A 55,873-nucleotide genomic window follows, 5' to 3' on the forward strand; every position below is an offset into this window, starting at 1 on the left:
GACTGGGGGCTTTGCGCCACATACGGTGGGTCATTTTTAAATGCCATAACCGGGTCAGCTTTGAACGCTCATTGACACTGACAGTCACCGACACCCCGCTGAGTACCGAAAACCTGCATGCCGCATCGACCCTCACACGTTACGTGGTTGAGCGCGCGCAGGTGTTACGCGAAGGGATCGACGCAGCCAAACCGGACATTCGTCGGCTTCAGTCGCTGTCCAGCCATCAGATGGAAATCTTGCACTGGGTCTCGCAGGGCAAGACCAACCGGGAAATCGCCGTCATCGTTGGGAAATCGCGCAGCACGATTGACTATCACCTGGAGGAAATTCGCAGAAAGATGGGTGTATTAACCCGCGCCCAGGCGGCCGTCATATTCACCCGCGCGAAGTTGAACGGCGCGCTTTCGCAGTCCAATAGGCACCGGCGAACCTGCAGTTCGTGCTGCCAGACGAACGCAAAAGTAGAACACTCGCAAAAAGCAGACTTATCGCATTAAATCGACTAGAGATGAAAATCACCGAAGGATTCCGGTTGGTAGATCACCTTCTCGATCCGGATCCGGCGAGTGCGATCCCTGACCACCCAATCGACGGTGTCGCCTTCCTGATAGCCCAGGATCGCTGTGCCGACATCGGAAAGGACCGAGAGTTTCCCCGAACATTCTTCGGCATCTTGCGGATAGACCAGAGCCACGTCCTTTTGTTCGTCGTCCAGCTGTAACACGACCTTGGAATTCATTGTTACAACGTCGCCCGAGACATCTTGAGGGTCAACGACGATGGCGCGCTCGATCTCGTGTTGAAGTTCGACCTTTGCCGTTCCGTCTTCAAAATCAACCAGGCTCTGGAGGCGGGCTTTGTCCATCTCGGTAACGTAAATATCAGTGGAATCTGCCATCGCACCTTCGCGCAGGAGATCAAGATACCGGTCAGAGGTCATGGACAGGGAATGGAGCGTCGGCGTCTCGCGTTCGAGACGGAAACCACAGCGTTCAAACCCTTTCATCGAACGTGTATTGTCCGGGTGAATTTTGGCGATAACCCTCTCGGCACACATGTCGAGAAAAGCAAGCTTCAGCCCTTCACGGATGGTGCTTGTGCCAAGCCTGCGGCCCCAATTGTCATGATCGCCGATGACCAGAACTATTTCACACTCGGCGCCTATCTTGACCAGACGGACAAAGCCGACCGGGATATCGCCTCGATCATAGACCATGAAAAAACGGCCGCCCTGATTGAACAGATGTGTCAGGATCGGCATCTGAACCCGATTGACGGTTTGTGCGATGAACCGGGATACATCGTCTGAATCACTCAGATAGCGGGTCACGCGTTCATCTTCCAACCAGTCCATAAGGATCTGTGCGTGCATCCGGGTGATTTCCGGACGCAACGAAACAAAAGGCTTGCTTATCTTCGCCACCTTGGTCGCAAGAATGAAAGCCTGTCACGGTCGCTGCCGCGCTGGTTCTTTCGAGTCAGTATTAAAAATCGCAAAGCACTTTCTAGCAAGATTCAGAGCATTGCCAAGTTGTTTTAGCGGCTTTTTTTGAACAGACATGCTGCTGGGGCTTTGCTGCACGAATCGGGGTGTGAGCGGAGTGGATCCTCACTTGTCGCTTTGGCTTACGTCGCCAAACTTCGCCGAGCAACGCTTGCAATGCGAAGTTTATAGTCATGCGCGATTGCATTACCCCCCCAACGGCGCGCCGTGAGAACAGAACGATCACGACAGCCTGACAGGACCAACCTTCATGCGTCTTGATATACGTGATGTCTTTCACCCAAACACGGTCGGGGGCACTCACTTCAAACTGCCAGTCCAATGTGTTGTCAGCAACCACTGAAGGCTTGCCACCATATCGGCCAGGGCGTCGTTTGTAACCAATCCGAGGCGCAATGCCTGCAAGGCTGGCCAGGCGCGCGGCGCGTTTATCCTTCGTGACGGAAGCCACGAAAGACTGATCGTGGCTGTGTGCGACAGAACGCGCCCATACCGCCATTATCCTTCACCCAGACGATCAGGTTATTGAGCTCGGCATAGGCCCCCCTGCCTGTCCCGCCATTGTAATCGGCGGCGCAATTCGCAGTCAGCGGTATTGGCGGCTGATTACTGAAGTCCACGCAATCGCATTTGCGGGCGGCCCGCTCTGAAAGCGCGACAAGACGACCAAGCGGGCAAACCACCCTTTGGTGGCTCACCCGTCAAAGCACCAGTCTGTCTCGAGAAACCTCCGCTCTGGACGGTCAACCAGCCGACCGGCGTGCGCGCTCAGATGCGGGGCAGTTGCCAATCGGCATGAATGCCGGACCGGTCGCAGAACCCGGCGATATCCGCCCCCGCGAACAGCCCGTCCCGCGTGACCAGAACCGACCGCCAGCCAGCCGCACGCGCGCCCAGAATATCGGTATGCAGAGAATCCCCGCACATCGCGATCCGGTCCGGCGCAACACCCGGCAGCGAGGCCTGCGCCATCGCGAACACATCGTCGAAGGGTTTGCCGTAAAACGACACATCCGCCTGCGTCCGGTCCATCAGCAGATGACCGTAATAACCCGGCTCCAGTGAGAACCCGTCGTCGCGCGGCGCGACCAGATCGGCATTGGCGATCAGCACCGGGCGCGGGCGGCGGCGCAGCGCGGCTTCCAGCACCGCCTGCCGGGATGGCCCCCAGTCCGCGGCGGACAGGAACAAGATACCCTCGACCGCGTCATAGCCTTCCACATCGTCGTGCAAACGCATCACGCGCCCCGGCACATCGGCGGCCGCGTCGCTCGTGGCCGCGATCACGCCCCAGTGGCGCGGCGCGGCGGCCTTCAGTGCCGCCTCGCGGCTGGTGATGATCTCGTCGTCATGCAGCACCATCCCCAACCGTTTGAACTTGGCGATGGCGCCCGCCCGGTCATAGCTGGCGGCGTTGGTCAGCACGCGGATCTGGCAGCCCGCGCCGCGCAACTGGTCCAGCCGCTCTGATGCTCCGGGGATCGGGGTTTCGCCGACATTCAGAACCCCGAACGCGTCAAAGACAAAGGTATCCACCTGCCCCGCGACATCCATCAGCGACCCGATGGGCTGCGTCTGCCCGAATCCCGCTGCCGCCGGCAGCCGGTGGCGGATCGCCTCGTAGCGGTCAAAGACGGACGCAGTGTCCTGCAACTCTCTGGTCATGGTGGCGCTCCGTTCTCTTGCCTGCGTGCCGCGCGTCAGATGATCGCGCCGCGCACCTTGGCCGAGACCCACTCGGAAATCACCACCGCCATCAGGATCACCAGCAGGATCAGCGCCACCTGCGGCCATGCCAGAACATTGAGCGACGCCGACAGTTGCAGCCCGATCCCGCCCGCGCCCACCAGGCCCAGCACGGTCGATTCGCGGATGTTGATATCCCAGCGGAACACCGCGATGCCAGCGAATGCGGGCATGATCTGCGGCAATATCCCGTAGGCCATCACCTGCCAGCGCGACGCGCCCGTGGCGGTGATCGCCTCCACCTGCGTGCTGTCGATCTCCTCGATCGCCTCATAGAGCAGCTTGGCGCAGAACCCGACCGAGCGGATGGCGATGGCCACCACCCCGGCAAAGACACCCGGCCCGATGATGGCGATCAGCAGCAGCGCCCAGATCAAGGAATTGATCGAGCGAGTCGAAACGATGATCAGCAGGGCAATGGGCCGGATAAAGAGCCGCGACGGCGTGGTGTTGCGCGCCGCCAGAAACGCCACCGGCACCGCCAGCAGCAACGCGATGAGCGTGCCCAGCGTGGCGATGTTCAGCGTGTCCCAGATCGGCTCGCCCAGTTGGGTGATATATTCCCATTTCGGCGGCGTGGCCCGATCCCAGATGTCGCCCGCAATGCGTGGCGCGTCCCAGACGAAAAACCACGTCGTCGCCTCTGAAATCTGCTGCCAGCAATAGGCAAAGATGGCGATGCCGATCAGCCACAGCACCCAGTGAAACAGCGATTCGCGCCCCGTGCGCCGCTTCCAGACCTGTCGGCCACTGATGTCACGCACCGGCATTACTGAACCCTCTCGCGGATGACGCCGCTGAGGTATTCCAGCGCCATCACCACGCCGATGATGATCAGCAGGATCGCCGCTGCGGTATCGTATTCGTAACGGTCAAACGCGGTGTTCAGCGTCGCACCGATGCCGCCTGCCCCCACAAGGCCCAGAATGGCGCTCTCGCGGAAATTGATGTCGATACGGTACATCGACAGCCCGATAAGCCGCGGCATGACCTGCGGCTGCACACCGTAATTGATCCACTGCGTCCACTTGGCCCCCGATGCCTTGATCGCCTCGGCCTGCACCTTGTCCATGCTCTCGATATCCTCGGCCAACAGTTTCGACAGGAACCCGATGGTGGCAAAGCTGAGCGTCAGGAACCCTGCCAGCGGACCAAAACCAAAGATCGCGACCAGAAGGATCGCCACGATGATCTCTTGCAACGCCCGGCTGACCGCGATGATCGACCGACAGATCAGATAGACCGGCAGCGGGGCGATATTGCGCGCCGCCCCCAGCGCGATGGGGATCGAAATGGCGATGCCCACCACCGATGCGGCCACCGTCATGATGACGCTTTCCAGCATCCCGTCCCAGATATCGACCGACCGGGAGGTGAAATCGGGGCTGGTGAAGGCCAGCACGAACTGCTTGCCGCGCTCCAGCCCTTCGTAGACACGGGCCCAGTTGATCTCGATCGTCAGGAACGCCGCCACCAGATAGGCCGCGAACCCGAACAGCAGCGCCCAGCGCAACCAGCCTCTGCGGACAAAGGGCGGTTTCTTCCAGCGTTTGCCGACAAGTGCCTCCAGCTCGGTGCTCATTCGGCAGCCTCCGGCGCGTCGTCGTCCTCATCCTCGACCTTGTCGATTGTCGCCTCCCAATCCTCCGCGCCATAGATCGTTGTCAGAACATCGGGGGTCAGCGTATCGGGTGGGCCGTCGAACTCGACCGCGCCGGCCCGCAGGCCGATGACACGCTGCACGAACATCTGCGCCAGCGCGACATCGTGGATGTTGATGATCGCCGCCAGCCCCCGCTCCTTGCACAGCTCGCAGACCAGCCGCATGATCTGCCGCGATGTCTTGGGGTCCAGCGACGCGGTCGGCTCGTCCACCAACAGCAGCGCGGGGTTCTGGATCAGGGCGCGGCAGATGCCCACTCGCTGCCGTTGCCCGCCCGACAGCTCGTCGGCGCGCTTGTCCGCCATGGCCAGCAGCCCGACGCGGTCCAGCAGGCGAAACGCCTCATCCACATCCGCCTGCGGATATTTGCGCAAGAAGCTGCGCCAGAACCCGACATAGCCCAACCGGCCCGACAGCACGTTTTCCATCACCGACAGCCGCTCGACCAGCGCGTATTCCTGAAAGATCATGCCCATGCGGCGACGTTCCCGGCGCAGGCTGCCAGAGGACAACCCGGTCAGTTCGACATCGCCCAGATACACCTTGCCCGAGGTCGGCTCTACCAGCCGGTTGATGCAACGGATCAGCGTCGATTTTCCCGCGCCCGACGGGCCGATCAGGGCCAGAACCTGCCCTTCGGGAACAACCAGATCAACGGCTTTCAACGCCTGATCCCCGGTTTTGTAGGTCTTGGTTAGCTTTTCAAGCCGCAGCATGCAGGCCCTCCCGGGGCAAAGTTAAACGCGGTAAGGGGCGGTCCCGTCGGGCCGCCCCTCGCCAGTTATCAGCGCAATATCATTGGCAGGCGTAGCTGACGTCATTGGCCGCATCGATCTTGCGGATCACGTCCCAGTATTCCTTGTAGTTGATCTCGATGAACTGGGCCTCGCCATTCTTGCTGAATTCCTCTTCCAGGCTGGTCCCTGACCAGTCAAACTCGAAGAACGCGTTGCGGATCTTGTCCTGCAATTCGGGCTTGAGGTTATAGACCACGCCGTAGCCAGTCGTCGGAAAGGTCTGCGACTTGTAGAGCGATACGATCTGGTCGCGGCTGACCACTTCGCGCTCGAACATCCGGGTCATCACCGAGTTGGCGATGGCGGCGGCCGGATAGTCCTTGTTGGCCACGCCCAGCACCGAGTTGTCGTGCTTGCCTGAATAGACCGGCTCGAAATCGCGATCCGGCAGCAGGCCATAATCCGCCTTCAGGATCGCCGAGGGTGCCTTGAAGCCGGAATTCGACGTGGGCGCGGTAAAGGCCAGTTGCTTGCCCTTGATGTCCTCGATCGTCTCGATACCCGATCCGGGATAGGTGATGATCTCCATCTCGTAGCCAAAGCTGCCATCAGCCGAGGCCATGATGGTGAAGGGCGAAAAGCCCGCGCAGTTCACAGCCAGCGGGTTCGATCCGGTATTGAACCCCGCGATATGAAGCCGCCCCGAGCGCATCGCCTCGATCTGTGCCGCGTTGGACTGGACCGGGAAAAACACGACCTTCTTGCCGGTCGCGTCCTCAAGGTATGTCAGGAAATCAGCCCAGGCTTCCTTGTACACCGCCGGATCCTCGACCGGCGTGTAGGCAAAGATCAACGTGTCGGGGTCAAGCTGTTCCGCCGCATCGGTGGGCGTATCCGCGATCAGATCGCCATCCACGTCGCAGAACCGTTCGTCCAGCGCGCCATGCGGGCAATCGGCGGCCGCAGCAGCCCCTCCCAGCGCCATGCCGAAAGCAAGCGCAACACCTGATAAAAGTGTAGAAGTCATCTTCATATCGTCGTTCTCCCTTTTTTATTGAGGCTAGATGCGATCGGGCGCTTTTCCAAAGGAAATTTTTGTGACACTCGCGCCAAGGGCCGACAATCGCGCTGCAAGCCGGAAGAAACCAAGGGCGATTACCGCCTCCCACGGCGATTACTGACGCAGGATCAACGGACAAATGCACCGGTCATAAAATCGCAATCGGCCACGCCAATCGTCATGGCATCAGCACATCGCTGCGCGAAAACGCCGCCGATTCTTCGGTCAGATCATCATAGAGCAATTCCACCGTCACCGACCCGATACTGCCCAGGGGCTGCGCGATATAGGGCAGGCCCTCGTCAGTGAGGATCGCGTTGGGTGTCGCGGTGCCCTCCAGGCAGGGCGGCATCGGCCAGACCTGCATTGGCCCGTCATTCAGGCTGTAGCGGATCTGGTGCAGCCCGCAGCGCCAGCTTAGCAGATGCGTGAAATAAAGAAGGTCCTGCCCGTCATATTCGCGCACCGCCACCCAGTTGCCGCGCGTCATGCCGAGGATCGGCTTGACCTCGGTCGCGGTGGTAAACTTGCCCGAAGGCTCCTGCGGCTCGGCCACAAATGCCGCGTCCTGCGTCGGTGCCGCCTCTGCGGCGATCGCCGGGCCGCTGTCCGCCTGCCCGTTCCCGCCCAACGCCATCGCGATGGCGATAAAGACCCAATCTATCATTGCCAATCTCCCCTTTTTCCAAATCATCGCACCTGCCCCCTTCTGCGGCGCAGGCATCGCCCCTATACTGCGCCCAAAAACAGGCAAGGCAGGGTCCAGTATGGCGGCGCAGGCAGGCAAAAGACACCCTTTCAACATCCTGATCATCGGCCAGGGCGGGCGGCTGCAATACGAGGCGGTCATGTTCTGTGCCTCGCTGCGCGAGACCAGCCCGGATTTCGACGGGCGCGTGATCGTGGCAGAACCGCAACCCGGCCCGCTGTGGAAGGGTGACCCGCGCATCCAAGGCGACGAAACGGCCAGGTTGCTGGACGAGTTGGGCGCCGAGATCATCCCCTTCGAAAGCCGCCATTTCGGTCAGGCCTACCCCTATGGCAACAAGATCGAAGCGCTGCGCATCCTGCCCGAGGGTGAACCTTTCGTGTTTTTCGACACCGATACGCTGGTGACGGGCGACCTGATGGACGTGCCGTTCGATTTCGACCGGCCCAGCGCATCACTGCGCCGCGAAGGCACATGGCCCAAGCCCGAGCTCTACGGCCCCGGCTACACCGATATCTGGAAATCGCTCTACGATAAATTCGGCCTGGATTTCGCCAGCTCGCTCGACATGTCCCAGCCCGATGAATTCTGGAAGCGCTACCTCTATTTCAACGCCGGGTTCTTCTACTATCGCTGCCCGGCCGAATTCGGCGCCCGGTTCGAGGAATACGCCCTGGCGATCCGTGACGATCCCCCGCCCGAACTGGTCTGTCAGGAACTCAACCCGTGGCTGGATCAGGTCGCGCTGCCGCTGGTGATCCACAGTCTCGGCGGCGGGCGCGACACCTTGCCGCCGGGCTATCTGGATGGTGAAACCACCTGCCACTACCGGCTGCTGCCGCTGCTCTACGCCCGCGAGAGCGAACGCGTCGTGGAAGTGCTGCACGAGGTGACAACCCCCAACCGGATCAAGAAGGTGCTGAAGGAATACGACCCGATCAAGCGGATGGTGTACCAGGGGCGCGGCTTCAAGGTGCGCGACCTGTTCGATCAGGACAACCTGCCGCGCAAGGAACAGGCGATCCGCAACAAGATCAAGCGCAACGGGTTCTGGATGCGGTAGGCATCTGTGGTCGGGGCAAGTGACAGCCCCCCCCACGGCGCGCCCTTTCCGCGCTTATTCGTTGCCGCCGCAGCGTTGATCCCTTACAGATTCGCGCGACCCATTCCCTGAGGAGGACTATCCATGGCATACGGCTTTGACACATTGCAGATCCACGCAGGCGCCCGCCCCGATCCGGCAACTGGCGCGCGACAGACGCCGATCTACCAGACGACGGCCTATGTGTTCCGCGATGCCGACCACGCCGCCGCCCTCTTCAACCTCCAGGAAGTTGGCTATATCTACTCGCGCCTCACCAACCCCACGGTTGCCGTTCTGCAGGAACGCGTCGCGACACTCGAAGGCGGCGCCGGTGCCGTCTGCTGTTCGTCCGGGCACGCAGCTCAGATCATGGCCCTCTTTCCGCTGATGCAGCCGGGCTGCAACGTCGTGGTCTCGACCCGGCTCTATGGTGGCTCGATCACCCAGTTCAGCCAGACGATGAAACGCTTCGGCTGGGAAGCCCGCTTTGTCGATATCGACGACACGAAAGCGATGCAGGCGACCATTGATGACAAGACGCGCGCAATCTTCTGCGAATCCATCGCCAACCCCGGCGGACATATCGCTGATCTGCGCGCCATCGCCGATGTCGCCGACGAGGCGGGCATTCCGCTGATCGTCGACAACACCACCGCCACGCCCTACCTGTGCCGCCCGATCGAGCACGGCGCGACGCTGGTGGTGCATTCGATGACCAAATACCTGACCGGCAACGGCACCGTCACCGGCGGCGTCGTGGTGGACAGCGGCACATTCGACTGGTCCGCCTCCGACAAGTTCCCCTCGCTCAGCCAGCCCGAACCAGCCTATCACGGGCTCAAGTTCCACGAAACATTCGGCCCGCTCGCCTTCACCTTCCACGGCATCGCCATCGGGCTGCGCGACCTCGGCATGACGCTGAACCCGCAGGCGGCACATTACACGCTGATGGGGATCGAAACGCTGAGCCTGCGCATGGAGCGCCACGTTGAGAACGCCACGCGCGTTGCCGAATGGCTGGAGAAACACGACGCCGTGGCCAAAGTGACCTATGCCGGCCTCAAAAGCTCGCCGGTCTTTGATCGTGTCGCCAAATACTGCCCGCGCGGCGCCAGCGGCCTGTTTACCGTGCAACTCAAGGGCGGCTATGATGCCTGCATGAAAGTGGTCGACAGCCTGGAGCTGTTCAGCCACGTGGCCAATCTCGGCGATACCCGCAGCCTTGTCATCCACGCCGCATCGACCACCCACCGCCAGCTTACACCCGAACAGCAGACGGCAGCGGGCGCCAGCCCCGACCTGGTGCGTTTCTCCATCGGCACCGAGGATGTGAACGACCTCATCGCCGATCTTGAGCAGGCGCTGGCCAAGGCCAGCTGACCTCGCCCCGGCCCGGTCCGAAAACACCGGGGGTGTTGTTGTTGCCTGCGACAATGACGCCCCCGGACACCGGCCCGACGGCCATGGCCCCGACATCCGGCATGACTTTCTCTCGGCAGGAAGCTGCTATAGACTTCCACGCTGTGATACGGGGACTCCCCGAGCAGTGACAGCGGTGTTAGAACGCCTGATATGAAACCAAATTTCGCTCTTTCGTTGTCATTCGACGGCATCGGCCTGCTGCACCGGCGTTTCCCCGGCTGGACACTCGTGGACGAGGTATCGCTCGATATCGACGATCTGCCCGCCGCGCTGGCCGAATTGCGCGCCAAGGCTACGGCGCTGGACCCTTCGGGACTGCGCACCAAGCTGGTCATTCCCAACAGCCAGATCAAATATCTCTCCATTCCGGCCCCCGCCGCAGAACCACATGATCAGGCCGCTCGCGCGGCGCTGGATGGCGCGACCCCCTACAGTGTCGATGAACTGGTTTACGACTGGGCCGCCGACGGCCCCGATCTGAAGATCGCCGCCGTCGCCCGCGAAACTCTGGAAGAAGCCGAAGTCTTCGCCATCGATCACGCCTTTGCCCCGGTCTGCTTTGTCGCGATTCCCGACAATGGCGATTTCAAAGGCGAGCCGTTTTTCGGCGAAACCGCTCAGGCCCGCTCGATCCTGCCCGACGGCACGCAAGTGGAGCGCGACGAGGTGCCGATCCGCATCATCAGCGTCAGCAAGGAGATGCCAGCCCCGCCCGCTCCGCCCGCCGATCCGGGCGAAGAGGCGGCCTCCCCCGCGCCAGACACCGCCCCTGCCGCCGCCGAACCAGCGCCGGTCCCGGACAAGGCCGCGCCCGCGAAACAGCCGAAACCCAAGCCGGAACCGAAAACCAAGGCCAAGGCCGCCCCAAAAGTCGACGCCCCAGATCCCGTCCCGGACGCGCCCAAGCCATTTACCAGCATTCGTGCCAGCCGTGGCGCGGCCCCGGACAACGCTGCCAAGCTCGACGCGCCATCACGGCTCAGCGGTCTGGTCGCGTCCCGCAGCGAAGGCGCGCTGCGCCCCGGCGCCGCCGATACCGACAAGACCGCCGCGCCGGTGTTGCCCTCGCCTGCAACAGAACCGACAGTGGACCCCGCCGAACGGCTGGACAGCCCCACGCCCGCAGAGCCCGAAACGACCGGCGAAACAGCCAAGCCCCGGTTCTTCAGCGGCCGCCAGCCGCAAGCCACGCGCAAGGCGACCCCAACAAAGAAAACCGAGAGCAAACCCGTCAGCAGTGCCAAGACCCGTTTCGAGGACGAAAAGCAGCGCATGACGGTCTTTGGTGCGCGACAGCCCCAGGTCGGCGGCAAGCCGCGCTTCCTGGGCCTGATCCTGTTGGCGGCGCTGCTTCTCTTCCTTGTCGCCGTGGCCGCATGGGCGTCGATCTTCCTGGACGATGGGCTGGCCCGGCTCTTTGGCGGCCCCAAGGAAATCCATGTCGCCGACGATGTGTCTGCCTCAGCGGAGACGGAACCAATACAGCCGATGCGCGTGGCCATGCCCGCCGCAACCGAACCCCTCGCGCCAATGGCGCCCGCCCAGAGTGAAGAGACCGATCAGGCCGCGCTCACCCTGCCCGAGACGCACATCGAACCGCCTGCCGCTCCCGCTGCCGAGTCGCCAGCACCCGAGCCCGCGCCAGAACCTGCGCCCGTGGTCAGCACCCCGGCCCCCGCACCCGAACCTCTGACGCCAAGCGCGGCGCTCGCGCGCTATGCCGCCACCGGCATCTGGCAAATGGCGCCCGAGCCCCCCACGGCCCCGCGCGCCAGCGGCGATGCCGAACGCATTTTCCGCATCTCGGTCGACCCGGACGTCCAGTTTGACGACCCCACCATCCTGCCCAGCAGCCCCGGGGCGCAGCGCGATGCCCCCCCCGAAGTCGTTGCCCTGCCACACACCCCCGGCGAGACATTCGATTTCGATGAAAACAATCTCGTGCGCGCAACCCCGGAAGGCGCGATGACGCCACAGGGCGTGCGGGTCCATGCCGGGCGCCCGGTGGTCGAACCACCCGCAGCGATGCAGCGTGTCGACGCGCCCACTGTTACGACGGAGCCTGCGCTGGTCGCAGAGGCAGAGCCGGCCGCCGTGACCGATCCGGCAGAGCCACAGGCCGACGCCGGGCAACCCACATCGCCACTGGCCGCGGTCCGCCCGCGCCCGCGCCCCGCCAGCCTCGCCCCCGAAGCGCAGAGCCAAGCCACGCCGGATGCCGACGCGGATGCCGTAACCCAGAGCGTGACCGAGGACGAAGCCTCGCTGCCCGTCGTCGATCCCGCCCTCGCTGCGTTCCGCCCGCGCGTGCGCCCCGACACGATCACCGCCGCCACCGAAACTGCGGCCACCGAAACTGCGGCCACGACCGAAGCCGCCCTGGTCGATTCAGAGGCGCTGGAAGCGGCCCTGGCCTTGGCCAATGCTGACGCCGATGCCGAAGCCACCAGCGAGGCAGAAGCCGAGGTTGACGAGTCCCAGTTCGAAAACCCGACACCGCAAGCAGTCACCGCCTCGCTGACGCCGCTGAACCGTCCCAAGAATTTCGCCGCCATTGTCGCGCGCGCCCGCGAAAGCGAGGCCGCGCAACCTGTCGCCACGGCACAGGTGCTGGCCCCGTCCGTGCCCTCGACCGCTTCGGTCGCCAAGGAGGCGACGAATCGCAACGTGCTGAACCTGCGTGACGTCAACCTGATCGGCGTCTACGGCACGCCCAACAATCGCCGCGCGCTGGTGCGCCTGTCCAACGGGCGCTACAAGAAGGTCAAGGTGGGTGACAGGCTCGACGGCGGCAAAGTCGCGGCCATAGGCGACAGCGAGTTGCGCTACGTCAAGAAGGGCCGGAACGTGACACTGCGCATGCCAAAGGGCTGATCCGCCCCCGCGCCCGTCATGTACGGGCCACGCCAGCAGCCACCGTCAATCAGCAGGTGCCACCAGTTCACCGGCGTTGATCTGTTCCTGTTCGATTGATTCGAACAGCGCCTGGAAATTACCCTCGCCGAATCCGTCATCGCCCTTGCGCTGGATGAACTCGAAAAAGATCGGGCCGATCACGGTTTTTGAAAAAATCTGCAACAGGATCCGCGTCTCGCCGCCATCCACCACACCCTCGCCATCGATCAAGATGCCGTGTTTCTTCATCCTCTCCAGCGGCTCGGTATGCCCCGCGACGCGCTCAAGGCTGAGGTCATAATAGCTGTCAGGCGGCGGCGGCATGAACCGCAGCCCGCGCGCCGCAATCTCGTCGGTCGCGTCATAGAGCGCCTCGGTGCCCACCGCGATATGCTGGATTCCCTCGCCGCGATACTTGTTCAGATAGGCCACGATCTGCCCGGTCTCGCCCCGGTCCTCGTTGATCGGGATGCGGATGCGCCCGCAGGGCGAGGTCAGCGCGCGGCTGAACAACCCGGTGAACTTGCCCTTGATGTCAAAGAACCGGATTTCGCGAAAGCCGAACACATCGCTGTAAAACCGAAACCAGCGATCCATGTTGCCCTTGTAGACATTATGCGTCAGGTGATCGAGATAGTAGAACCCGCCCCCCTCGGGCTTGGGCTCCGTCAGCCACGCATATTCACTGCCATAGACGGCGCGCGGATCGGTTTCCTCGACGAAATAGATCAGCGATCCGCCGATCCCCCGGATCGCGGGCACGTCCAGCGCCTTGCCCGGCCCGTCATAGACCTCTGCCCCCTTCGAGAGCGTATGCGCCAGCGCCTTTTGCGCATCCGCCACGCGCCAGCCCATCGACGGGGCCGAAGCCCCATGCGCTGCCTGAAACTCATGCGCGAAACTCTTCGCATCGCTGGTCAGGATATAGGTGATATCGCCCTGCTGCCAAATCTCCGCCGCGCGACTCTTGTGTCTGGCAGTGCAGGCAAAGCCCATCCGCGCAAATAGCGCACGTGCCTCTGCCGGGCGGGGATGGGTGAATTCAACGAATTCAAACCCGTTCGTGCCAACGGGATTGTCGGCAGTGATGCCGGATTGCGGCGTGTCATGCGGGAAAGGTCCCATCGCGGCGCGGCCTTCTGTAAGTGATCTGCGTCACAATACCATGCCACCCATGCGTCGTTCGCGCATTCTTCGCTTCGATCTTTTGCTATCTGCGTATTTATTGCAATCGACAGACATTATATGCATGATTAGTGCATGCTCGACAATACGGATACCCGCCTTGTCCAGGCGCTACAGGAAAATGCCCATCTCACCGTTCAGGAACTGGGCGCATTGCTCAACCTGTCGCCCAGCCAGGCGGGACGACGCCGGCAGCGGCTGGAACGATCCGGGGTGATCGCGGGCTATACCGCCCGGCTCGACCCGATGCTGGCCGGGCTTGACGTGCAAGCCTTCGTGCAGGTCGAAATGGCCAGCCACCGCCCCGAAGACGCGCGCAGCTTTGCCCGTCTGGTCGCCACCCAGCCGCAAATCGTCAGCGCCTGGACCCTCACCGGGACCGCCGATTATCTGCTGCGGGTCTATTGCAAAGACCTTCCCGCGTTGAACGATCTGATCCACGCGGTATTGTTACCCCACCGTGCCGTCGCAAAGGTGCATAGCCAAATCGTGATGAACCAGCTCAAGGCGGACGCGCCGCTGCCCACCTGACCCAAAAGGACCCCCGATGGAAGGTTTCCTCTACCAGGCGTCGATCTACCTTGCCGCAGCCGTGATCGCGGTGCCGATTGCCGCCCGGCTTGGTCTGGGATCGGTGCTGGGGTACCTCGCCGCGGGCATCATCATCGGCCCGGTTCTGGGGCTCGTTGGCCATGAAACCGAGGAATTGCAGCACTTTGCCGAATTCGGCGTGGTGATGATGCTGTTTCTCATCGGGCTGGAACTGGAACCGAGGGCGCTGTGGGACATGCGCCACAGGCTGTTGGGCCTTGGCGGGTTGCAGACCGCCATCACCACGCTGGCGGTGATGGTCGGCGCGATGATGTTCGGCCAGGTCTGGAGCGTCGCGCTCGCTGTCGGGCTGATCTTTGCGCTCTCCTCAACCGCGATTGTCCTTCAGACCCTTTCGGAAAAGGGGCTGATGCAGACCGGCGGCGGGCGCTCGGCCTTTTCCGTCCTGCTGACACAGGACATCGCGGTGATCCCGATGCTGGCGCTCTTGCCGCTGCTGGCCCTGCCCAAATCACCCGACAAGGTGCTGGGCGACGTGCTGGAGAATTCCGCAGATGCACTCGCGGGCGGTGGCGCCCATCACGACGTCTCGCTGTCGCTGGTGGCCGGGCTGCCGGGCTGGGGCGTCACGCTGGTGACGCTGGGCGCGGTGGCGGCGGTGATCCTCTCTGGCGTCTACCTGATCGCGCCTGTGTTCCGCTTCATCCATGCCGCGCGCCTGCGCGAGATGTATACCGCGCTGGCCCTGCTCATCGTCTGCGGCATCAGCTTCGTGATGTACCTGGTGGGCCTCTCGCCGGCCCTCGGCGCGTTTCTGGCCGGCGTGGTGCTGGCCAACAGCGAATTCCGGCACGAGCTGGAATCGGATGTCGAGCCGTTCAAGGGGCTGTTGCTGGGCCTCTTTTTCATCACGGTTGGTGCGGGCATCAACTTTGCCATCTTCTTTGGCGCGCCCTTCCTGATCCTCGGCATCGCCCTTGCGGTGATCGTGACCAAAGGCGTGATCCTCTACCTGCTGGGCCGGGTGTTCAACCTGCGGCGGCGCGATCTGTGGCTCTTCACCCTGTCGCTGGCGCAAGCGGGCGAATTCGGCTTCGTGCTGATCTCGTTCTCGTCGCAACAAAACGTGGTGCCGCCCGCCCTTACCGAAATCCTGCTGCTGGTGGTGGCGCTCACCATGCTGATCACGCCGCTACTCTTCATCCTGTACGACTGGCTGTCGAACCATATGGAGACCGCGGCCGAACTGCACGAGCCGGACACCATCGACCAGAAAGGCCCGGTAATCATCGTCGGCATCGGGCGCTTCGGTCAGATCGTCAATCGGCTGGTGCGCTCGGCGGGCTACAGTACCGTCGTGCTTGATCACGACCTCGCGGCGATCCAGCGTATGCGCCGCTTTGGCGTCAAGGGGTTCTTCGGTGATCCGACGCGGCCCGAACTGCTGATCGCTGCCGGCCTGAAAGACGCTAGAGTGCTGGTGGCAGCGCTTGATGATCCGGACGCAGCCACCCGGCTGGTGGCCTTCGCCCGGCGCGAACGGCCCGATCTGCACATCGTCGCCCGCGCCCGCGACCGCACCCATGTGTTCCGCCTCTATCAGGCGGGGGCCAACGATATCGTGCGCGAGATGTTCGACAGCTCGCTGCGCGCCGGGCGTTACGTGTTGGAAAATATCGGCCTCACAGAATACGAGGCATCGGAAATGGAAGAGATGTTCTACCACCACGACCGGCATTCAGTGCGCGAACTGGCGACCCTGTGGGATCCGGACATTCCAACCATCGAGAACGAGGCCTATATCATCCGGGCGCAGGAACTGGAAAAGGAACTCGAAACGATGCTGCTGTCGCAACTCGAGGAAAGCGCAGAGGTCGACAAGACGAAAAAGCGCCAGCGGTAGGCCGGGCTTGAGGCCCGACCCGGCCCTAGCCCGCCGCCACGCCCGCCTCGGCGAATGTCGCCATGCCGCTATGACAGGCCAGCGCGCCCTGCATCACCCCAATGGCTAGCGCCGCACCTGAGCCTTCGCCCAGCCGCATGCCCAGCGACAGGATCGGCACCTTGCCGAGCCGCTCCAGCGCCGCGTCATGCGCGGCCTCGGCGCTGACATGCCCCGCCAGACAGTGATCCAGCGCACCGGGCGCGGCACTATGCAGGCAGGCCGCCGCTGCGGTGCAGATGAACCCGTCCAGCAACACCGGAATGCCCTGCACCCGCGCCCGCAGGATCGCGCCCGCCATCGCCGCCAGCTCTCGCCCGCCGACCCGTGCCAGCACCTCCAGCCCCGTCGCACCACGGTGCAATACCGCCGCATCGCGCACCACCCGCGTCTTGAGCGCGAGCCCCGCCGCATCCACGCCGGTCCCCTGCCCGGTCCAGTCGCCCGCATCACCACCGTAAAGCAGATGCAGGATCGCCGAGGCGCTGGTGGTGTTGCCGATCCCCATCTCGCCCACGACCAGCAGATCGCTGCCCGGATCGACCGCGTCCCACCCGGCACGCAGCGCCGCCACCATCTCGGCCTCGGTCATCGCCGGGCCCTGAGTGAAATCCGCTGTCGGGTTCTCCAAAGCCAGCGCATGCACGTCCATGCGCGCGCCATAGCATCGGGCAAGCTGATTAATCGCCGCCCCGCCTGCCTGGAAATTGGCCACCATCTGGGCGGTCACTTCGGCCGGAAAGGCCGAAACGCCTTGCGCCGTGACCCCGTGATTCCCGGCAAAGACGATGATCTGCGGCTCGTCAATCCGCGCCTGCCCGTCGCCGCGCCAGGCACAATACCAGATCGCGAGGTCCTCCAACCGCCCCAGCGCGCCGGGTGGCTTGGTCAACTGCCCATTGCGGGCCTCCGCCGCGGCACCTGCCGCTTCGTCCGGCCCGCGCAGCGTCTCCAGAATCGCCTGCACCTCTGAAATCTGCGTAAATCCCTGCCCCATCCGAGCCCCCGTTGTCTTTGCCTTGCGCCTTATGTATCGCAGCGGTGACCCCTGCAAGGCATCCGATTGACCGCCCACATGACCAAAAACGACACCTCTCGATTCGACCCTGCCGACATTGCCGAGGCGCTGACCCTGCTCAGCCGCCTGCCGGTGGCCGCGCGGGGAACGCGCGGCGGCGCGGCGGCCTGGGCCTATCCCGTGGCCGGGCTGGTGATCGGCGGTATCGCCGGTCTGGCGGGCTGCCTCGCCACATATTTCGGCCTGCCAGCCGCGATTGCGGCGGTGGTCGCGCTGACCTGCCAGGTCGTGATCACCGGCGCGATGCACGAAGACGGGCTGGCCGACAGTGCTGACGGTCTCTGGGGCGGTTGGGACCGCGCGCGACGGCTGGAGATCATGAAGGACAGCCGAATCGGCGCTTACGGCGTGATCGCGCTCTGCCTCTCGCTCCTCTGCCGCTGGGCCCTGCTCTGGCTGCTGTTCGAGGCGTCCGCCGGGGGCGCGCTTGCCGCGATCATCGCAACTGCGGCCCTCTCGCGGGCCGCGATCCCGGTGCTGATGTGGCGCCTGCCGCAGGCGCGCGCAGACGGCCTGTCACACAGCGTCGGGGCGCCGGACGGGCAGACTGTGCTGACCGGGCTGGCCCTTGCCGCCATCGCGGCATTCATCCTGATCTGGGGCTCGGCTCTTTCGGCGATCCTGCTTGCCGCTCTGGTGACACTGGGTGCGGGCCGCATCGCACGGGCCAAGATCGGCGGTCAGACCGGCGACATCCTGGGCGCAGCGCAGCAACTGGTCGAGATCGCAGTGCTGATGGCGATTGTCGCCTGACACGAAAAAGGGCCGCAGCCCAACGGGATACGGCCCTGTATCACTTCGTGTTTCCTGTTCAGGCGGCGGCGCGCGAGATCAGCACATCACCAACCTGCTTGGCGGCTTCCACCTCGTCATCCCCGCTGACCGCAGCGACTTCACGGGTCAGACGCTCCAGCGCCGCCTCGTAAAGCTGGCGCTCCGAATAGCTCTGCTCGCGCTGGTCATCGGTGCGGTGCAGGTCGCGCACCACTTCGGCAATCGCGATCAGATCGCCCGAGTTGATCTTCTGCTCGTATTCCTGGGCACGACGCGACCACATGGCGCGCTTGGCCTTGGCCTTGCCCTTCAGCGTTGTCATCGCCCTGGACACCACATCGGGGCTGGACAGACCGCGCATACCGATCTCGGTCGCCTTGTGCGTGGGCACGCGCAACGTCATCTTGTCTTTTTCAAAGGAAATGACGAACAGTTCCAGTTCGATCCCGGCAATTTCCTGGCTTTCAATCGACACGATCTGTCCGACGCCGTGGGCGGGGTACACAACAAAATCATTGGGGCGAAATTCGGATTTCTTCGATTTGGTCATTCAGATCTTCCTCTTACGTCTGCCGCTTCGCCGCACGCAGGACCGACAAGGGGAGAGCCCCCTGTTTCATTTCGGTCAATCTGAGGCGCAAAGAAATCCGACCCTGGCTCGCGGCAAGGACAGATGGATATCGGGCATGACACTACATTTGTCCAACTAATGTATCATAAATTTTGACCTACCGGAAGGGAGGCCCAAAATCACACATACACGCCTACCAAATCAATAGGTTACGCATCTTTTCTCATGCAAAATGCAAGCGATTTCAGTCCGATTTCCGAATCAGGTCTTCCGGCTCAGCCGCCCTCGCCGGGCTTCTCGGAAAAGTACTTTTCCAGCTTGCCTTCTTCGCCGTCACGCTCTGCCGCTTCGGGCAGCTCGTCCTTCTTGGTGATGATCACCGGCCAGAGTTCCGCGTATTTCCGGTTGAACTCCACCCATTTCTCCATGTCCGGCTCGGTGTCCGGGCGGATGGCGTCGGCCGGGCATTCCGGCTCGCAGACGCCGCAATCAATGCATTCATCCGGGTGGATGACCAGCATGTTCTCGCCTTCGTAAAAGCAATCGACCGGGCACACTTCGACACAGTCTGTGTATTTGCAGGCGATACAGGCGTCATTGACGATATAGGTCATGTCCGTCTCTCAAATCGGGAACCATAGGTGCATCTGTGGCGTACCTAATCCAGAGCCAAACATCATTCAAGCGCCCCGGAGCGATTGAGGTCGAGTTTACGCCGCACCTTCTTGGTCGGACGCCCCTTTCCGTCATAGGCGGGGTTTTGCGGAACATCGTCCCGGCTGGCGCGGGCCTCGGGCGGATCAAGGTCATCATAGAGCGCCTGCGCCTCGGGGGCGGGGCCGCGCCGCGTTCCGATTCCAAGGATCCGGATCACCCGAACCTGACGGCCCTGTGTAAAGGTCAGCACATCCTGCGCGCGCACCACTGTTGCCGGTTTGACCACCCGCTCGCTGTTGACCCGGACATGCCCCGCGCCGACCTCTTTCGCCGCAATCGAGCGGGTCTTGAAGAACCGGGCGTGCCAGAGCCATTTGTCGAGTCGAATTTTCTGGCCTTGATCAGTATCTTGCACGGCAATCTTCAGGTTTTGTCCCTGAGCCCCATCAAGGCCGCGGCAAACGGATTATCCGGGTCGATCCGGTCTTTCTTGACCGGTTTCGCAGAAAACTTCTTGGGCGCATTTCCACCGTCGTCACGCGGCTTGCCCTTGCCCTTGTTCCGGCCTCCGGGTTTGCCCTGACCGCGCCCTTCCGGTTTGCCAGCCCGCCCCTGCGCCGCGCCAGCGCGGCGTGCGCGCCCGGCCCAGGTAAAGGTGTAATAGACTTCCAGTTCCGGCGTGACGGCTTCTGCCGGGGATTCGCCCGGCAGCATTTCGGTTGCGGCCACTTCGGGAATTTCCGCAGGCACCGCGGCCTCTTCGGCCGGTTCGGCGGCAATCGGGGCGATTCCTTCGTCGACGATTTCGGCAACCTGATCCGCGGCTGTCTCGGGGGCTGCCTCGCCCCCCTCTGCTGCGGTCTGCGTCGGTGCTTCCGCCACCGCGCGATCCACCGGCTTGACCTTTTCGCGCTCGCCGCGCTCGGCCTTGTAGCCCAGCCCCTGCATCAGGTCGACGAACTGCTCCAGCGTCATGCCGGTGATTGACAGCATGTCGGCATTCGCCTCGAAACCGCCCCGGCTATCAAGGCCCCGCAGCATGTCCGCGAGCCGCTCCAGCATGTCGATGCGGATCGCCCGCTCGCCCGAGGCGCGGTAGCCCGCCATCGTGTAATACCCCTGCGGCACCCGGCCTGCCGGCACTGTCACCAACCCCGGTGGCGGCGCTTCAGGAAACTCGTCCAGCCCCTTGTAAAGAGACCACAAAACAAGTCTCAGGCGAGTTGCCGCAGGCTTCAGCAGCAGCGGCATGAAAATAGTGAACTGGCCAAAGCGGATGCCGTGCTTGCGCAGCGCAGCGCGCGCGTCCTGATCCAGCGCCTTGACCTCATCGGCGACCTCGCCGCGCGGGATCACTCCCAGCGCTTCGACCATGCGGAAACCAAAGCCCCGCGCCAGCCCGGTCAGCGCCTCGTCGCGACCCAGTGCCAGCAGCGGCTCGAACAGCGTCGCCACCTTGCGGTCGATGAAATGCTGCAACCGCCGCTCGACCTTCTGCGCCACGTCCGCACCCGCCTCGTCATCGACGAACGGCTTGATCATCGGCTTCAGCGGATCAGAGCCCTTGACCAGCTTGCCCACCGCCTGGCTGCCCCACATCAGGCCGCCCTGCTCGGTAAAGTCGATCTCGGTATCGGGGGCGTTGTAAAACCGGTCGGCGCGCAGATGAAAATGCGGCGCCAGCGCCTGCAGGCTCGCCTGACCAAGCGTCTTGGCCTCCTGCCCGGTCGCGGATTTGTCCGCCAGAAAGCGAAAGCCCTCCAGCCGTCCGACAAATTCGCCCTCTACGGTCACTTCACCTTGATCATTCACTTCGGCCACGATGGCTTCCTTCTGCTTGAGCCGGCGCAAGAGCACGGCTGTGCGCCGGTCCACAAATCGTTGGGTCAGCGCCCCGTGCAAGGCATCTGACAGTCGGTCTTCTACAGCGCGCGTCGCGGCGCGCCAATGACTTTCGTCCTCAAGCCAGCCTTTTCGCTGCGAAACATAGGTCCAGGTGCGGATATAAGCCAGTCTTTTGGACAAGGTATCAATATCGCCATCGGTGCGGTCAATACGGCGAATTTGCCGGGCCAGCCAATCATCGGGCAGCGTCCCGTGATCGTGCAGATCGCGATAAATGATTTCCAGCAGGCCCGCGTGTTCGCTCTGACTGATGCCGCGAAAATCGGGGATGCGGCACACGTCCCATAGCAGCCGCACCGACGCCCCATCGACAGCGCGCGAGCGGATATCGGGAATGTCCGACAATGTGCGCAGCGCGGTCACGTCGTCAGATTCGCGCGCGCGCACCAGCAGCTCATTGTCCGGGCGCGCCTCAAGCGACGTGATCAACGCCCCCACATTGCCCAGCGACAGGTCCGCATTGCGCCACTCCAGCTTTCGGATCGGCGCAAAACGGTGCTCCATGATCGCCTGCGCCACCTCATCGTGCAGCGGCGGCGCCTCGCCTGTCACGCCGAATGTGCCGCTCTTCATGCCGCGTCCGGCGCGGCCCGCGATCTGGGCCAGTTCGTTGGGCATCAGCTCCCGCATCCGCCGCCCGTCAAACTTGGAAAGCGCCGAGAACGCCACATGCCCGACATCCAGGTTCAGCCCCATCCCGATGGCGTCCGTCGCCACCAGGTAATCGACCTCGCCGTTCTGGTACATTTCGACCTGCGCATTGCGCGTGCGCGGGCTGAGCGCGCCCATGACCACCGCTGCGCCACCCTTCTGGCGGCGCAGAAGCTCGGCTATGGCATATACATTTTCAACCGAAAATCCGACGATTGCAGTGCGCGCAGGCAGTTTGCTTATCTTTTTCGAACCTGAGTAGGTTAATTCCGACATTCGCGTGCGCGGCACGAATTCCACGCCCGGCACCAGTTGCGCGATGACACTGCGCATCGTCGCGGCACCCAGAAACTGCGTCTCGCGCAGCCCGCGCATCCGCAGCAGCCGGTCGGTGAACACATGCCCGCGCTCGGGATCAGCGCAGAGCTGTATCTCGTCGATGGCGACAAAATCCGCCCCCATGCCTTGCGGCATCGCCTCGACCGTGCAGACCCAATATCGGGCGCGCGGCGGCACGATACGCTCCTCGCCGGTGACCAGCGCCACCACCGACGGACCGCGTATGCTGACGATCTTGTCATAGACCTCGCGCGCCAGCAGGCGCAGCGGCAGGCCGATGATGCCCGTCCGGTATCCCAGCATCCGCTCGATGGCGTAATGGGTCTTGCCGGTGTTGGTTGGGCCCAGAACCGCGAGGGTTCTTGACGGTTCGGCCATTGGCCCGTCTCCATTTTCTCTGAGGCTTGCTTTAGATTTCGGAGCCGCCGAATTCGGCGTCCAGACGTTCCAGCGCCGTGGTCACGTCCTCGAAATAGGGATGGATCGCCAGAACCTGCGTGTAGGCATCATGTGCCAGCTTTTCATGGCCAACCTCCTCCAACAATGCGCCAAGCGATGCAATCGCGTCGAAATGGTGCGGATTCAGCGCCAATGCGCGCTCGATATCGGCGAGTGCCGGACCATAAAGCCCGACCCTTGCATAGGCAATGGCGCGGGTGTGCCAGCCATCGGCGAAATCCGGCGCATGGTCGGTCAGCGCCGTCAGATGTTCGATCGCCTGCTCAAGATCGCCCGCCTCCATCGCATCGCGCCCGCGCTTGAGCAGCAGGTCCATCGCTGCCGACCCCGATTTCGACTGTTCCAGCTGGATTTCCTTGGCGATCCGCTGCGCCTCCACTGGCTCGGCCTGTTTCAGCTCGGCATAGAGCGCTTCCAGCCGCCCGCCAGTCTCGGCACTCAGCGGCAGGGAAAACAGGATCGCCAGCAGAAATGCCGTGACGGTACTGTTGAGAATTGGGCGTTCTGCGCTCATAACATCTCAGAGTGTAGCGCAGGTTGCCGGAATGCAAACCCCCTCCGGCGCCAGATAAGCAGAAAGGACATTTTATGAGCGATGTTGTGACCAAGGCGGTGGACGCCCTGAATGAAAAAATGGCAGGCCGCCCGTTTGACGGTTCGGCCAAGTTCGTGATCGAGGGCGAAGGTGCCGTGATCATCGACGAAAACGGCGCCCATGCCGGCGACGAAGACACCGAAGTGACCCTCACAGCCGATAGCGATACGTTCGAATCGATCCTGTCGGGCGATCTCGATGCCACCGCTGCCTTCATGACAGGCAAACTGACCGTTGATGGCGACATGGGGCTCGCCATGAAGCTGGGCAGCGTCCTGGCCTGACCGCAAAATGGAGCGCGCCCCCTTCTACGACGATGTGGCACCTGGGCCCCCGGATGGGGACGCCTGGTGGATCACCACGTCCGACGGGGTGCGCCTGCGCATCGGTCATTGGCCCTGCGAAGGGGCCAAGGGCACGGTGCTGCTCTTCCCCGGCCGCACCGAATATATTGAGAAATACGACTTCGCGGCGGCTGATCTGGCGGCGCGCGGCTATGCCACGCTTGCGATCGACTGGCGCGGTCAGGGCCTGTCGGACCGGCTGACAACAGACCAGATGGCCGGCCATGTGCATCTCTTCTCGGACTATCAGCGCGACGTCGGTGCGATGGTGCAGGCTGCCGAGGCCCTTGGTGTCGCCCGCCCGTTGCACCTGCTGGCGCATTCGATGGGCGGCTGCATCGGCCTGCGCGCCGCGATCGAGGGGCTGCCAGTCGCCTCTTGCGTCTTTTCCGGCCCGATGTGGGGCATCCAGATTTCCACCGCGCTGCGCCCCGTCGCATGGTCCCTGTCCTGGGGCACCAGCCTTGTGGGAATGGGCCATCTCTACGCCCCCGGCAGCGCCGGAGAAAGCTATGTGCTCAAGGAACCCTTTGCCTCCAACAAGCTGACCAACGACGCCGAGATGTACCAGCACATGATCGACCAGACCCGCGCTCATGCCGAGCTGGGCCTCGGCGGACCCAGCCTGCGCTGGCTGCGCGAGGCATTGCGCGAATGCCTCGTCCTGTCGCGGCGCCCCTCGCCCGACCTGCCCTGTCTCACGGTGGTGGGCAGCAATGAAGAGATCGTCGACATAGCCCGCATCACCCAGCGGATGCAGAACTGGCCGCGCGGCGAGCTACACGTGGTGGACGGCGGACGCCACGAAGTGCTGATGGACAAACCCGCCATCCGGCGCGAGCTTTTTGACCGTATTTGCGCGCTCTACGACGCTCAGTCCGATACCCCCGACCGGGCCCGCGATCGCTCCGGCGTATCCGCGCAGTCCTAGCCCGCGAGCCCCGATCGGGCCGGGCGCAAAGCCCACCGTCGCGGCACCGATCTGATACCGACGCGATACCGACCTCCGAAAAACCTGCCTTGAGCCTGCCGCGCCGCGCCCCTATGTCTGTTGCAAACCCAGAGGAGAGCCGTCCATGATCCATCGCCCCACCCCCGTCCATGATGCCAATGCCAGCTCCGGCGCAGGTGATCTGGGCAATCTGCCGGAATGGGACCTGAGCGATCTCTACACGGCCGAGGACGCCCCCGAACTCAAGCGCGATCTCGACTGGCTGGAGGCCGCCTGCGCCGATTTCGCCAGCGATTACGAGGGCAGGCTGGCCGACCTTGATGCGGGCGGATTGCTGGAATGCATCAAGCGCAACGAGGCCATCAGCACCACCGCCGGGCGCATTATGTCCTTTGCCGGGCTGCGCTATTACCAGCTGACCACCGATGGCGGGCGCACCAAGTTCCTGTCCGACACCCAGGAAAAGATCACCAATTACACCACGCCGCTGGTGTTCTTCACGCTGGAACTGAACCGGCTGGAGGACGACCACCTGTCGACCCTGCTGGCACAGGACGCAGACCTCGCCCGCTACCGTCCCGTGCTGGACCGTATCCGCGCGATGAAGCCTTATCAGCTCAGCGACGAACTGGAAAAATTCCTGCATGATCTGGGGGTTGTCGGCGACGCGTGGGAACGGCTGTTTGACGAAACCATCGCCGGCCTCAGCTTCGAGGTGGATGGCGAAACGCTCGGCATCGAGGCCACGCTGACCCTGCTGACCGAACAGGACCGCAGCAAACGCGAGGCCGCCAGCCGCGAACTGGCCCGTGTCTTTGGCGAGAATATCCGCACCTTCGCCCGCGTGCACAACACTACGGCCAAGGAAAAGGAAGTGATGGACCGCTGGCGCGGCATGCCCACCGCCCAGACCGGACGCCACTTGAGCAACGATGTGGAACCCGAAGTGGTCGAGGCGCTGCGCGATGCGGTCGTCGCCGCCTACCCCCGGCTCAGCCACCGCTATTACGAGCTGAAGCGCAAATGGCTCGGCCTCGATGTGATGCAGGTCTGGGACCGCAACGCGCCGCTGCCGATGGAAGAAACGAAAACCGTGGGCTGGGATGCCGCCCGCAGCACCGTGATGGAGGCCTACACCGCTTTTGATCCGCGCATGGGCGATCTGGCCGCCCCCTTCTTCGAGCGTGGCTGGATCGATGCGGGCGTGAAACCCGGCAAGGCGCCGGGCGCTTTCGCCCATCCCACCGTCACGACGGTCCACCCCTATGTGATGCTAAACTATCTGGGAAAACCCCGCGATGTCATGACCTTGGCGCACGAGCTGGGCCACGGCGTGCATCAGGTTCTGGCCGCCGAACAGGGCGAACTGCTCAGTTCCACACCGCTGACGCTGGCCGAAACCGCCAGTGTGTTCGGCGAAATGCTGACCTTCCGCAAGATGCTGGACGGGGCCACCAACGATGCAGAGCGCAAGATCCTGCTGGCAGGCAAGGTCGAGGACATGATCAACACGGTCGTGCGCCAGATCGCCTTCTACGATTTCGAATGCAAGCTGCACGCCGCCCGTCGGCAAGGTGAGCTCACGCCAGAGGATATCAACGCGCTGTGGATGTCCGTTCAGGCCCAAAGCCTCGGCCCGGCCTTCGAGTTCATGGACGGATACGAAACCTTCTGGGCCTACATCCCGCATTTCGTGCACTCGCCCTTCTACGTCTACGCCTATGCCTTCGGCGACGGCTTGGTGAACGCGCTCTACGCGGTCTACGAAGAAAATCCCGACGGCTTCCAGGACAAGTATTTCGACATGCTCAAGGCGGGCGGCTCCAAGCACCACAAGGCGCTTCTGGCCCCCTTCGGCCTTGATGCCAGCGATCCGAAATTCTGGGACAAGGGCCTTAACATGATCTCCGGCATGATCGACGAATTGGAGGCGATGGAGGGGTGAGTTCGGCAAACGCTGCCGAACCACGCCAGTCATAGCATCTTCTGGCCAGAAATATCCCGAGACTCTGGGGGCAGTGCCCCAGAGCCTGCGTGGCCTGAACGCAATCAGACCTGCGCGCCGCAGGCGCACCGCGTGATCGCAGTTACTTCAGCTGGCTGTCCTTGGACCCACGCCGGTTGATCCCGCCGCGCGCCTGATAGGCTTGATCGCGTTCCTGCATGCAATCAATGCACAGCTTGACCCCCGGCAGGGCAACACGGCGCGCCTCGGGGATCGGCTCCTCGCATTCGGCGCAATGCGTGCGGCTCTCACCTGTGGCCACCCGCCGCGCCTTGAGGCGGGCCAATTCATCGGCAATCGAGGCTTCTATCTGTTCATTCACCGCGCCATCGCGCGCCCATCCACCAGCCATGCGGCACCTCCTGTATCCACCTTCATAAGCTAGGGAATCGGGTGCCGCTTGCCAAGAGGCACACCCATCACCGAAGCCGCTCAGGGGGCCGGGGCATCCAGAACAAGGTATTCATCAAAGCCCGTGCCCGATTGCTGGGCCTGCGCAATCATGCCCTGCAACACCGACACCGCGGCAGGCGAGGACACCGGCACCATGTGGTTCAGCCCCTCGCCATCTGCGAGCGCGGTGAAATCCACAACCGTCACACCCTTCAGGTCCGCCACTTTTTCGGGCCCGTCAATCACCCCCAGCCGTGGCTTGCGCCCGGTGAGGAACCCGGCCAGCGACAGCGCGCGATCCTGCCGCGAGACGAAAATCATGAACGGATCAGGCAGCTTGCCGATGCTGTTGACCTGCCGGCGGAAGAGATCGGGATCGATATCGGGTGACATCAGGACGACGCCGCTGATCCGGTCCAGCAGCTTGCGGTTGCCACGCAGTGCTGCCTGACGCAACACTTCCATCGTCAGGTTCGCGCCCATCGAATGCGCCAGCAGAAACACCTTTTCACCGGGTGCGGCCGTCAGACTGTTCAGCACTTCCTCCAGATCGTCGCGCGCATGCAGAACGCTGTCACGGTCATAGATATAGCCGCGCGCATCGCCCGCCGACTGCCACGAGAACAGGACCCCCGGCATCCCGGTCTTGAAATCGGTCTGGATCTGCGCCAGCCGGTACATGGCATCCGAAAGGGTGTTGTTGTAGCCGTGCACAAAGACCAGCGTTTCCGAGCCTTTCCGGCGTGCGCGCAGATGCGAGCGCATCTCACGCATCCCCGAAAAAATCTTGGTGTCGGTGACGACAAAGTCGGTCGCCGCGTCAGGCGGGCCTTCGGGCCATTCCACATGGCCCGCCACATGGTTTGGCGGCACCGAAATCACGTTGCGGAAAAACCGCAACCCGTCGGGCCGCAACTGGCCGAAATAAGGGCCGGTGCGGTCCAGCTTGCGCTGCGTCGCGACGTAAATCGGTTGCGCCGTGGCCGCAGGGTTGGGAGGGGCGACCTGCGCTGTCTCGCGCGGCGCGCAAGCGGCCAGCAGCACAAACAGTATCGCGCCAATCACACGGTGAAAGGTCAGCGGATTTCGTCCGGTAAATTCAGCAGCAGACATGAACAAGCCCCCATAGGCGATCCTATGAGGGCTTATCCGGTTTTCTGACCTGTGCATAGCTCTCAGGCGCTGGTCAGCATGCCTTTCTCCTGAGCCAGGCTGCGCATCCGCTTTTGCAGTTTCTCGAATGCCCGCACCTCGATCTGACGGATGCGTTCGCGGCTCACGTCGTATTGGGTGCTCAGGTCTTCCAGCGTGACGGTCTTGTCGCTCAGCCGGCGCTGGGTCAGAACGTCCTTTTCGCGGTCGTTGAGAACATCCATCGCTTCGGCGAGCAATTCACGCCGCGCCTCCAACTCGTCACGCGCCTCGTAATCGCTGGCCTGGTCGGCATCTTCGTCCTCCAACCAGTCCTGCCATTGCATCGTGCCCTCGCCTTCGGATCCGACCGTGGCGTTCAGCGAAGCATCGCCGCCCGACATGCGCCGGTTCATCGAGATCACTTCCGCCTCGGTCACGCCCAGCTGGGTCGCGATCGTCTTGACGTTGTCGGGATGCATGTCGCCGTCTTCCAGCGCGCCGATCTTGGACTTGGCCTTGCGCAGGTTGAAAAACAGCTTCTTCTGCGCCGATGTCGTCCCCATCTTCACCAGGCTCCACGAGCGCAGGATGTATTCCTGAATGCTCGCACGGATCCACCACATCGCGTAGGTCGCGAGGCGGAAACCCTTTTCCGGGTCAAAGCGTTTAACGGCCTGCATCAGGCCGACATTCGCCTCCGAAATGACTTCGGCCTGCGGCAGGCCGTAACCGCGATATCCCATCGCGATCTTGGCCGCGAGCCGCAGGTGCGACGTGACCATCCTGTGCGCGGCTTCGGTGTCACCCTGCTCGACCCAGCGCTTGGCGAGCATATATTCTTCTTCCGGCTCCAGAAGCGGAAATTTTCGAATTTCCTGCATATAGCGGTTCAGGCCGCCTTCCGGTGTCGGTGCCGGCAGATTTGCATAATTTGCCATGAAACTGACCCTCCAGACTCACACCATGTTTAGTGTATTAACATCTATCTAGGAACCCGCCATGCGCTTTGCAAGCCTGATATCCTCGATACCTTAACACCAGATTAAGACCGATAGTTCCGTTTGCCAGTAATGTGTCGGCCGTTCACACAACTGTGCTGGCCTGTCACAATGTCTGCGACAATGCCGCGATCAAATCGGCCATATCCAGTGGCAAGGCAGCGTCAAACCGCATCATCTCGCCCGTCGCGGGGTGCTCAAACCCCAAATGCGCCGCGTGCAGCGCCTGCCGCTCAAAGCCGCACGCGGCTGTCAGCGCCGCCTCCGGCAGGGCCTTGGTCGACAGTTTGCGCCGCCCGCCATAGGTGGGATCACCGATCAGCCCGTGGCCCGCATAGGCCATGTGAACGCGGATCTGGTGAGTGCGCCCGGTTTCCAGCCAGCATTCCACCAAAGCCGCCGCCGCGGGGGTGCCGAATCGCTCGACAATGCGCGCACGGGTGACGGCATGCCGCCCGCCGGTCTGGTACACGGCCTGTTTCTGCCGGTCCGTCTTGTGCCGGGCCAGACGGGTTTCGATCCGCATGATATTGCCCGGCTCAAAGCTGATGCCACGCAAGCCGCGCAGGCGCGGGTCACTGGCATCGGGGACACCGTGACAGACGGCAAGGTACTGCCGCTCCACGTCATGCGCCTCGAATTGCGCCGCCAGCCCGTGATGCGCGCGGTCAGATTTCGCCACCACCAGCAGGCCGCTGGTCTCCTTGTCGATCCGGTGCACGATGCCGGGGCGCTTGGCGCCACCGACGCCAGACAGGTTCCCGCCGAAATGATGCAGCAGCGCATTTACCAGCGTGCCCGACGGCGTGCCCGGCGCGGGATGCACGACCATGCCGGCCGGTTTGTCGACCACCACCAGATCGTCATCCTCATAGACGATATCCAACGCAATATCCTCGGGCGCGATATGGCTCTCTTCGGCCACCGGCACGGTGATCTGCACCGTGTCGCCCTCGGCCACGCGCGCCTTGGCGTCGGTGACGCATGCACCGTTCACCGCGATCTGGCCCGCTGCAATCAGCCGCGCCAGACGGGTGCGCGACAATGCGGCGGCCTCTGGCACATCACGCGCCAGTGCCTTATCAAGGCGCGGCGGCGGGTTCGGCCCGATCTCAAAGTTAAGGGTGGTAGACCCCATGAACGACACTCCTCAGCCCCCGCCGATCGATCCGGGAATGGTCAGATACCTGCGCCTGTTGGTCACGATCCTGACGGCGACGATGGTGATCGGGTTCATAGTGATCGTCGCGCTCTTTGTCACCAAGTTCTCGGACGCGTTCGGCCCGAAACTGCCCGATGTGATCACCCTGCCCGACGGATCGGAACCGCTGGCCTTCACCCAGGGGTCGGACTGGTACGCCATAGTAACCGAGGACGACCGCGTGCTGATCTATGACCGCGAGACCGGCGTACTGCGCCAGACGCTGCAAATCGACTGACTTCACAAAGGTCGGTGTTGCTGGCACCCTGCCCTCGGGGAGGACACGCCATGCGCCGCATGTCATGGATCTGGATACTTTTTGCGCTCTGGGCCGGGCTATATGTCGCGTCCTTCGTCGTTGCGCATTTCACGGCACCGACCGGTGACAGCTTTCTGCGGGGGGCGAACCGGCTGATGATCTTCATTCAATTCCAGATCGCCGCGGCCATCGTCGCCATCGTCATCTGGAACATGGGGCGCGCCTTTGACAAAGGCACTTGGCAGCGCTGGCTTGCCCGTGCCCCTGCCCTGCTGGCGGTTGGATTGCTGGTGCTGATCATAGGAATCATTGTGGTCGCCGCTATCGGCAAGCCGTCGCCACAGAACGCCCCGTATGTGGCCCCGAATCCGATGACCGAACCAGCCCCTGCCGCTATTGCAGAATAGACCGCACAAAGCACCGCGAACTGTCAAGAAAAGGGTGGTACCACCTCCTGGTCTCGAACCAGGGACCTCTTGATCCACAATCAAGCGCTCTAACCAACTGAGCTAAGGCGGCACTGGGCGTCGATTTAGCCGCCGCGCACCTGAAATGCAAGCCTATTGGCGCGCAATTTCCCAGCTTTGTGCCACCATTTCGCACCCAGGGGAGAACGGTCGACTGGCACGCCATTTTCGCACCCGCATCAAAATGACAGCCTGATGCCGGTCCCGATCACGAAGCCATCGACATCGTCCCCCGGCGTACCAATGCCGCCATCGCCCACATCCTCGTCAAAATTGACGTAAGAGGCAAAACCGAACAGGTTGATGCCGACCCCGTTCTGCAACCCGCGATGAGTCTCATAGCCCGATCCGGGCCGTGGTGGCCCTGCCGGGCGCTCGGGATGACCCGTCAAGGAATAGTTCATCGCGACAGTGAACGCCTCGAATCGTTCCTTCGCACCGAATCCCGCATTCTCATTATCCACATTGCGCCCCCGCAGGTAAGAGAAGCTGTAGCCGTAGCGCCCGGACTGGTAGGAAATGCCCAGATCATAGGCTTCGCCATCCGTGATACCATTCGAACTGTTGTTGCTCTCGGCAAAACTGCCGCCGATGGTAAAGCCGCCATAGCCCAAATTGGCCCCCGCGCCCCAGTATTCGGGGTTGGCGTTCGGGTCTGCTGTGTTGTTGGCAATCCCCCATCTGGCCGAAAGGCCGATATCTAAATCCCCGAAACTGTTGACGTAATTCGCCCCGATGTCATAGAAATCCTGCCGATTTGGCGCCGTATTCGCCTCCTCATGTGCATAGCTCAGGCCCAGCTGGAACCCGGAGAAACGCGGCGTGAAATAGGTGATGCGCCCTTGGGTTTGCTCGCCCATGTTCGACACTTTCGTACTGCCCAGCGTGCCGCGGAACAGATCATCGCCCACAAGGCGGTTGTTGTGCACACCCGAAAACGGGATGAACGAGGCCAGCGTGCCAGAGTTTATCCCGCCAAAGTTGGTCACCGGGCCGAAACCGATCGGTGCGCCAAAGCCCATGTGATTGCCCGGCGTATCCGATTTGCCGAACAGGATCTCGCCAAAGCTGCCCCTGGCGAACAGGAACGCCTCGTCGACCTCGGCGCCCGCGTTGCGTTCGCCGACATGGCCGTCCAACTCGATATGCGCGCCGAACTTTATACCGTTGTCCAGCGTGACCGTCGGCAGGAAGAAAAACTCGCCCGAGCCAACCGAATCGATCCCGTCGAAATCGCTGGCCGTCGCGCTGTCATAAGAGACGTAGCCGATGCTCTGCTCCAGATAGGCGCCCAGCTGGATGTCCCAATCTGCCGCCGCAACCGGCGCCGCCCCCAAGAGCATCGTCAACGATGTGCTGCAGATCAGCGCATTGCGCGAGTTCAACCTGTTGGTGCCCATTGTCGCTTCCCCGTCAGTGCGAGAGCTATCCGCATGCGTCATTCTACGGTGATCGGTGAAATCGCACAACATCGCCGCCACCGCCGCGCTTGCAAAAAGCAGGCGGTCCCCCTATGCCCCGCAGACAGACCAAGGAGGGGAACATGGGTATCAATTCCGAACGCGACGTCGAAGCGAACCTGCAGATCGGACCGACGGATCAGGGCATGGTGCGCATTTTCGTGGAATCACACGGCACCGAAATCCCGATGGATTTCACCCCCGAAGAGGCAGACGAGATCGCCGCAGAGATCATCGCCGCCGCCAAGGCCGCGTCAAGACGGGGCTGATCACCGCGGATCACGCAGCGCCTGCAGGCGCCGCGCCGCATCGCGGGCGAATTTGCGGATGATGGCCGTGCGGCGGGGGCCGGGCAGCTTGTTTTCAGGGCCCATCCGCACGACCTCTCCCCCATAGGCGTCCGCGATGATCAGGCCGGTCTCTGCGGGCAGCAGCCCGGTCGGAAAATCCGCATCGACCGCCCAGAAGAACCGGTCACACCACTGCAGATAGCCGTCCCACTTGGAATCCGACAGGAAATCGGCGCGGCTCGATTTGCACTCGATCACCCAGATCTCCCCCTTGGGCCCCAGCGCCATCACGTCGACCCGCTTACCGCGTTCCGGCACATATTCCTCCAGCGCACTGAAATTGTAAGAGGCCAGATGACGGCACACGCCCCGCGCCAGCAATTGGCCGGGTGTGAGCGCTGGCAGCGCCGCGGATAATTGTATTTCGCTCATGCCCCAATAATGAACAAAGGATGAACGTGCGCAACCCCTTGTAGCGGGGTCACGCACACCCTAGATTAAGCAGTGGCGGGTTCTGCCCTTCTCGTGAACGGTTGCATTCCGGTGGCCTTAAGCAATTCCGAGGGAGCTGGCTCTGTCCGGGCCTTGGTCCGGTTACCCGGCGCCCACCTGTACATACAGGTCCTCGGGAATGAGAGAACCAAACGGTTGCGTGCGGGCCCGCCACTTTCTTGCAGACAGACGATTCCTTTGGCGCGCAGGCCGTTCTCGCGCGCCTATCCGCCTGCGCGGTGCACAGACGTGATATCGACGTCATACCGACGTGAAACTGACCTTGGAAATTTGATGGAATGAGTGCATATCCGGATATCCCGGATGCAGTGCGCCGCTAGCGGCGCTCTACCCGTTGCGGCCGCCCTGCCGGTCCCCGGCGGCGACCCGGATCGGGATCATCTGCGGCGACGCAGGCAAGACTCGCTGACGGCGTCCACCGCGCGGGCCGTCGTCGTCATCGTCCTTCATGCGCATCACCGCGATGGCAAACTGCACGCCAGCGAAAACGATCCCGTTGGCGACCCACAAGACCAGCAACGCCAGCCAGCCCTTTTCAGAGGTGCTGATGAGATGCCACAGGTTCGCAATATCGAACCACAGCAACATCCCGACGAAAACAGCGGCGATACCAAACCCGATGCAGACATGCGTGATATATAGGCGAATAAGTTTGGGCATTTACGCCCCCTTTGTCATGCGTCCCTACAACAATATAGCGCTCTGGCGCCACCACTCAAGGGCATGCGCGGGGAATGGCCGGTCCAGCTGTCAAAAAGCTTCAGGCTGTGCTTCCCGCGCCATGTGATCGAGCACGGCATTGACAAATTTCGCCTCGCGGCCTTCGGGAAAGAAGCTCTTGGCGACATCCACGAATTCGCTGATCACCACGCGGGGCGGCGCGGATTTTGACACCATTTCAGCACCGGCGGCACGAAACAGCGCGCGCAGCGTCGGGTCGATCCGGGCAATCGGCCACTTGGCCACCAGCGCGCGGTCGGTCATCTGGTCGATTTTCGCCTGCCGGTCCACCGCCACGTCCAGGATCGCGCGAAAGAGGTCCACATCACCGTCGATCATGTCGGTGCCTTCATCGACCTCGGCACCGAAGCGGTGTTCGAGGAACTCGGCATAAACGCCGTCGACATCCTGATTGGAATGTTCCATCTGAAACAGCGCCTGCACCGCATAGAGCCGGGCAGCGGAGCGCATCAGCCGTTTCTTGTTACCGGACAGGGGAACGACGGGATCGGTCATGCGGTGGGTGTATCCTTGGGTGTGCCCGCGATTTGCAGCTCTTCGGTATCGGGCAAAAATCCGACGCCCTTGCGGGGAGCGCCCCATTTACGGGTCAGCGCCACCAGATGCAAGGCCGCCGCCGCAGCCCCTGCCCCCTTGTTCATCGCCTCGGGATCGGCGCGCACCTCAGCCTGTGCGCGGGTCTCGACCGTCAGGATGCCGTTGCCGATGCAATGCCCCTGAAGCCCCAGCAAGGTGATCCCGCGGCTGCTGTCGTTGCACACCGTCTCGTAATGAGTCGTCTCGCCGCGGATGACGCAGCCCAAGGCCACGTAACCGTCGTAGTTGCTCAACCGCCCGGCAAGCGCGATGGCCGTGGGCACTTCCAGCGCGCCGGGCACTTCAACAATATCCCAGGTCGCACCTGTCGCTTCGATTTCGGCCTTGGCCCCTGCGATCAGGTTGTCGGCGATATCGCGATAGAAAGGCGCCACCACGATCAGCAGTTTCACAGGCTTCTCAAACGTTGGGCGCGGCAGAGTATAGTCCGTATCGGCCATGGGTCTATCCTTTGCTCAGGGGACGGGTGCCGGTGATGGTGATACCGTAGGCATCCAGCCCCAGATAGCGCGTGTCGGGACTGTCGGTCAGCAGGATCAGTTCATGTACCCCCATGGTGGACATGATTTGCGCGCCAAGCCCGGTCTGCTTGATCGTGCGCGGCCCATCATCGTCGATCTCGCTGGCGAGTTTGGGCCGCGGCTGGCGAAAGAGAAAGACCGCGCCGCGCCCTTCCTCGGCGACGATCTGCATCGCGCGGGGCAGCTTGCCGCCCGGAGCACCTCCAATGCCCAGCACATCCTCGAGCGCATCGAGCGCGTGTGCGCGCGCCAGAACCGGCCCGCCCGTCGTGATGTCACCCTTGATCAGCACGACATGTTCCGTGCCGCTGATCACGTCGGTGAAAATCCGCATCTCCCATGTGCCGCCAACATGCGACTGGACGGTTTCGCGCCGCGTTTCACGCACCAGATTGTCATGCTTGTGCCGATAAGCGATCAGGTCACTGATCGTGCCGATCTTCATGCCATGTCGCTTGGCGAACTCGATCAGCTCGGGCAAGCGCGACATTGTCCCGTCTTCATTCATGATCTCGCAGATCACGCCCGACGGGTTCAACCCGGCAAGACGCGATACATCGACAGCCGCCTCGGTATGGCCTGCGCGCACCAGCACACCGCCATTGCGCGCCCGCAACGGAAAGACATGGCCCGGCGTCGCAATCGAACTGGCCGTGTTCTGTTCGTTGATCGCGGTCGCCACGGTCAGCGCCCGGTCGGCGGCGGAAATGCCGGTGCTGACGCCTTCGCGTGCCTCGATCGAGACGGTAAAGGCCGTCTCGTGGCGCGAGGAATTGTTTACTGCCATCATCGGCAGGCCCAGTTGCTCTATCCGCTCTGCCGTCATCGGCAGGCAGATCAGGCCACGGCCATGCATCGCCATGAAATTGATCGCGTCAGCATCGGCGAACTCGGCAGGGATCACCAGATCGCCTTCGTTTTCGCGGTCCTCATGATCCACGAGGATATACATCCGCCCGGCCTTCGCTTCGGCGATGATCTCTTCGGTGCTGGAAATCGCATCGCGCAGGTCGGACTCGACCGGTCCGGGTTTCTGGAATGGCGTTGTATCTGTCATGAAGTCTCTCGCGTTTGCGCCTGCAAATAGCGCAGCGCGCCGCTATTGACCAGAGCCGAGTGCCGCGCGCACATGGCGGGTAAAGTCATCGCCGCGCTGTTCGAAATTGTCATATTGGTCAAAGCTGGCTGCGGCGGGTGCCAGCAACACCGTGTCGCCCGGCTGCGCATCGGCGACAGCATGCGCCACGGCAGCTTGCATCGTGGTGCAGACCTTGGCATCGACGCCTTCGAGCTGCACCGCGAAACCTGCCGCTTCGCGGCCGATCACATAGGCGCGCGTGACATGGTGCAGGCCCGGCTGCAGTCCGGCAATGCCGCCGTCCTTCTCAAGCCCGCCACAGATCCAGCGGATGCGCTCGAATGCCAGCAACGCCTTCAAGGCGCTGTCCACATTGGTGGCCTTGCTGTCGTTGACGAACGTGATACCGCCCGCTTCGGCGATGATCTGGCTACGGTGCGGCAGGCCCGGATAGCTGTGCAATGCCGCCTCGATCACCTTGGGCGCCAGCCCGACGCTGCGGCACGCAGCATAAGCCGCACAGGCGTTCTGATGGTTATGCGCGCCCGGCAGCCCCTTGATCGTGCGCAGGTCGATGCTGCCCGCCTGGCGCCCCTTGCGGTATTCGGACAAAAACCCCTTGCGCGCAAAGACCTGCCAGCCCGGCCCGGTCAGCTTGGTCCCCGATGATACCCGGATCACCCGGTCATCCCCCGGCCCCTCGCCCAGTTGTCCGGCCAGAAACCGCCCCTCGGGCTCGTCCACACCGATCACCGCACGATCCGGCCCGCCCTCGGCAAAGAGGCGACGTTTCGCTGCGAAATACCCGCCGAGGCCGCCGTGGCGATCGAGGTGATCGGGGGTGAGGTTGGTGAAAACGGCGATGTCGGGGGTGAGCGCGCGGGCCAGTTCGGTCTGGTAACTGCTGAGTTCCAGCACAACGACGCCGCCATCGCTGGGCGGGTCGAGGTCGAGCACACCGCGCCCGATATTGCCCGCCAGCTGCGCCGGGCGGCCAGCCTCGGTCAGGATGTGGTGGATGAGCGCGGATGTAGTGGATTTACCGTTCGAGCCAGTCACGGCGATCACCCGCGGGACGGTCTCGTATTCCTCCCAGCCCTGGGTGGCGAAGGAGCGGAAGAACAGGCCGATATCGTTATCCACCGGCACGCCAAGTGTCTGGGCTGCCGCGACAATTCGGTTCGGGCTGGGGTAGAGATGCGGGATTCCGGGGCTGACGATCAGGCTGGCCACGCCCTCCAGCGCGCCCTCGCGGGCCAGATCGCGGATCTCGAAATCCTCGGCCTCTGCCGCCACGCGTGCCAGCGCGTTGTCATCCCAGCAAAGCACTTCCGCCCCGCCCGCACGCAGCGCCCGCGCCGCGCTGAGGCCCGAGCGGCCAAGGCCCAGAACGGCGACCAAACGATCCTGAAATCCCACCACCGGTATCATGCCGCACCCCTTGCTCTGCCCTGATGTCCAGAGCTACCCGAGGGCGCGGACGGCGTCCAGAGGCACGCGGTTTCGGGCTGTCGGTATCGTGTCGGTATCACGTCGGTTTTGCATCGGTGCGATCAGTCGGGATTCGCGGGCGGCGGGGTTTGGGATTCGAGCAGGTGGTCGAGGTTTTCGCGGCAAGTTATGGTCTTGGGATGGTCCGGCCCTAGGGTGCGTTCGGCGATCTCCAGCGCCTCACAATAAAGCCCCTCGGCCTCCGCGTGACGGCCCTGCGCCTGAACCGCACCCGCGAGGTTGTTGAGATCGGTGGCATAGCCCGGATGCCCCTCGCCAATCGTTGCGAGATCAATCTTCAGCGCCTCGCGGTAGAGCCCCTCGGCCTCCGCGTGGCGGCCCTGCGCCGCAACCACGAGCGCGAGGTTGTTGAGGTGCGTGGCATAGTCCGGATGCCCCGTGCCAATCGTGGCGCGGTCAATCTCCAGCGCCTCGCGATAGAGACCCTCGGCCTCCGCGTGGCAACCCTGCGCCTGAACCGCATACGCGAGGTTGTTGAGGTCCGTAGCATAACCCGGATGCCCCTCGCCAATCGTTGCGCGATCAATCTCCAACACCTCTCGGTAGAGACCCTCGGCTTCCGCGTGACGGCCCTGCGCCTGAACCACGAGCGCGAGATTGTTGAGGTGAGTGGCATAGGCCGGATGGCCCGCGCCAATGGTCGCGCGAATAATCTTCAACGCCTCGCGGTAAAGCTCCTCGGCCTCCTCATTGCGGTCCTGCGCCGCAACCACGAGCGCGAGGTTGTTGAGACGGGTGGCGTAGTTGGGATGCTCCTCGCCAATCGTGGAGCGGTCGATCCCCAATGCCTCACGGTATATCGGTTCCGCCTCGGAGTTTCGTTCCAAGCGCCAGAGAATAGTTGCCTGCCGATCCAAAGCACGGGAAAGCGCCACATCATCCGCGTTTTGGCGTGCCAAGGCTACCAAATCTTCTGCCATACGTTCAGCGCGTTGATACTCCCCGGCGAGTTGCGAGAAGTCCACCGCGTTATAAAGGCTATCAAATTCTGGGTGAAGCCGCGCAGCCCGCGCGTAATGGGCGGCGGCATCGGCCCAGCGCACTTCGGCCTCTGCGATCTCGCCACGGCCATAGGCGGCGCGGGCAGCTTCCTGCACTTCCATCTCTCGGCGGGCTTCGATTTCGGCAAAAAGATCGTCGGCGATGGAATAGTCGCCTTGCTCAAGCGCGTTGCGGGCCTCGGTCAGGCGGTCGCCGCCGATCTCGTTCCCAGAGCGTTCGAGCAATGCCTCCAGTTCGGTGATGCGTTTTTTGGCCTCCGCCAACGCCGGTTCGGGGTCGGCGATCTGCGATTCGAGTTCAGCGATCCGCGCACGCAGTTGTTGTTTTTCACCTTGAGAGGCTTGGGCCAATTCGGTCACAAGCTCGGATTTCAACTCGCGGCGGATGCGTATGAATTCGGTGACCGTGAGGGCGGGACCGTCTTTTGCCTTTGGCGCGCTAAGGGCTTCGCGGCTTTCCCGCCCCAACTCGACAGTTTCGACCTTGCGAAAGGCCTTGCGGAACGGGGCGAACACAGTCTCGATGATCGCCAGAATTGCCGCGAGGGCGCCCAAAGGAATCGCGTAATCCGACAAAAAGCCAAGAATGGTTTCCAGCATCCAATGCCCCTACAGAATTCCGCAAAGGTACCTGATAAATGCCAAAAGGAAAGCGGCAGACTAGAAGGCACCCGCTGAGGGCGGAGGAGCGGTCGCTGTTACCGCACCTTCAGTGTCGCCAGGCCGATCACCGCGAGGATCAGCGAGATGATCCAGAAGCGGATGACGATCTGCGGCTCGGACCAGCCCTTTTTCTCGTAGTGGTGGTGGATGGGCGCCATCAGGAAGACGCGTTTGCCGGTGCGTTTGAAATAGAGCACCTGGATGATCACCGAAAGCGCCTCGACCACGAACAGCCCGCCGACGATGGCCAGCACGATCTCGTGCTTGGTGGCCACGGCAATCGCGCCCAGCGCGCCGCCCAGGGCCAGGCTGCCGGTGTCGCCCATGAACACCGCCGCGGGCGGGGCATTATACCACAAGAAGCCCAGACCGCCGCCAATGAGACCCGCGACAAAGACCAGGATCTCGCCTGTCCCGGCCACGTAATGCACATCGAGATATTCGGTAAAGTCGACCCGGCCGACCGCGTAGGCGATCGCACCCAGCGTGCCCGCGGCGATCATCACCGGCATGATCGCGAGGCCATCCAGCCCGTCGGTCAGGTTGACCGCATTGGCGGAGCCGACGATCACGATGGTGGCAAAGGGCACGAACAGGAAACCGAGATTGATCAGCGTGTCCTTGAACACCGGCAGGGCCAGTTGGTTCTGCAAGTCTGCAGGGTGATACATCGTCGCCCAATAGGCCGCGATCCCGGCGATGATAAAGCCCAGCCCCAGCCGCAACTTACCCGGCACGCCGGAAATCGTCTGCTTGGACACCTTGGCATAATCATCGGCAAACCCGATGAGGCCGAAGGAAATGGTGACAAAGAGGACCAGCCACACGAAAGGATTGTCGAGCCGCGCCCAGAGCAGTGTGGAGGTCAACAATGCCCCGACGATCAGCAGGCCACCCATCGTCGGCGTGCCGGCCTTGACGAAATGCCCCTCGGGGCCGTCCTCGCGAATGGGCTGGCCCTTGCCCTGGCGTTTGCGCAGCACGTTGATCAGCGGCGGGCCGAACAGAAAGCCGAAGATCAGCGCCGTCATGAACGCGCCACCGGTTCGGAACGTGATATACCTGAACAGGTTGAAGAAATCACCGCCGTCGGAGAGCGCGGTCAGCCAGTAGAACATTCAGTCGTCCCTTGTTTGCGAGCGGCTGTGCCGCCCCGTTTTGCGCAGCGCCTCGGCGATCAGACTGACCTTGCTGCCCTTGGAGCCTTTGACCAGCACCACGTCGCCGGCGTCTATCATGCCTGGCACGTGGGGTACCAGTGCCTCTGCGGTTTCGACCCAATGGCCGCGCAGGGCATTGGGCAGCGCGTCATGAAGCAGCCGCATCCGCGGCCCGACGCAGTGGATACATGCCAGCGCGTCGACATGCGGCAGGCGGGCAATCGCGCGGTGCATTTCGGCCTCGTCCGCGCCCAGTTCCAGCATGTCGCCGAGAATGGCGATGCGGCGGCCCCGGGCCACCCGGCCTACCCCGTCATGCGGCGTGGCGGCGGCCAGCACCTCGAGCGCCGCCGTCATGGATGTGGGGTTGGCATTGAAAGCATCGTCGATCAGCTCGATCGTCCAGCTTTCGTCGCCGGGATCGAGAGAGACGGTCTCGCGCGTGCCGCGCCCGGCGGGCGGTGCCCAGGCCGCCAGATCGGGGGCCGCGACGCCCGAATCCGCCCCCAGCGCCTCGACCGTTGCCAGCACGGCAAGGCCGTTCATCGCGAAATGGCGGCCCGCACTGCCCAGCTTGAACGTGACTGGGGTGCCGCGCAGATCGGCCTGTACGATGGTCTGATCATTGCTGAGCTTTGCAGAAATCAGGTGATACTGGTCGCTCTGCGTGCCAAATGTCACCGTCTGCGCCCCTTGCGCGGCAGCCGCCGCCAGCAGCAGGTGTGCCGTGTCCAGATCGACATTGACGATGGCGGTGCCGCCGGGTTCCAGCCCTTCAAAGATCGCGGCCTTTTCCACCGCGATCCCGTCGATATTGTTGAACGCCTCGAGATGTGCGGCGGCGACGGTGGTGATCAGCGCCACATGCGGGCGTGCCATGCGGCTGAGCGGCGCGATCTCGCCGGGGTGGTTCATGCCGATCTCGATCACGGCAAATTCGGTGTCTGCGGGCATCCGCGCCAGCGTCAGCGGCACACCCCAGTGGTTGTTGTAGCTGGCTTGCGCCGCGTGGGTGCGGCCCTGCGCCGCCAGCACGCCGCGCAGCATCTCTTTGGTCGAGGTCTTGCCGACAGAGCCGGTGACGGCGACGACCCGAGCCTTGGTGCGGGCGCGCGCGGCGCGGCCCAGAGCCTCCAAGCCCGTCAGGACATCCTCGACGATCAGCAAGGGCGCGTCTGGTGCCACGCCCTCGGGGACGCGGCTGACCATTGCGGCGGCAGCGCCCTGCTCCAGCGCCTGCGCCACGAAATCATGCCCGTCGCGCGCCGCCTGAAGGGCGACGAAGAGATCGCCAGGGGCCAGATTGCGGGTGTCGATGGACACGCCACCCGCTTGCCAGTCGCCCGTCACCCGCCCGCCGGTCGCGGCGGCGGCCTCGGCTGCGGTCCACAGGCTCATGCGATGCCTCCATCAAGCGCCGAGACAGCCACGCTGGCTTGCTCGGCATCATCAAAGGGAAGAACATCGTCGCCCACGGTCTGGCCAGTCTCATGGCCTTTGCCCAGCACCAGCAGCGCGTCGCCGGGGCCGAGCGCGTCGACACCCCGCAAGATTGCCTCGGCGCGGTCGCCCACTTCGGTCGCGTCGGGGCATCCTTGCAGGACGGCGGCGCGGATCACGGCGGGGTCTTCGCTGCGCGGGTTGTCATCGGTGACGATCACCAGATCGGCATTCTCGGCGGCGGCACGGCCCATCAGGGGGCGTTTTGCGGTGTCACGGTCGCCGCCCGCGCCGACGATGGCAACGAGGCGCCCCATCACATGCGGGCGCAGCGCGCGAATGGCGGTTTCGACCGCACCGGGCGTATGGGCGTAATCGACAAAAACCGCCGCGCCGTTTTCGCGGGTGGCGGCCAATTGCATACGCCCGCGTACGGTCCGCATGTGCGGCAGGGTTTCGAACACGCGTTCGGGGGCGGCGCCGGTGGCGATCACCAGACCAGCGGCCAGCAGCACGTTCTCGGCCTGAAATCCACCGATGAGCGGCAACGTGCATTGGTATGGCCGACCGTTCCAGGCAAAGCGCATGGTCTGTCCCGTCGCCTCGAACCGCTGCGCCTGCAGGCACAGGTTTGCGCCTTCGGTCCGGCCCACCGTGATCACCTCTTGCCCGCGATCATGGGCGATCAGCGCCATATCCGGCCCGCGCGAATCGTCGATATTGATCACCGCGATCCCGTCATCGGGCAGCACGCGCTCGAAAAGGCCCGCCTTGGCGTTGAAATAGGCGGAAAAGCTGTCGTGATAATCCAGATGATCCTGAGTGAAGTTGGTAAACCCCGCCGCGGCCAGCCGCACCCCGTCCAGACGGCGCTGTTCCAGCCCGTGGCTGGACGCCTCCATTGCGGCGTGATCGACACCTGCGTGGGCGGCCTCGGCCAGAACCCGGTGCAGGGTGATCGGCTCGGGCGTGGTGTGGGCCAGTGGCGCGGCATAATCGCCCTCGACACCGGTGGTGCCCAGATTGATCGCCAGGTGCCCCAGTTCCGACCAGATCTGGCGGGTAAAACTGGCCACGGAGGTCTTGCCGTTGGTGCCGGTCACCGCCACCATCACCTCGGGCTGCACACCAAACCAGAGAGCCGCGGTATAGGCCAGCGTCTGGCGCGGGTCTTGCGCGATCACCAGTGCGGCATCGCTGGCGGCCAGTTCCGTAGCGGCGATGCGCGCACCTTCGCTGTCGGTGAGGATGGCAGAGGCCCCCTGCCGCAGCGCGTATTGGATAAATTCGCCACCATGCACCCGCGTGCCCGGCAATGCGGCAAAGAGCGTGCCGTCCTTCACCTTGCGACTGTCAACGGCCAGCCCGGTGATGCGCGTCTGCGCGCCGCGACCGATGCCGCCCTGCGCGGTCAGCCCAAGCTCCGCCAATGTCTTTTCCTGCGCTGCCGACATCCGTCCGCCACCCTGCGTCAGATCCTGCTTGCTGTGTTTCCGAACGACGAAAACCGGCGGAACAGGCCCGCGCTCCTCTAAAGCTGTGGACGTTCCGCGCGGATTTCGTGAGTCGGAGTCAGCGCAAAACGAGTTAATTCGATGTCAGCGTTATACCAGTCAGCTGGGCGGGTTCAACGCTCGGTCTGAGCCCCAGAAGCGGTGCCACGCGGGTGATGATTTCGGCCGCTACCGGCACGGCTGTCCAGCCTGCGGTGCGGCGCGGTTTGTCGCCCGAAGTCTCGGTCGGCTCGTCCAGTGTGACGACCAGAACATAGCGCGGATCATGGGCCGGAAAGACTGCCGCGAATGTGGCGATCACCTTGTCATCGTAATAGCCGCCCTGCGGTTTTGGCTTGTCAGCCGTGCCGGTCTTGCCGCCGACGGCATAGCCGGGAACTTCGCCAAAGCTGGCAGTGCCCGAGGACACGACGCGGCGCAGCATCCGGCGCGCAGCGGCGGCGGTGGATTCGGACATGACCCGCGTGCCTTCCTGCGGCGCGTCGCGGCGCAGCAATGTCGGCGCGATCATGCGGCCGCCATTGGCGATGGCCGCGTAGCCTGCCGCCAGATGCAGCGGGCTGGACGACAACCCGTGCCCGTAGGAGATGGTGACTGCCGAAAGATCGGTCCAACGCTTGGGCAGCAGTGGCTTGCCACCACTGGCCTCGATGATCTCAAGCGGGGTTGGCTCGAACAACCCCAATGATTTCAGGAAGGTCTGCTGCCGTTCCGGCCCGATCTGAAGCGCGATGCGCCCGGTGCCGCGGTTCGAGCTTTTGACGATGATATCCGAGGTGCTCAGCTTACCATAGTTCTTGTTGTGAAACTCGCCGATGGGAAAGCCGCCGACGCGCATCGGGCCGGATGTGTCGATGATGGTATTCTCGTCGACCAGCCCGAGCTCGATCGCTTGGGCGATTGCGAAAATCTTGAAGGTCGAGCCCAGTTCATACACGCCCTGAACCGCCCGGTTGAAAAGCGGGCTGTCCGCGGCATCGCCCGAGGTCAGGGGGCGCGGCCGGTCGTTCGGGTCAAAATCAGGCAGCGAGGCGATGGCGATGATTTCGCCGGTATGCACATCCATGAGGACGGCTGCCGCCCCCTTGGCGTTCATGATGCTCATGCCACCGGCCAGCACATGTTCGGTCGCCGCCTGCACCGTGAGGTCCAGTGACAGCTCCAACGGGCGGGCCCCGTAGGCCGGATCGCGCAGGCGCTCGTCAAAGTACTTTTCGATGCCCGCAACGCCGATCACCTCGGCGGCGTGAACACCCTCGCGGCCAAAGCCCGCGCCACCCAGAACATGCGCGGCCAGGTTGCCGTTGGGATAGAGCCGCATTTCGCGCGGGCCAAACAGCAGACCCGGTTCGCCGATGTCATGCACCTGCTGTTGCTGTTCGGGGCTGATGACTTTCTTGATCCACAGGAATTTGCGCTTGCCGGTGAAATCCCGAACGAGGCGCGCCTCGTCGAGATCGGGGAAGATCTCGGCCAGTGCGCGCGCGGCGCGCTCGGGTTCGATCATCTGTTGTGGCTGGGCGTAGAGGCTGTGGGTATCGAAATTGGTCGCAAGGATGCGCCCGTGCCGGTCCACGATATCGGCGCGCTGTGCCAGAATCTCGGCCCCCGCCGCGCTGGCGCGTGGCTCTGACGGCTCGGACTGGGCCAGAACGCCCATGCGGCCGCCGATCAGGGCGAAGCCGCAGAAGAACATGACGCCCAGCACCAGAAGCCGCCCTTCGGCCCGGCGGCGCGCGCGGTCGCGCATCTGCTCGTGGCGCAGGCGAATATTCTCGCGCTCGATGGCATCAGGGTTTTCCCCCTTGTCACGGGCCAGCAGGATACGGGCGAGCGGGCGGAGAGGCGTGCGGATCATGGGTCCTGTTCCTGGTCGGAAACGTCGATGGGATTGTCAAAGATCAGCGGCTGATCGGCAGGCGGGAAGGCGACCTGGTCGATCCGGCCAAACTGGTAGGGTTGCAGCGGCATCAGGCCCAGACGTTCGAAATTGATCTCGGCCAGTTCGCGCAGGCGGCTGGGCCGGTTGAGATAGGCCCATTCGGCATTGAGCACGCGCAGCCGCTGACGCGCCAGCGCGATCTGTTCTTCCAGCCTGTCGGCCTGGGACTGGACGTGCTGGGTGCGGTAATTTTCGTGGTAGGCCCAGTAAGCCAGGGCAATCACCGCCAACGCGCTGAGAACATAAAACAGGCTGCGCATCAGCGGTCTCCCTTCAGGAGCGGCATGCCCAGCGCCGCGCGGTCGGTGACACCCGGAGGTGCATCGGTGCGCGTGCCCACCCGCAGCCGTGCCGAACGCGAACGCGGATTGCTCGCCAGTTCGGCCTCGTCTGCCGCGATGGCCTTGCGGCTGTCCTGGATGAATTGCGGCGCAAAACTCTCCAACTCGGGCGCGTGACGACTACCGCCGCCGCCACCTGCGCGGGATTGAAAGAAGCGTTTGACCATGCGGTCCTCGATCGAGTGAAAGGTCACGACTGCCAGCTTTCCGCCGGGACGCAGGGCGCGTTCAGCCGCCTCTAGCCCGCCGATCAGTTCGGCATATTCGTCGTTCACGGCGATGCGGATCGCCTGAAAGCTGCGCGTCGCCGGATGGGCCTGCCCCGGTTTGGCGCGCGGCAGGCATCCTTCGATGATCTCGGCCAGTTGCAGCGTGCTGACGATCGGCACTTCGGCGCGTTTGCGGATGATGGCGCGTGCAATGCGGCGGCTGGCGCGCTCTTCGCCATAGAGAAACAGGATATCGGCCAGTTCACCCTCGTCCACGGAATTGACCAGATCGGCAGCGGTCATGCCATCCTGGCTCATCCGCATGTCGAGCGGCCCATCACGCATGAAGGAAAACCCGCGCCGCGCCTGATCAAGCTGCATCGAAGACACGCCGAGATCGAGCACGACGCCGTCGGCGGCATCGGCAAGTTCGTCCATCTTCGAGAAAACGCCCGGCACCAGCGTCAGCCGGTCACCGAAGGGTGCGGCCCAACTCGCGGCCATCTCGATCGCCAGCGGATCGCGGTCGATACCGGTCACCCGGTCCGCGCCTGCTTCGAGCAGCGCGCGCGCGTAGCCACCCGCACCGAGCGTGCCGTCGATCCAGTGCCCTTTGATCGGGGCACAGGCGGCAATCAGCGGTGCGATGAGTACCGGAACATGGGGGGTATCGGCAGCTTTCCCCATCGCTCAGCCCCCTTCCGGAAGGCTGATAAGCGTGAGGGGATCGAAATCGTCTGGTTGCTCAGCCAGCCATTCGGCTGTCTCCGCCGCCTCGACCTCTTCATAGGTCCGGGCGTTCCATATCTCGAAATACTCGCCCATCGCGACCATCACCGCCTCGCCGTCAAGTCCGATCTGCTGGCGCAGACGCTGGGGCAGCACGATCCGGCCATCCTTGTCCACCTCGGTGTCCCAGGATTTGCCCAGGATCATCCGGCTGGCCTGCTTGCGCTCCACGGAGCCGCGCGGCAGACGGCGAATGCCGGCTTCGATCTCGGCCATGGCGTCAATGGTATAGGCGTGAAGGCAGTTTTTCAGGTGAGGGCCGTGCAGAACCACCATGCGCGGCAGGGGCTCTTCGGGGCAACGCGGGTCACCATCGGCCAGCACAGCGCGAAAATCGGCAGGGATCGACATCCGACCCTTACCGTCAACCTTCTGGTTGAACTCGCCTCTGAAGCTGAGAACCACTGTCCCGGTCGCCTCTCTATCCCCCGATGAAAATACCCCTTAAACAGGAAACGACGGGTTGATCTGCTGCCACTGATCAACCCGCCGCCCTCGTCCCGCTCTTGCGGGGGTGTCCGACTGCGCGCGCCACCTGGGGGGATGTCTGCTCGCCCGCGCGCCGGATCCTTCGTACTTGATGAAGCGGAAGTGCCTGTATGAAACCTGACTTGGGTTGTTTTATTCGGGGTCGTTTGGTGCCCCTTGTTCCCGTCCTCATCGTGTAAACAGGTTTGCCATGGTACTTCATGGAAATCAACGAAAAAATACCCCATAGGCCACTGCATATTGTTTTTGAAGGGTCCGGAAAACAAGATGATGTGGCGCAAATTGCCGCACACACCGCATGACCTAGTGAATGCCACCAAAGTCAGCACTACATGTGGTGAACACCGGCCCAGCCAAATTAGTTCCACATTTTCCCGGAAGATTCACCATTTCAGCAAAAATAATGCGCTGAGATGGCTCAGAATCTGGATTTCGGCCCGGAAAATCCCGGTGGGAGCAGCGAATCCCGGACTGAATCGCATTGATTCGTCGTGAATCTGGCCAGCACCGCCCAAAGCACCGCCTCTTGGCTTCCGAGAAAACCATGCCGATCCCATGAATTCCCAGAAGTTCACGAAAAAGGGCCCCGGCGATACCCGCCGGGGCCCCTGCCCGCCTTGGTTTGCCCAAAGTCAGGCGTTGACGTCGACCACCACGCGGCCGCGCACCTGCCCTTTCAGGATGTCGGCCCCAAGCTGCGGAAGATCGGACAGCGTCGCGGGCTGAACCATCGCTTCCAGCTTATCCATCGGCAGGACCTCGGCGATACGGCTCCAGGCACGCAGACGGCTCTCGTAGGGCTGCATCACGGAATCGATGCCGAGCAGGTTCACCCCCCGCAGAATGAAGGGGGTGATCAGCGCGCCGTCGATCTTGGCTCCGCCGGCCAGCCCGATTGCAGCCACCGAACCGCCATACCTGATCTGCTTGAGCACCCGGCCGAGCATCACGCCCGCCACGGCGTCCACGCAACCACCCCATTGCTCGCTCTCGAGCGGCTTGCGGGTCTCCTCGCTGAACTCTTCGCGCGCAACGATCTGAGTGGCGCCGAGAGACTTGAGATAGTCCGCCTGTTCCGGCCGACCGGTGACGCCGGCCACCTCGTGACCCAGCGCGGCCAAAATCGCCACGGCGACCGAGCCCACGCCGCCGGCGGCACCAGTGACCAACACCGGACCCTCCTTGATCCCGTGATCCTCCAGCGCCTGCACGGCGAGCATCGCGGTGAAACCCGCCGTGCCCACGGCCATCGCCTGGCGCGTGGTCAGACCTTCGGGCAGCGGCACCAGCCAGTCGGCCCTGACCCGCGCCTTCTGCGAATAGCCGCCCCAATGCGCCTCGCCCACGCGCCAACCGGTAAGCACCACCTTGTCGCCGGGCTTGTAGCGGTCATCCTCCGAAGCCTCGACGGTGCCTGCGAAATCGATCCCCGGCACATGGGGGTAGTTCCGTACAAGCCCACCGCCCGGCCCGATGCAAAGCCCGTCTTTGTAATTCACCGTCGAATACTCGACTGCGACAGTCACTTCGCCGTCGGGCAGTTGATCTTCGGAAATCTGCTGTACGGCGGCATGGGTCTTGCCGCTCTCTGCGTCCTTTTCAACAACCAGTGCGTTGAACATGTCGTTCTCCTTTTCTGAGGCTTTCATCTTTCCAAAAATACCGCGGGGTGAGCGTTGAAACCCGGCAGGGTTTCAACGCGAGGGGCTGGCCCCTCGCGCCCCTGACGCACGCGCTCAGGCCCAGAAACCCGGGCGTACCGTCACCACGCGCTCTTCGCCCAGCACATCGGCGCGCAGCACGGTGCCGGCATCCCAGTGGGTCATGCGCACCATACCGATGGCGACATTGGTGCCGAAATCGGGCGACCAGGCCGCCGAAGTGATCTGTCCCACTTGCGCCTCGCCGGCATAGAGCGGCCAGGGCCGGTCGCAGCCGGGCACCGCGTCGCCCGCGATATCAAGGGCTCGGATCTGCTGCACCGGGCCTTCCTTGGCGACGCGCAGCAGCGCATCGCGCCCGATACAGCCGATCGCGGTGTTGGTGTTGCAGAACCGGCCCAGCCCACATTCATGCGGCGTGTTGTCGGCGGTCATGTCGTTGCCATAGCTCAACAGCCCCGACTCGATCCGCTCGATCAGGTTCGGACAGCCCGCGCGCACCTCCAGATCGCGGCCCGCCTCGAACAGCGCGTTCCACAATGGCATGCCGATATCGCCGCCTTCGACATAGATCTCGAACCCGCCCTGCTTGGAATAGCCCGACCGCGCCACGACCATGTCGCGGCCTTCGAAGCTGAAAATTCCGTAGCGAAAGAACCGTATGTTGCGCACTCCATCGCCAAAGACCCGCGCCATCAGCTCGTCGGCCTTGGGGCCCTGCACCCCCAGCGGCGACACGTCCGGCTCAACCACCAGCACATCGAGGCGGTAGCCGCTGGCGATCCCCTTGACCCAAAGCAGCAGATCGCTGTCGGCGATGGAAATCCACCAGCGGTCCTCGGCCAGTTTGACCGCCACTGGGTCGTTCAGCATGCCGCCCGTCTCGTCGACGATCGGCACGTAACAGCATTGGCCCACGGTCATGCCACGCAGGTCGCGGGGCGTGAGCATCTGCATCAGCCGGGCGGCATCCGGGCCGCGCAGTTCCACCTGCCGCTCGCAAGAGACATCCCAGACCTGCACGTGCTTTTTCAGATGGTGATAATCGGCCTGCACGCTCTCGAACACGGTCGGCAGCAGCATACGGTTATAGACCGTGTAGGCCTTGACCCCCTGGGCCTCGACGCCGGCGGAAAAGGGTGTGCGCCTGACCCGGCGCGAGGGTGACAGAAGTGGTGCGGTCATAGGCCGATATCCTCCGGCATCACGAACAGATCGGTGTCGCCCGGGCGCGCGCCCGCGGCGGTCAGCATGGCGTGGATCTGCCCCCGGTGATGGGTCTGGTGGTTGAAGAAATGCGCAATGCACAAGGCAAAGGGCCGGGTCACGTTGCGGCCCAACACACCAGAATGCCAGCTCAGGTCGCCCAGCAGGTCATCGGGGTCGAGCCGGTCGGCCCAGCCGAGGATCTGTCGATCCACCCGCGCACGCTCGGCCTTGAACGCGGCCCAGTCGGTATGCAGCGTGGCACTGCCCGAAAGGCCGCCGCCGGGGGCGGCCCAGCCGTCAAATCGCGACATCCATATCGTGTCGCCCCACAACAGATGGCTGAAAGTGCCCATGATCGAGCCGAAGAACGCGCCACGATCCGCCACGCGCGCGGCGTCATCCAGCGCGTCCGCGGCTTCGACAAGCGAAGCATTCTGCCATTTGTTGTAGCGCGCCATCATCGCGCAGTATGACGGCGAGACGATCATTTGGCGCCACCGCCCCATTCGATCGGGCAAATCTCGGCCGATTTGCCGCCGAAATCCCAGACCCGGCCATGGTCGCGCACCCGGCTCTTGAGCCCCTTGGCGGCAATGATGTCCGGCCCCATCCAGTATTGCGAGTTGGTGATCGTCACCGGCTGATCGGGGCTGGCGCCGTCGATCATCTCGATCTCGCCCTGGATCTTGCGCCCGATGCGGATGCTGCGTTTCTTGCCGTCGCGGACGATCTCGACCGGCTCGCGCGCGACGCCGATGATCTCTGACACCAGCATGGTGAAAAGGCCCGTGGTGCCCCCTGCCGTGCCCGAGAATATCTGGCAGATGCCGTCAAATGCCGCATCGCTTGCACTGTCATCGACATAGAGGGCGACCTTCCAGTTGCCCTCGCCCATGCGGCCCGGAATATCGGCCAGGATTCCCACGTTCACGCCCGAAATATCCTCGCCCTCGAAATGGCCCTCGTCGATCGCAATGGCCATCCAGGCGTGGCAGTATCCTTCGGTCGGGCGATAGGCGCCAAGGCTAACGACGCAGGGGCAGAACACGTCGCACGAACAGTTGAGGAACAGCTCGCCCTTGATGGCCCAGTCCGGCAAACTCGCCCGGTCTTGTTTCGATGTCGCAGCCATGTCTTATCCTCCGGTCAGATGTGGGGCAGCCAGAACGGCCAACCCGCCAAGTATCAGCAGAACGCCCATCGGGCGAGTTACGCGGTGCCCGATCTGCGGCAGTTTCTCGATCACCATGAAAAGCGTGGCGAGGCCCATCCAGGCAAGGTTCATCACCCCGCCGACGAAGCCCAGTGCCATGAAACCCCAGCAACATCCGACGCAGAACGCCCCGAGGCCAAGCCCCATGCGCAATCCGCCGACCGCGCCGGTGCGCCAGTGGCCCAGGAAATACACCATCGGGCTGTGACAGACCCCGTGGCAGGTTTCCTTGACGCGGGTGAACTGGAACGCGCCGACCGCGATCAGCAGACCGCCCGCAAAGAGTGGCGACCTGGCGATGCCCAGCATGTCCACCACCCCGCCATACAGCAGCGCCAGTTGCACACCCGTGATCGCGGCGGCAAAGCCCACCCAGACAGCGAAATACCCGGCCAGCACGCCCAGGCACCCGGCGCGGCTGCCGTTGGCGGATACGATCAGATCCTCGTAGCTGCGCAGCGTCGGCACCAGCGTCGGCAGCATCATCGCCGCCATCATGATCGCCCACATCGCAAAGAGCGGCCCGAAACGCGCCATCGGCATGTCCATCGGCATACGCGGGTCCATTGCCGCCATCGCGGCCCCCTGTGCGCCCGGCCGGCCCAGCAGGTCGAGGTCCATCTGCATCGCCATGGCATACATCAGCCACCACGCAACAAGGATTGCAGCGAAAAACCCGAGCCACGCGAAGCTGCGCAGAGGCGTTGCAAGAAGGGTGCGCACGGCGGCTTTCCTTTGTTGAGTCGCGATTCAGTTCTTGCCCGGAAAATGTCAGACCTTTAAACGTCTGACAAATGAAATCTGACCCCACCTCCAAGCCAGAGCCGAAATCGGACCTCTCGGCGCAGATCGCAAAGGCGATCCGAGACGCGATCATCGAGGGACGCATGATCGTGGACGAGCGTCTGCCATCAGAGGCGGAGCTGGCCGAACAGTTCAACGTATCTCGCCCCACTGTGCGCGAGGCCCTGAAACGGCTGGCGGCGCAATCGCTGATACGCACCCAGCGCGGCGCGTTCGGCGGCGCTTTTGTCAACCGGCTGAGCTATTCAGAAGCCTATGGCCAACAGATCACCACTGCGACGCTGCTGCTGAGCATGAACGATGTCAGCTTTGATGTGGCCTGCGAGGCGCGCTATGCGCTGGAACGCGCCTGTGCGCCGCTGTCGGCGCAACGCTGCACGCCCGATCTGCTGGCCAGCATGCGGGCCGAGATTCACAGGCAGGGGCAGCCGGGTCTCAGCGACGAAGGGTTCTGCGCCTCGGACGTGGCGTTTCACCGGGCGTTGGTGGACGGGGCGGGCAACCCGGTGCTGAGTTATCAACTGGCCGGTGCCATCGAGGCGATGCAGCCGCTGATGAACATGATCACCTTTACCGCCCGGTCACGCGGCGCGATCATCGCACTGCACACCCGCATCGCCGACGCGCTGGAGGCCCACGATGCGACCGCGGCCGACATCGCCTTGCAGGAGCTGGAGCAGTATACCCTGCGGCTTGGGCAGGATGTCATGGCGGCGCGCAACAAGGCGTAACGCCTGTCAGTTGGACGCCGGGAAGTGCTGTGTTTTGCCGTCGCCCAGCACGGTCATCGACATCGGGATATCCCACGGCATCGGATAGATCGTCTTGATCCGGCAATTCGGCGCACCGATGCCGATCACCAGCGGTTTTTTGTCCAAGGCGGCAAGGGTGCGGTCGTAATAGCCGCCGCCATTGCCCAGCCGGTAGCCGGCCTCGTCCACGCCCAGCAACGGCGAGATCACGGTATCGGGTATGGCTTCGGCCCCGTCGGCAGGCACGGGAATATTCCAGATGCCGCGTTCCATCGCGCAGCCCGGTGTCCATTGGCGAAAGATCAGCGGCGCGTTCTTGGTCACCACCACGGGCAACAGGATGCGCGCGCCGGCCTCGTGGGCGCGGGTCATCCAGGCGCGCAGGTCGGGCTCGGAGCGGATCGGCCAATAGACGGCGATGGTGCGGTCGGCCAGATCGGTCAGTGCTTGGTCAAGCTCTGCGGCAATATTGTCCGAAAGCTGCGCGCGGTCCGCGACGGTGCCTTCGTTGCGCAGCGCGTAGAGCCGCGCGCGCTCGGCCTTGCGGAAGCGGTTAACATCACGGGCTGTGTCCGGGTCGATGGCATGGCCGGCCACGATGAGGTGCTGATAACAAGGGTCTTCGCCCGGCCTGTCGTCGTCTGCTCTGTCGTCGGAATGCATCGCCCTGCCGCCTGTCTGATACCTGCTGCAATCAATGCCGGAACGTGAGCATATCATACGCGCGGTTGCAAGGCGGCGGGCCGCGACAAATTCAACAGCTGGAGCCTTAGTTGCCCCCCGGCGGCGGGCCGTCTGCATCGGGGTCGGCCTTGCCCACCCCGAGAAAGACGAACTTGAACGGCAGTATCCATGCGAATCCCAACACCACGTAGAGCGGCAGCTGAACCCACCGGGGCAGCTCGCCCAGCCAGTTGACCAGGCTGACCGCCAGCACGATATAGGCCGGCAGCCCGATCAGAAGGATCACCAGCGACCAGCGACGGCGAGCTTTGTAGCTGAGCGCCATCAGTCGGCGAACGGATCGGTGACGAGGATCGTGTCGTCGCGCTCGGGCGAGGTGGAGACCATCGCGACCGGGCAATCAATCAGCTCTTCGACGCGGCGCACATACTTGATGGCGTTGGCAGGCAGATCGGCCCAACTGCGCGCGCTTTCGGTCGATTCGCTCCAGCCGGGCAGTTCTTCGTAGATCGGTGTGCACCGGGCCTGGCTGTTGGCCGCCGTCGGCAGATAGTCGAGCCGTTGCCCATCCAGATCATAGCCGACGCAGATCTTCAGCACGTCAAATCCGTCAAGCACGTCAAGTTTGGTCAGCGCGATTCCCTTGACGCCCGAGGTGGCGCAGGTCTGGCGTACGAGCGCCGCGTCGAACCAGCCGCAGCGGCGTTTGCGCCCGGTGACGGTGCCGAACTCGTGGCCCCGCTCGCCCAGACGCTGACCGTCGTCATCGTCAAGCTCGGTCGGGAACGGGCCTTCGCCGACGCGGGTGGTGTAGGCCTTGACGATCCCCAGCACGTAATTGATGGCGTTTGGCCCTACGCCCACGCCGGTGGCCGCCTGCCCCGCGATCACGTTGGACGAGGTGACAAAGGGATAGGTGCCAAAGTCGATATCCAGCAGCGCGCCTTGCGCCCCCTCGAAGAGGATGCGTTTGCCGGCCTTGCGTTTGTCGTTGAGCACCTTCCAGACCGGCGCGGCATATTGCAGGATTTCCGGAGCGATCTCGCGCAGCTGAGCGATCAGCGCGTCGCGGTCCACCGGCTCAATCCCCAACCCACGGCGCAAAGGATCATGGTGCTGGAGCGCGCGGTCCACCCGCGCCTCGAGCGTGGCATCATCGGCCAGGTCCGCCACGCGAACCGAGCGGCGGCCAACCTTATCCTCGTAGGCGGGGCCGATGCCGCGCCCGGTGGTGCCGATCTTGGTGCCCTTGCTTGCCGCCTCTTCGCGGGCGCGGTCCAGTTCGCCATGAATGGGCAGGATCAGCGGCGTGTTTTCCGCGATCATCAGCGTCTCGGGCGTGATTTCGACGCCCTGCAGGCGAATCTTCGCGATCTCGTCCACCAGATGCCAAGGGTCGAGCACGACACCATTGCCGATCACGCTGAGCTTGCCGCCGCGCACCACGCCCGAAGGCAGCGCGTTCAGCTTGTAGACCTTGCCTTCCACAACGAGTGTATGTCCGGCATTGTGCCCGCCCTGAAAGCGCGCGATCACATCGGCGCGCTCACTGAGCCAGTCCACGATCTTGCCTTTTCCCTCGTCGCCCCACTGGGCGCCTACGACAACAACATTGGCCATGCTGATCCTCTTGGCTGATGCGTTTCGCGGAAAACCTGATTCACAGATTCTTGCGAGACGCGCACGACATATAAGGGTTGCTTGCGTTTCGCCTTAAACTGATGGCTCAGATCAAAGGTGAAGCGCTTTAGCGGTCAAACCCGCGCCGGTATAGCGGGGTCGGCACGGCGGCGAAACCGTTAAATCGCCCTGCCCTCTGGACAGGACGTGCCGGTTTCGACCATTTTGAGCGCAAAGGTTCGCAGAGAGAGGCAAATGGGGTTCATCATCCGCTGGCTGGTCGCATTTGCTTTGCTTGCCGCCACCTTCAATCCGACCGAGTGGAACTACACCTCTTGGGTCGCGCGTAATTTTTCAGATCAAATGCCGCTGGCGGTGCTGATCGG

56 protein-coding genes, 1 tRNA gene and 1 pseudogene (1 of these 58 cut by a window edge) are annotated in these 55,873 nt (G+C 63.3%); 15 read left to right on the forward strand and 43 right to left on the reverse strand.

Features of this window, described 5'->3' with window-relative positions:
• On the forward strand, window positions 1-500 hold a 500-nt coding region (locus O3306_RS08270), incomplete at its 5' end, for a response regulator transcription factor (RefSeq protein WP_272005588.1).
• 5 nt (window positions 501-505) lie between these two features.
• On the opposite strand, the gene O3306_RS08275 is transcribed toward O3306_RS08270, so the two are convergent.
• From O3306_RS08275 to O3306_RS08310, 8 genes and pseudogenes are all read right to left on the reverse strand, one after another.
• Entirely contained in the window at window positions 506-1,426 is a 921-nt protein-coding gene (locus O3306_RS08275; protein WP_272005591.1) for a bifunctional GNAT family N-acetyltransferase/nucleoside diphosphate kinase regulator, read from the reverse strand.
• Between the two features lie 82 nt (window positions 1,427-1,508).
• Window positions 1,509-1,934, reverse strand: a pseudogene (locus tag O3306_RS08280) (DDE-type integrase/transposase/recombinase); the annotation flags it as partial.
• 341 nt (window positions 1,935-2,275) lie between these two features.
• Window positions 2,276-3,172, reverse strand: coding sequence for an HAD-IIA family hydrolase (locus tag O3306_RS08285; RefSeq protein WP_272005594.1), 897 nt, complete (start codon window positions 3,170-3,172; stop codon window positions 2,276-2,278).
• Window positions 3,173-3,207: 35 nt separating this feature from the next.
• Window positions 3,208-4,023, reverse strand: a complete 816-nt coding sequence (gene phnE, locus O3306_RS08290; RefSeq protein WP_272005596.1) for a phosphonate ABC transporter, permease protein PhnE — start codon at window positions 4,021-4,023, stop codon at window positions 3,208-3,210.
• On the reverse strand, window positions 4,023-4,835 hold the full coding sequence (phnE, locus tag O3306_RS08295) for a phosphonate ABC transporter, permease protein PhnE (RefSeq protein ID WP_272005599.1): 813 nt from the start codon (window positions 4,833-4,835) through the stop codon (window positions 4,023-4,025). The genes phnE (O3306_RS08290) and phnE (O3306_RS08295) overlap by 1 nt, the downstream gene beginning before the upstream one ends.
• Window positions 4,832-5,632, reverse strand: coding sequence for a phosphonate ABC transporter ATP-binding protein (gene phnC / locus O3306_RS08300; RefSeq protein ID WP_272005603.1), 801 nt, complete (start codon window positions 5,630-5,632; stop codon window positions 4,832-4,834). Before phnC ends, phnE (O3306_RS08295) begins: the two co-directional genes overlap by 4 nt.
• Window positions 5,633-5,711: 79 nt before the next feature.
• A complete protein-coding gene (gene phnD / locus O3306_RS08305; protein ID WP_442969987.1) occupies window positions 5,712-6,680 on the reverse strand; it encodes a phosphate/phosphite/phosphonate ABC transporter substrate-binding protein in 969 nt (322 codons plus the stop codon).
• A gap of 211 nt (window positions 6,681-6,891) precedes the next feature.
• On the reverse strand, window positions 6,892-7,380 hold the full coding sequence (locus O3306_RS08310) for a hypothetical protein (protein WP_272005608.1): 489 nt from the start codon (window positions 7,378-7,380) through the stop codon (window positions 6,892-6,894).
• A 100-nt stretch (window positions 7,381-7,480) separates the two neighbouring features.
• Between O3306_RS08310 and O3306_RS08315 the strand changes: the two genes are divergently transcribed.
• The 3 genes from O3306_RS08315 (at window position 7,481) to O3306_RS08325 (ending at window position 12,802) form a co-directional block, all read left to right on the forward strand.
• Window positions 7,481-8,485, forward strand: a complete 1,005-nt coding sequence (locus tag O3306_RS08315) for a hypothetical protein (RefSeq protein ID WP_272005611.1) — start codon at window positions 7,481-7,483, stop codon at window positions 8,483-8,485.
• Window positions 8,486-8,608: 123 nt separating this feature from the next.
• On the forward strand, window positions 8,609-9,886 hold the full coding sequence (locus tag O3306_RS08320; protein ID WP_272005614.1) for an O-acetylhomoserine aminocarboxypropyltransferase/cysteine synthase family protein: 1,278 nt from the start codon (window positions 8,609-8,611) through the stop codon (window positions 9,884-9,886).
• Window positions 9,887-10,078: 192 nt separating this feature from the next.
• Window positions 10,079-12,802 (forward strand): hypothetical protein, encoded by a 2,724-nt coding sequence (locus tag O3306_RS08325; RefSeq protein ID WP_272005617.1) that lies wholly within the window; start codon window positions 10,079-10,081, stop codon window positions 12,800-12,802.
• Between the two features lie 45 nt (window positions 12,803-12,847).
• On the opposite strand, the gene hppD is transcribed toward O3306_RS08325, so the two are convergent.
• Complete coding sequence (hppD, locus tag O3306_RS08330; protein WP_272005620.1) at window positions 12,848-13,948, reverse strand: 4-hydroxyphenylpyruvate dioxygenase; 1,101 nt, start codon at window positions 13,946-13,948, stop codon at window positions 12,848-12,850.
• Between the two features lie 135 nt (window positions 13,949-14,083).
• Between hppD and O3306_RS08335 the strand changes: the two genes are divergently transcribed.
• Entirely contained in the window at window positions 14,084-14,539 is a 456-nt protein-coding gene (locus tag O3306_RS08335) for an Lrp/AsnC family transcriptional regulator (RefSeq protein WP_272005622.1), read from the forward strand.
• Window positions 14,540-14,555: 16 nt separating this feature from the next.
• On the forward strand, window positions 14,556-16,463 hold the full coding sequence (locus O3306_RS08340; protein WP_272005623.1) for a cation:proton antiporter domain-containing protein: 1,908 nt from the start codon (window positions 14,556-14,558) through the stop codon (window positions 16,461-16,463).
• Between the two features lie 25 nt (window positions 16,464-16,488).
• Here the strand turns inward: O3306_RS08340 and cobT are convergent, their stop codons facing one another.
• On the reverse strand, window positions 16,489-17,499 hold the full coding sequence (gene cobT / locus O3306_RS08345) for a nicotinate-nucleotide--dimethylbenzimidazole phosphoribosyltransferase (protein ID WP_272005626.1): 1,011 nt from the start codon (window positions 17,497-17,499) through the stop codon (window positions 16,489-16,491).
• Between the two features lie 78 nt (window positions 17,500-17,577).
• Here cobT and O3306_RS08350 point away from each other — a divergent pair, with 78 nt between their 5' ends.
• Entirely contained in the window at window positions 17,578-18,333 is a 756-nt protein-coding gene (locus tag O3306_RS08350; protein WP_272005628.1) for an adenosylcobinamide-GDP ribazoletransferase, read from the forward strand.
• Between the two features lie 58 nt (window positions 18,334-18,391).
• Here O3306_RS08350 and O3306_RS08355 read toward each other — a convergent pair whose 3' ends face one another.
• The 5 genes from O3306_RS08355 to O3306_RS08375 form a co-directional block, all read right to left on the reverse strand.
• On the reverse strand, window positions 18,392-18,904 hold the full coding sequence (locus O3306_RS08355; RefSeq protein ID WP_272005631.1) for a CarD family transcriptional regulator: 513 nt from the start codon (window positions 18,902-18,904) through the stop codon (window positions 18,392-18,394).
• Between the two features lie 296 nt (window positions 18,905-19,200).
• Window positions 19,201-19,539 (reverse strand): ferredoxin FdxA, encoded by a 339-nt coding sequence (gene fdxA, locus O3306_RS08360; RefSeq protein ID WP_272005634.1) that lies wholly within the window; start codon window positions 19,537-19,539, stop codon window positions 19,201-19,203.
• A 62-nt stretch (window positions 19,540-19,601) separates the two neighbouring features.
• Window positions 19,602-19,997, reverse strand: coding sequence for an RNA-binding S4 domain-containing protein (locus O3306_RS08365; protein WP_272005637.1), 396 nt, complete (start codon window positions 19,995-19,997; stop codon window positions 19,602-19,604).
• A gap of 8 nt (window positions 19,998-20,005) precedes the next feature.
• On the reverse strand, window positions 20,006-22,855 hold the full coding sequence (locus O3306_RS08370) for a helicase-related protein (protein WP_272005641.1): 2,850 nt from the start codon (window positions 22,853-22,855) through the stop codon (window positions 20,006-20,008).
• 31 nt (window positions 22,856-22,886) lie between these two features.
• Window positions 22,887-23,450: a hypothetical protein gene (locus tag O3306_RS08375; protein WP_272005644.1), complete on the reverse strand. Its 564-nt coding sequence runs from the start codon at window positions 23,448-23,450 to the stop codon at window positions 22,887-22,889.
• Window positions 23,451-23,524: 74 nt separating this feature from the next.
• On the opposite strand from O3306_RS08375, the gene O3306_RS08380 reads away from it, so the two are divergent.
• The 3 genes from O3306_RS08380 (at window position 23,525) to O3306_RS08390 (ending at window position 26,772) form a co-directional block, all read left to right on the forward strand.
• The gene (locus O3306_RS08380; RefSeq protein WP_272005647.1) at window positions 23,525-23,815 is read left to right on the forward strand and encodes an SCP2 sterol-binding domain-containing protein; all 291 of its coding nucleotides are present in this window, start codon (window positions 23,525-23,527) and stop codon (window positions 23,813-23,815) included.
• 7 nt (window positions 23,816-23,822) lie between these two features.
• Window positions 23,823-24,806, forward strand: coding sequence for an alpha/beta hydrolase (locus O3306_RS08385; protein WP_272005649.1), 984 nt, complete (start codon window positions 23,823-23,825; stop codon window positions 24,804-24,806).
• 145 nt (window positions 24,807-24,951) lie between these two features.
• Window positions 24,952-26,772, forward strand: a complete 1,821-nt coding sequence (locus O3306_RS08390; protein ID WP_272005652.1) for a M3 family oligoendopeptidase — start codon at window positions 24,952-24,954, stop codon at window positions 26,770-26,772.
• Between the two features lie 142 nt (window positions 26,773-26,914).
• Here O3306_RS08390 and O3306_RS08395 read toward each other — a convergent pair whose 3' ends face one another.
• From O3306_RS08395 to O3306_RS08410, 4 genes are all read right to left on the reverse strand, one after another.
• Window positions 26,915-27,184 carry a DksA/TraR family C4-type zinc finger protein gene (locus O3306_RS08395; protein ID WP_272005655.1) on the reverse strand — a complete coding sequence of 90 codons (270 nt, stop codon included), beginning with the start codon at window positions 27,182-27,184 and terminating at the stop codon, window positions 26,915-26,917.
• Between the two features lie 80 nt (window positions 27,185-27,264).
• On the reverse strand, window positions 27,265-28,338 hold the full coding sequence (locus O3306_RS08400) for an alpha/beta hydrolase (protein ID WP_272005658.1): 1,074 nt from the start codon (window positions 28,336-28,338) through the stop codon (window positions 27,265-27,267).
• 62 nt (window positions 28,339-28,400) lie between these two features.
• Window positions 28,401-29,297, reverse strand: coding sequence for an RNA polymerase sigma factor RpoH (rpoH, locus tag O3306_RS08405; protein ID WP_272005660.1), 897 nt, complete (start codon window positions 29,295-29,297; stop codon window positions 28,401-28,403).
• 166 nt (window positions 29,298-29,463) lie between these two features.
• A complete protein-coding gene (locus O3306_RS08410; protein ID WP_272005662.1) occupies window positions 29,464-30,495 on the reverse strand; it encodes an RluA family pseudouridine synthase in 1,032 nt (343 codons plus the stop codon).
• Here O3306_RS08410 and O3306_RS08415 point away from each other — a divergent pair.
• Together O3306_RS08415 and O3306_RS08420 are read left to right on the forward strand one after the other, a co-directional pair.
• Window positions 30,494-30,796, forward strand: a complete 303-nt coding sequence (locus O3306_RS08415; RefSeq protein ID WP_272005664.1) for a DUF6476 family protein — start codon at window positions 30,494-30,496, stop codon at window positions 30,794-30,796. The two genes, O3306_RS08410 and O3306_RS08415, sit on opposite strands and share 2 nt — an antisense overlap.
• 50 nt (window positions 30,797-30,846) lie before the next feature.
• Window positions 30,847-31,224: a hypothetical protein gene (locus tag O3306_RS08420; protein ID WP_272005665.1), complete on the forward strand. Its 378-nt coding sequence runs from the start codon at window positions 30,847-30,849 to the stop codon at window positions 31,222-31,224.
• Between the two features lie 35 nt (window positions 31,225-31,259).
• On the opposite strand, the gene O3306_RS08425 is transcribed toward O3306_RS08420, so the two are convergent.
• A tRNA-His gene (locus tag O3306_RS08425) sits at window positions 31,260-31,336 on the reverse strand.
• A 127-nt stretch (window positions 31,337-31,463) separates the two neighbouring features.
• On the reverse strand, window positions 31,464-32,726 hold the full coding sequence (locus O3306_RS08430) for a porin (protein WP_272005667.1): 1,263 nt from the start codon (window positions 32,724-32,726) through the stop codon (window positions 31,464-31,466).
• A gap of 101 nt (window positions 32,727-32,827) precedes the next feature.
• On the opposite strand from O3306_RS08430, the gene O3306_RS08435 reads away from it, so the two are divergent.
• Window positions 32,828-33,013, forward strand: coding sequence for a DUF6324 family protein (locus O3306_RS08435; RefSeq protein ID WP_272005670.1), 186 nt, complete (start codon window positions 32,828-32,830; stop codon window positions 33,011-33,013).
• Here O3306_RS08435 and O3306_RS08440 read toward each other — a convergent pair whose 3' ends face one another.
• The 19 genes from O3306_RS08440 to O3306_RS08530 form a co-directional block, all read right to left on the reverse strand.
• Window positions 33,014-33,466: an MmcB family DNA repair protein gene (locus tag O3306_RS08440; RefSeq protein ID WP_272005672.1), complete on the reverse strand. Its 453-nt coding sequence runs from the start codon at window positions 33,464-33,466 to the stop codon at window positions 33,014-33,016.
• Between the two features lie 408 nt (window positions 33,467-33,874).
• Complete coding sequence (locus O3306_RS08445) at window positions 33,875-34,207, reverse strand: hypothetical protein (protein WP_272005674.1); 333 nt, start codon at window positions 34,205-34,207, stop codon at window positions 33,875-33,877.
• Window positions 34,208-34,297: 90 nt separating this feature from the next.
• On the reverse strand, window positions 34,298-34,783 hold the full coding sequence (nusB, locus tag O3306_RS08450; RefSeq protein ID WP_272005676.1) for a transcription antitermination factor NusB: 486 nt from the start codon (window positions 34,781-34,783) through the stop codon (window positions 34,298-34,300).
• Window positions 34,780-35,325, reverse strand: coding sequence for a 6,7-dimethyl-8-ribityllumazine synthase (locus tag O3306_RS08455; protein WP_272005678.1), 546 nt, complete (start codon window positions 35,323-35,325; stop codon window positions 34,780-34,782). The genes nusB and O3306_RS08455 overlap by 4 nt, the downstream gene beginning before the upstream one ends.
• 4 nt (window positions 35,326-35,329) lie before the next feature.
• Window positions 35,330-36,463, reverse strand: coding sequence for a 3,4-dihydroxy-2-butanone-4-phosphate synthase (gene ribB / locus O3306_RS08460; protein ID WP_272005681.1), 1,134 nt, complete (start codon window positions 36,461-36,463; stop codon window positions 35,330-35,332).
• Window positions 36,464-36,505: 42 nt separating this feature from the next.
• On the reverse strand, window positions 36,506-37,915 hold the full coding sequence (gene murD, locus O3306_RS08465; protein WP_272005684.1) for a UDP-N-acetylmuramoyl-L-alanine--D-glutamate ligase: 1,410 nt from the start codon (window positions 37,913-37,915) through the stop codon (window positions 36,506-36,508).
• A 122-nt stretch (window positions 37,916-38,037) separates the two neighbouring features.
• Entirely contained in the window at window positions 38,038-39,597 is a 1,560-nt protein-coding gene (locus O3306_RS08470) for a tetratricopeptide repeat protein (RefSeq protein WP_272005687.1), read from the reverse strand.
• A gap of 98 nt (window positions 39,598-39,695) precedes the next feature.
• A complete protein-coding gene (mraY, locus tag O3306_RS08475; protein WP_272005690.1) occupies window positions 39,696-40,778 on the reverse strand; it encodes a phospho-N-acetylmuramoyl-pentapeptide-transferase in 1,083 nt (360 codons plus the stop codon).
• On the reverse strand, window positions 40,779-42,218 hold the full coding sequence (locus tag O3306_RS08480; protein ID WP_272005691.1) for a UDP-N-acetylmuramoyl-tripeptide--D-alanyl-D-alanine ligase: 1,440 nt from the start codon (window positions 42,216-42,218) through the stop codon (window positions 40,779-40,781).
• Complete coding sequence (locus tag O3306_RS08485) at window positions 42,215-43,714, reverse strand: UDP-N-acetylmuramoyl-L-alanyl-D-glutamate--2,6-diaminopimelate ligase (RefSeq protein ID WP_272005693.1); 1,500 nt, start codon at window positions 43,712-43,714, stop codon at window positions 42,215-42,217. The genes O3306_RS08480 and O3306_RS08485 overlap by 4 nt, the downstream gene beginning before the upstream one ends.
• A gap of 133 nt (window positions 43,715-43,847) precedes the next feature.
• A complete protein-coding gene (locus O3306_RS08490) occupies window positions 43,848-45,632 on the reverse strand; it encodes a peptidoglycan D,D-transpeptidase FtsI family protein (RefSeq protein ID WP_272005694.1) in 1,785 nt (594 codons plus the stop codon).
• The gene (gene ftsL, locus O3306_RS08495) at window positions 45,629-45,976 is read right to left on the reverse strand and encodes a cell division protein FtsL (RefSeq protein WP_272005697.1); all 348 of its coding nucleotides are present in this window, start codon (window positions 45,974-45,976) and stop codon (window positions 45,629-45,631) included. The genes O3306_RS08490 and ftsL overlap by 4 nt, the downstream gene beginning before the upstream one ends.
• Window positions 45,976-46,953 carry a 16S rRNA (cytosine(1402)-N(4))-methyltransferase RsmH gene (gene rsmH / locus O3306_RS08500; protein ID WP_272005700.1) on the reverse strand — a complete coding sequence of 326 codons (978 nt, stop codon included), beginning with the start codon at window positions 46,951-46,953 and terminating at the stop codon, window positions 45,976-45,978. The genes ftsL and rsmH overlap by 1 nt, the downstream gene beginning before the upstream one ends.
• Before the next feature lie 3 nt (window positions 46,954-46,956).
• A complete protein-coding gene (locus tag O3306_RS08505) occupies window positions 46,957-47,460 on the reverse strand; it encodes a division/cell wall cluster transcriptional repressor MraZ (protein ID WP_272005703.1) in 504 nt (167 codons plus the stop codon).
• 716 nt (window positions 47,461-48,176) lie between these two features.
• On the reverse strand, window positions 48,177-49,166 hold the full coding sequence (acuI, locus tag O3306_RS08510; protein ID WP_272005704.1) for an acryloyl-CoA reductase: 990 nt from the start codon (window positions 49,164-49,166) through the stop codon (window positions 48,177-48,179).
• Between the two features lie 114 nt (window positions 49,167-49,280).
• A complete protein-coding gene (locus O3306_RS08515) occupies window positions 49,281-50,390 on the reverse strand; it encodes a dimethylsulfoniopropionate demethylase (protein WP_272005707.1) in 1,110 nt (369 codons plus the stop codon).
• Window positions 50,387-50,902, reverse strand: a complete 516-nt coding sequence (locus O3306_RS08520; RefSeq protein WP_272005709.1) for a DinB family protein — start codon at window positions 50,900-50,902, stop codon at window positions 50,387-50,389. The genes O3306_RS08515 and O3306_RS08520 overlap by 4 nt, the downstream gene beginning before the upstream one ends.
• Complete coding sequence (locus O3306_RS08525) at window positions 50,899-51,546, reverse strand: DUF1326 domain-containing protein (protein WP_272005713.1); 648 nt, start codon at window positions 51,544-51,546, stop codon at window positions 50,899-50,901. The genes O3306_RS08520 and O3306_RS08525 overlap by 4 nt, the downstream gene beginning before the upstream one ends.
• Before the next feature lie 3 nt (window positions 51,547-51,549).
• The gene (locus O3306_RS08530; protein ID WP_442969988.1) at window positions 51,550-52,269 is read right to left on the reverse strand and encodes a DUF2182 domain-containing protein; all 720 of its coding nucleotides are present in this window, start codon (window positions 52,267-52,269) and stop codon (window positions 51,550-51,552) included.
• A 152-nt stretch (window positions 52,270-52,421) separates the two neighbouring features.
• Here O3306_RS08530 and O3306_RS08535 point away from each other — a divergent pair, with 152 nt between their 5' ends.
• Window positions 52,422-53,162, forward strand: a complete 741-nt coding sequence (locus O3306_RS08535) for a FadR/GntR family transcriptional regulator (protein ID WP_272005717.1) — start codon at window positions 52,422-52,424, stop codon at window positions 53,160-53,162.
• 6 nt (window positions 53,163-53,168) lie between these two features.
• Here O3306_RS08535 and O3306_RS08540 read toward each other — a convergent pair whose 3' ends face one another.
• From O3306_RS08540 to O3306_RS08550, 3 genes are all read right to left on the reverse strand, one after another.
• Complete coding sequence (locus O3306_RS08540) at window positions 53,169-53,846, reverse strand: 5-formyltetrahydrofolate cyclo-ligase (RefSeq protein WP_272005719.1); 678 nt, start codon at window positions 53,844-53,846, stop codon at window positions 53,169-53,171.
• A 106-nt stretch (window positions 53,847-53,952) separates the two neighbouring features.
• Window positions 53,953-54,192, reverse strand: a complete 240-nt coding sequence (locus tag O3306_RS08545) for a DUF2842 domain-containing protein (RefSeq protein ID WP_272005721.1) — start codon at window positions 54,190-54,192, stop codon at window positions 53,953-53,955.
• Window positions 54,192-55,487 (reverse strand): adenylosuccinate synthase, encoded by a 1,296-nt coding sequence (locus O3306_RS08550; protein ID WP_272005723.1) that lies wholly within the window; start codon window positions 55,485-55,487, stop codon window positions 54,192-54,194. The genes O3306_RS08545 and O3306_RS08550 overlap by 1 nt, the downstream gene beginning before the upstream one ends.
• A gap of 255 nt (window positions 55,488-55,742) precedes the next feature.
• Between O3306_RS08550 and O3306_RS08555 the strand changes: the two genes are divergently transcribed.
• A protein-coding gene (locus tag O3306_RS08555) for a DUF6524 family protein (protein WP_272005726.1) crosses the window boundary here: on the forward strand, window positions 55,743-55,873 show its 5' end (the start). Its footprint extends 265 nt past the window's final position; the window shows 131 of its 396 coding nt (coding positions 1-131); its start codon is at window positions 55,743-55,745; the stop codon falls past the right edge of the window.

It is taken from the genome of Roseovarius sp. ZX-A-9 (genome assembly GCF_028369135.1).
Lineage (GTDB): Bacteria > Pseudomonadota > Alphaproteobacteria > Rhodobacterales > Rhodobacteraceae > Roseovarius.

Excerpts from the sequence above, each read along its gene's own strand:
- O3306_RS08380 (WP_272005647.1), top strand. The coding sequence starts at position 23,525 with ATGAGCGATGTTGTGACCAAGGCGGTGGACGCCCTGAATGAAAAAATG.
- O3306_RS08410 (WP_272005662.1), bottom strand. The coding sequence starts at position 30,495 with ATGGGGTCTACCACCCTTAACTTTGAGATCGGGCCGAACCCGCCGCCG.
- phnE (WP_272005596.1), bottom strand. The coding sequence starts at position 4,023 with ATGCCGGTGCGTGACATCAGTGGCCGACAGGTCTGGAAGCGGCGCACG.
- O3306_RS08485 (WP_272005693.1), bottom strand. The coding sequence starts at position 43,714 with ATGTCGGCAGCGCAGGAAAAGACATTGGCGGAGCTTGGGCTGACCGCG.
- O3306_RS08375 (WP_272005644.1), bottom strand. The coding sequence starts at position 23,450 with ATGAGCGCAGAACGCCCAATTCTCAACAGTACCGTCACGGCATTTCTG.
- O3306_RS08390 (WP_272005652.1), top strand. The coding sequence starts at position 24,952 with ATGATCCATCGCCCCACCCCCGTCCATGATGCCAATGCCAGCTCCGGC.
- O3306_RS08545 (WP_272005721.1), bottom strand. The coding sequence starts at position 54,192 with ATGGCGCTCAGCTACAAAGCTCGCCGTCGCTGGTCGCTGGTGATCCTT.
- O3306_RS08400 (WP_272005658.1), bottom strand. The coding sequence starts at position 28,338 with ATGTCTGCTGCTGAATTTACCGGACGAAATCCGCTGACCTTTCACCGT.
- O3306_RS08435 (WP_272005670.1), top strand. The coding sequence starts at position 32,828 with ATGGGTATCAATTCCGAACGCGACGTCGAAGCGAACCTGCAGATCGGA.
- mraY (WP_272005690.1), bottom strand. The coding sequence starts at position 40,778 with ATGTTCTACTGGCTGACCGCGCTCTCCGACGGCGGTGATTTCTTCAAC.
- fdxA (WP_272005634.1), bottom strand. The coding sequence starts at position 19,539 with ATGACCTATATCGTCAATGACGCCTGTATCGCCTGCAAATACACAGAC.
- O3306_RS08470 (WP_272005687.1), bottom strand. The coding sequence starts at position 39,597 with ATGCTGGAAACCATTCTTGGCTTTTTGTCGGATTACGCGATTCCTTTG.
- O3306_RS08320 (WP_272005614.1), top strand. The coding sequence starts at position 8,609 with ATGGCATACGGCTTTGACACATTGCAGATCCACGCAGGCGCCCGCCCC.
- O3306_RS08325 (WP_272005617.1), top strand. The coding sequence starts at position 10,079 with ATGAAACCAAATTTCGCTCTTTCGTTGTCATTCGACGGCATCGGCCTG.
- nusB (WP_272005676.1), bottom strand. The coding sequence starts at position 34,783 with ATGACCGATCCCGTCGTTCCCCTGTCCGGTAACAAGAAACGGCTGATG.
- murD (WP_272005684.1), bottom strand. The coding sequence starts at position 37,915 with ATGATACCGGTGGTGGGATTTCAGGATCGTTTGGTCGCCGTTCTGGGC.
- cobT (WP_272005626.1), bottom strand. The coding sequence starts at position 17,499 with ATGGGGCAGGGATTTACGCAGATTTCAGAGGTGCAGGCGATTCTGGAG.
- O3306_RS08340 (WP_272005623.1), top strand. The coding sequence starts at position 14,556 with ATGGAAGGTTTCCTCTACCAGGCGTCGATCTACCTTGCCGCAGCCGTG.
- ftsL (WP_272005697.1), bottom strand. The coding sequence starts at position 45,976 with ATGCGCAGCCTGTTTTATGTTCTCAGCGCGTTGGCGGTGATTGCCCTG.
- O3306_RS08540 (WP_272005719.1), bottom strand. The coding sequence starts at position 53,846 with ATGCATTCCGACGACAGAGCAGACGACGACAGGCCGGGCGAAGACCCT.
- O3306_RS08350 (WP_272005628.1), top strand. The coding sequence starts at position 17,578 with ATGACCAAAAACGACACCTCTCGATTCGACCCTGCCGACATTGCCGAG.
- O3306_RS08440 (WP_272005672.1), bottom strand. The coding sequence starts at position 33,466 with ATGAGCGAAATACAATTATCCGCGGCGCTGCCAGCGCTCACACCCGGC.
- rpoH (WP_272005660.1), bottom strand. The coding sequence starts at position 29,297 with ATGGCAAATTATGCAAATCTGCCGGCACCGACACCGGAAGGCGGCCTG.
- O3306_RS08415 (WP_272005664.1), top strand. The coding sequence starts at position 30,494 with ATGAACGACACTCCTCAGCCCCCGCCGATCGATCCGGGAATGGTCAGA.
- phnE (WP_272005599.1), bottom strand. The coding sequence starts at position 4,835 with ATGAGCACCGAGCTGGAGGCACTTGTCGGCAAACGCTGGAAGAAACCG.
- O3306_RS08535 (WP_272005717.1), top strand. The coding sequence starts at position 52,422 with ATGAAATCTGACCCCACCTCCAAGCCAGAGCCGAAATCGGACCTCTCG.
- acuI (WP_272005704.1), bottom strand. The coding sequence starts at position 49,166 with ATGTTCAACGCACTGGTTGTTGAAAAGGACGCAGAGAGCGGCAAGACC.
- ribB (WP_272005681.1), bottom strand. The coding sequence starts at position 36,463 with ATGACAGATACAACGCCATTCCAGAAACCCGGACCGGTCGAGTCCGAC.
- O3306_RS08515 (WP_272005707.1), bottom strand. The coding sequence starts at position 50,390 with ATGACCGCACCACTTCTGTCACCCTCGCGCCGGGTCAGGCGCACACCC.
- O3306_RS08490 (WP_272005694.1), bottom strand. The coding sequence starts at position 45,632 with ATGATCCGCACGCCTCTCCGCCCGCTCGCCCGTATCCTGCTGGCCCGT.
- O3306_RS08285 (WP_272005594.1), bottom strand. The coding sequence starts at position 3,172 with ATGACCAGAGAGTTGCAGGACACTGCGTCCGTCTTTGACCGCTACGAG.
- hppD (WP_272005620.1), bottom strand. The coding sequence starts at position 13,948 with ATGGGACCTTTCCCGCATGACACGCCGCAATCCGGCATCACTGCCGAC.
- O3306_RS08310 (WP_272005608.1), bottom strand. The coding sequence starts at position 7,380 with ATGATAGATTGGGTCTTTATCGCCATCGCGATGGCGTTGGGCGGGAAC.
- O3306_RS08370 (WP_272005641.1), bottom strand. The coding sequence starts at position 22,855 with ATGGCCGAACCGTCAAGAACCCTCGCGGTTCTGGGCCCAACCAACACC.
- O3306_RS08455 (WP_272005678.1), bottom strand. The coding sequence starts at position 35,325 with ATGGCCGATACGGACTATACTCTGCCGCGCCCAACGTTTGAGAAGCCT.
- O3306_RS08430 (WP_272005667.1), bottom strand. The coding sequence starts at position 32,726 with ATGACGCATGCGGATAGCTCTCGCACTGACGGGGAAGCGACAATGGGC.
- phnD (WP_442969987.1), bottom strand. The coding sequence starts at position 6,680 with ATGACTTCTACACTTTTATCAGGTGTTGCGCTTGCTTTCGGCATGGCG.
- O3306_RS08355 (WP_272005631.1), bottom strand. The coding sequence starts at position 18,904 with ATGACCAAATCGAAGAAATCCGAATTTCGCCCCAATGATTTTGTTGTG.
- O3306_RS08420 (WP_272005665.1), top strand. The coding sequence starts at position 30,847 with ATGCGCCGCATGTCATGGATCTGGATACTTTTTGCGCTCTGGGCCGGG.
- rsmH (WP_272005700.1), bottom strand. The coding sequence starts at position 46,953 with ATGGGGAAAGCTGCCGATACCCCCCATGTTCCGGTACTCATCGCACCG.
- O3306_RS08480 (WP_272005691.1), bottom strand. The coding sequence starts at position 42,218 with ATGAGCCTGTGGACCGCAGCCGAGGCCGCCGCCGCGACCGGCGGGCGG.
- O3306_RS08530 (WP_442969988.1), bottom strand. The coding sequence starts at position 52,269 with ATGTATGCCATGGCGATGCAGATGGACCTCGACCTGCTGGGCCGGCCG.
- O3306_RS08525 (WP_272005713.1), bottom strand. The coding sequence starts at position 51,546 with ATGGCTGCGACATCGAAACAAGACCGGGCGAGTTTGCCGGACTGGGCC.
- O3306_RS08395 (WP_272005655.1), bottom strand. The coding sequence starts at position 27,184 with ATGGCTGGTGGATGGGCGCGCGATGGCGCGGTGAATGAACAGATAGAA.
- O3306_RS08445 (WP_272005674.1), bottom strand. The coding sequence starts at position 34,207 with ATGCCCAAACTTATTCGCCTATATATCACGCATGTCTGCATCGGGTTT.
- phnC (WP_272005603.1), bottom strand. The coding sequence starts at position 5,632 with ATGCTGCGGCTTGAAAAGCTAACCAAGACCTACAAAACCGGGGATCAG.
- O3306_RS08550 (WP_272005723.1), bottom strand. The coding sequence starts at position 55,487 with ATGGCCAATGTTGTTGTCGTAGGCGCCCAGTGGGGCGACGAGGGAAAA.
- O3306_RS08520 (WP_272005709.1), bottom strand. The coding sequence starts at position 50,902 with ATGATCGTCTCGCCGTCATACTGCGCGATGATGGCGCGCTACAACAAA.
- O3306_RS08335 (WP_272005622.1), top strand. The coding sequence starts at position 14,084 with ATGCTCGACAATACGGATACCCGCCTTGTCCAGGCGCTACAGGAAAAT.
- O3306_RS08385 (WP_272005649.1), top strand. The coding sequence starts at position 23,823 with ATGGAGCGCGCCCCCTTCTACGACGATGTGGCACCTGGGCCCCCGGAT.
- O3306_RS08315 (WP_272005611.1), top strand. The coding sequence starts at position 7,481 with ATGGCGGCGCAGGCAGGCAAAAGACACCCTTTCAACATCCTGATCATC.